This is a genomic window from Pantoea sp. GL120224-02, from assembly GCF_900215395.1.
GTDB classification, from domain to species: Bacteria; Pseudomonadota; Gammaproteobacteria; order Enterobacterales; family Enterobacteriaceae; genus Pantoea; species Pantoea communis.
In genome coordinates this window covers 115,344-170,261 of the sequence record NZ_OBEC01000005.1, presented here as the reverse complement: position 1 = coordinate 170,261, position 54,918 = coordinate 115,344, and the positions used below count along the sequence as shown (strand labels likewise).

Below are 54,918 nucleotides of genomic sequence, written 5' to 3'. Positions count from 1 at the left end.
CTGGCAGAACTGGAAAAGAATCGCTTTTACCAGCCAGACATTACTGCAGAAAAAACAGCATACTGCGCTCTGCGCGCCGGAGTACGATCCTCGCGAAGAGGACAATATCGTGTTGTTTTCTGGCGAAAAGTCGCTGCCAGAAATACCGAAAAAAGTGTGGATGTATTGGGATAATGAATATTTACCGAAATCCATGATGTTAAATATTCAAAAGCTGCGCAAAGATAATCCTGATCACGATATCTATTTGCTCAATCGATTAACGGTAAAAGAAGTTTTACCTGATTTTATTTTCACCTCAACATTATTAAGCGAACAGCAAAAAAGCGAAGTCATTCGTCTGGAACTGCTGTTGCGCTACGGCGGTATTGCCATTGATTGCAGCACGCTGTTATTTGAAGATCTCTCATGGGTACATCGTGCTCATCAAGAGCGCTGCATGGATGTGATTGGTTATTATCGTGAAAACTCCACCGTCAATTATCTGGCGCCAGTGATTGAAAACTGGTTTCTGGCGGCGGCTCCGAATAACCCGTTTATTCGTGAATGGCAGAAGCAATACGCCCCCATCAAACATCTGGGTGAGCAGAATTATTTCAACGAGCTCAACAAGCGCGATGACTTTTCACTCCTGACCCAGAAAATTGATCAACCTCAGCAGCAGTTGGGTTCACTGGCACAACAGGCGGCGATGCGGGAATATCGTCGGGTGAATCTCTATCTGCGCAAGTGTGAAGCCAACGCTTACTATTATCAGCGTTTGAGCGGCTGGAAAAGCGAGGCGTTTGCACATGCCATCCTGTTCAACCAGCGTCCTATGACACCACCACCGGTGATTAAGCTCAGCGGTAACGAACAGATGCACCTCGACTTCAACCTGCGTTTAGGCAATTACAACCGCAGCAGCCTGCTGGGTGAGATGATGCAGCCGCATGCGGCGATGGCGTTGGCTTCACCCATCAACAAAGCGCGCGCGTAGCCAGTGGATAAAGGTGGTCACCGCCCGTGGCACCTGTGCCGCATACGGGCGTACCACCCACAGCCGATCGGCAAAAGCATCCACGGTTTGCCACTGCGGCAGAACCTGTTGCAACGTGCCTGCTGCCAGCGCCGCCGCGGCGCTGAAATCGGGCAGCATGGCAATGCCCAGCCCTTGCAACGCGGCATCACGGATTGATTCGCTGTTATTGGTGGCAAAATTACCCTGAATTTTCACCTGCACGGATTCACTGCCGCCACTCACCGGGCGGAAACGCCATTGTGGCGATTCCAGACCACGCGGGTAGTAGAGGCAGTTATGTTGCTGCAACGATTCTGGCACCTGAGGCACACCGTTTTGCGCCAGATAAGCCGGCGAGGCCACTAACAGCGCGCGCGTCTCACACAGCGGCAACGCCACATGGGTTTCGGGCAATGTCTGGCTGTGGCGGATGGCGAGATCAAATCCTTCACTGCCTAACGACACTAAGCGATCGGTAACATCCAGCTGCAGCCGCACCTGCGGATACTCTCGCAAAAAATCACCGATAATCGGCACCAGCTGCTGACGTGCAAACGCCACCGGCGCGCTGACACGCACCAGGCCGCGAACTGGCCCGGCCTCATCACGCACGCTGAAAAAGCTTTGGGCGATGCGCGCGAAAGGATCGCGCAACTCATCCACCAGCTTCTCGCCCGCCGAGGTCAGACGCACGCTGCGCGTGGTGCGCTGCACCAGTGACACCCCCGCCATCTCTTCCAACTCTTTAATCTTTTGGCTCATGGCCGCTTTGCTGACATCTAATCGTTCAGCTGCACGAGTAAAACTGCCCAGTTCAGCCAGCACCGTTAGCCAGTGCAAATGCACCCAGAGCGCATCAGTTTTGATTTCTTTCATATGGATTGTTCAAAATAATAAATAATCATTTCAACCAGCGCGCTTTTTCTTTCCTGCAGCAAGCGGCAGCATAAAGCCACATCCTACTCTTATCTTGTGAGCAAAAAAGAGGGTTTATTTATGCCGTTACTGACTTTTGATGTGATTCAGGGCCGTTCTGAATCAGAAATTCGTACCTTGCTGGACGCCGCGCACCGCGCGGTATTAACCGCGTTCAAAGTACCCGCGCGGGATCGCTATCAGATTGTTCATGAGAATAAACGTTATCAAATGGTGTTTCAGGATACCGGGCTGGGTTTCGAGCGGACCGATAACCTGGTGATGGTGCGCGTGTACACCAGCCCAAGAAGCGAAGAACAGAAAACGCTCTTCATGGCAGAGTTAGCGCGCGAGTTGCAGGAAAATTGTGGCGTGCAGGGTAACGATCTGATGATCAGTTTTATCACTAACAGCAAAGGCGACTGGAGCTTTGCCGACGGCGAAGCGCAGTATCTGACTGGTAAGCTCTAATCCCTCCTCGCCCCTCGCTGGCAGCGACGCGTGCGTTGCTGCCAGGTCAAACCATAGTCAATCTAAACCTGCCTTAAACGGATCGGAACCCGCCGCACAATTCTGTGTGGTTATGTTGCAGCACTGTGACAGCCCATATAAATTGACGCATAACCCCCAAAGAGGGCCGAGGGCGCAGGGATGGCGTCACTAATTTATGTGAGGATCAAACCTTGTCCGAGTTGGTTTCGGTTGTACTCTTTTTAGCGGCAATCGCCGTTTACTCCTGTAAAGCCGGGCGAAATAAATTCTGGTTTATCCTGATCTTAGTGCTGCTCACGCTGTTTATCGTGCTCAATGCCACGCTGTTTGCCAGCAACTATTTTACCGGCGATGGCATCACCGATGCGGTGCTGTATACCCTGACCAACAGCCTGACAGGTGCCGGCGTCAGTAAATATGTGGTGCCCGCCATTGGATTAATCATTGGCCTGTTTTTGCTGTTTTGCCTGCTTTCCTGGCTGCTACGCCGCCGTAGACGGCCGCATCATTTAGGCTGGAGTTTACTGGCTATCGCCTGCGCGGCAGGTTCGGTGCAAACCACACCTGCTTTTCGTCAGGTGAAAGATCTTATTGCCTCGCACTCACGTCTGGCCGACTCTGATTTCGATAACTATTATAAGACGCCCAATAAAACCATTCCCGAACCCAAACTTAACCTGGTGTACATCTACGGTGAGAGCCTTGAACGCACCTATTTTGATCAAGATGCTTTCCCCGGACTCGCGCCGGAACTGAGTCGCGAAAAAGACCAGAGCATCGATTTCAGTGAAACCGAACAGTTGCCAGGCACCGATTACACCATCGCGGGGATGGTGGCTTCGCAATGCGGTATTCCCCTGTTTGCGCCTTTTGATGGCAACGCCTCGGCCTCGCTTTCCAGCTTCTACCCACAGAATATTTGCCTCGGCGATATCCTGAAGAACTCCGGTTATGAAAACTGGTTTATTCAGGGCGCGGATTTACGCTTTGCAGGCAAGGACACCTTCCTGCTGTCACACGGCTTTTCGCCCGCACATATGTATGGTTCAGAAGAGTTAAAGAGCCGGGTTGCCGATCCTGGCTACCGCAACAACTGGGGTTTTTACGATGACACGGTGATGGATGAAGTGTTTGATAAGTATGAAGAACTTTCACGTCAGCAAAAGCGATTTGCCTTATTTACCCTGACGGTGGACACCCATCATCCTGACGGCTTTATCTCGCGCAGCTGTCAGCGTAAAAGTTACAGCTACGATGGAAAACCCAATCAATCCTTCAGCGCTGTGGCATGCTCACAAGAGCATGTCGCGCGTTTGATTGCGCGTATCAAAGCGTCGCCCTGGTTTAAAAACACCATCATCGTGGTCAGTTCGGATCATCTGGCCATGAATAACACTGCGCATCAGTATCTGATTAAGCAGCCGCGCCGCGATCTGTTTATGGTGATTCGTGGTGACGAGCCACAGGCGGAAGTGCTGGATGGCAAACGCAGCACCCTGGATAACGGCGCGACGGTGCTGGATATTCTGGGTGGTGATAAGGCAATTGGACTCGGCCGCAGCGGCCTCTCTTCAACATCTTTATCGGCTCAGTTTGAAGACATGGCGCAGAAGGTGACGGCATGGAAAGCCGATATCATTCAGCTGTGGAAATTCCCCAGTAAGATGGATGTCTTCACCATCGATCAGCCCAAAAACACCTTCAGCTTCTCGGGATCAACCTTCAAATTGCCGATTCTGTTCCGCGTCGGGCAGGATCGCGTCGAGCCACTGCCAGAAGGCGAATATTCTGCTCCACTGCGCTACCAGCTCGCGGACTTTACCGCCTCGGATAAATTCGTCTGGGTCGATCGCTGCTTCAAGATGGGCCGCTTATGGCAGCCTGATTTGGCCCTTTCTACCGATCTCTGTGTCGCCATGGGCCAGATGGGCGCAAAACCGACGGTAACGCGCATCGATAAACCGCAGTGGAAGGGCAAAGCGCAATTCCCGAAAGTCGAGGTGAGTGCCGCGACTTATCAACTTAACGAGCAGCAGATTCGCGTGGAAGATAATGCGATTCGCTATAACGCCGACAGCTTCCTGCTGACCGTGCCTGGCGCCCCCACTGGCGTGAAAGGTTTCACCGGGATTTCACGGCCCGAGAGCTGGGGAAGATGGTCGAATGCCAATCTGGCACCGGAAGTGAACATCGAATATGTCGATCCGTTGCCCGCCCGTTTTGATCTGGTGATCACCGCACGCGCCTATGGCCCTAATGCGCATCGGCCCATCCCGGTGCGCGTCGGTGATGAGGAGCAGAGACTGAATCTCGGTGATGAATTCTCTACCACCACGCTGCACTTCAGTAACCCCAACGGCAGCCACAATTTGGTTATCGCACCGCCGGAGCCCCAGCCCTCCAACGATGGCAATATCACGGGCCAGGACCCGCGTAAATTGGGTATCGGTATGGTAGAGATAAAAATAATTCCACAGCCGTAACGCGAACTATTTCTTTCACAAACCAAGGCCTGCCTGTGCGCAGGCCTTTTTATTAGCCATTCACGTTACTCATTGTAAGCATTGATTTTTTCCGAGTTAGCGCGCAAAATCCATATTGTCACATTGAGAAACTATCACCCTCTGGATACGCTTGCTTCTTCATGGAACGACACCAGAGGAAATAAGGATGATATTGACAATGCTTAACACTCATAAAGCCTATAAAGCCTTGCAGGACGCGGGCGTTGCGGACAAGCAGGCCGAAGTCATGGTGGATATTTTTGCTGACATGCAGCAAGAAAATGCCTTAACCAAATTCGACTTGTCGCAAGCAACGGAAATCTTAGTACGAGAACAAAGAGCGACTAATCAGCGCATTGATTCTCTTGAAGGGCGTGTTGACAAGTTCGAAACTGAGGTCAATCAGCGATTTGACAAAATCGATGCAAGGTTTGACAAAATCGATGTGAAATTTGAAAAGATCGATGAAAGATTCGACAAAATCGATATGAAATTTGAAAAGATCGATGAAAGATTTGAAAAGATCGATGCAAAATTTGAAAAAATAGATGAAAAGTTTGAAAAGATCGACCAGCGGTTTGAGAAAATCGATGAAAAACTCAGCCAGCACGATGCTAAATTTAACGAATTAGATCAACGCATGCAGATTGGTTTTACCGAGCTAAAACAAGACAATGTCTGGATGAGACGCATAATGTTCACTATCGCCACCACAATGATCGCGTTTACCACCAAATATCTGTTAAGCAACTGAGCCGGGTATCCCGCCCGGCTGTCAACATGCTATTAACGCTGCGCCTGCAACTTTGCGCGCTGCGTTCCATCCTCATTGAAATTGTCTGCTGCCAGCCAGCGCTCAAAGGCCTGTTTCAACTGCGGCCACTCTCCATCAATAATGGAGAACCAGCAGGTGTCACGGCTGCGGCCTTTGTACACGATGGCCTGACGAAAAGTGCCTTCAAATTGGAAACCTAACCGCAATGCTGCCTGGCGTGAGGGCTGGTTGCAGCTATCGCACTTCCATTCGTAGCGACGATAACCCAACTGCTCCAGTGCGAAGCGCATCAACAAATAGTGCGCTTCCGTTGCCATACGGGTTTGCTTGAGCAGCGGCGAAAAAGCCACATGCCCGATTTCGATTGAACCGTGCGTGGTATCGATGCGCATCAGCGCCAACGTTCCGACGGCACGCTGAGTCTGCAGGTCAATCACCGCGAAATGCATCGGATCGCGACCCTGCTCGATCTTGCTGGCATAGGCCAGATAAGCATCCTCATCGGTGAAAGGCTCAGCAAACATATAGGTCCAGTCACGCCCGTCGCTGGCCTGCGCATAGGCAGCATAGAGTTCGCGCCCATGGCGTTCAGCACTGAGTGGTTCCAGTCGGCAGTAGTGGCCGGTAAAGGTCTCATAAGCGGGCCAACTGCGCGATTGCCACTCTGGCAAAGGTGCGCCTACCGGTTGTCCGTACTGGTTAGTGTGTTGCGTCATCGCTCAATTCCTTTGTCAGAGAATACCTGTTGCACAGCGTGCCAGTTCGCTGGCATGTTAAAAAGCACCACATTCAGTGAAATTTATGGATCCACGAAGAATCATAATGAATGAGAGTGAATTGCACAGCCTGCTACTGGCACCGTTACTTCCCGAGGGCGCACTTACGCTACAGCAGCAGCTGTTACAACGCATTAAACAAGCCATTCTGACAGGCGCACTCTCCGCAGGAACGCCTTTGCCCTCAACACGTCAACTGGCTGCCGACCTTAAGGTGTCACGCAATACCGTAACCGGCGTCTGGGCACAGCTTCAGGCCGAAGGCTTTTTGATTAGCGATCGTCAGGGCAGCCGCATCAGTCCTTTCGCGCAACCGCCATCCTCCCCTAATCACGACGTCAGCGCCAGTGACCTTCTGTTACCGCCAAGAGTGGCGCAGCTTCGCTCCAACCACCGCCCCCTAAGCCAGGAGATGGCGCTGCGGCCCGGTGTTCCCGCGCTGGCACACTTCCCGCTGGCCCAGTGGCGACGAACGCTTAATCGCGTGATGCAGCATCAGCCACAGCAGCTCCTCGGCTACGGTGATCCGCTCGGCGAGCCTGCTCTGCGTGCCGCACTGGCCCAACATCTGGCACTGGCGCGCGGCGTCCGCTGCACACCGGAGCAAATCGTCATTACCGAAGGCGCGCAGCAGGCGCTGACGTTGTGCGTGTCTCTTCTAAGCCAGCGCGGCGACATAGGTTGGGTGGAAGAGCCGGGCTATCGCGGAGCAAAAGCCGCCATGCGCCTTGGGGATATGCGCGTTGAGCCTATTCAGGTGGATGCACAAGGCCTGGCTCCGCAAACCCGTGACTGGCAACAGCGCCCGCCGCGGCTGATCTACAACACCCCAACTCATCAATATCCTACAGGCGTGGTGATGAGCGCGCCTCGTCGTATGGCTCTTCTCGCCACAGCGCGCCAACATCAGTCATGGATTATAGAAGACGACTACGACAGTGATTTCCGTTACAGCGGCGAACCGATCGCTGCGATGCAAGGCATGATGCAGCCATCATCGGTGATTTATGTGGGATCGTTCAGTAAAACGCTGTTTCCGGCACTTCGCATTGGATTTATGGTGCTGCCGCCCCAGCTATTGGCCCTGTTACGTCCGGCCTTGCATGAGTTACTGCGCGGGGGAAATCGCCCCGAACAGCAAGCGCTGGCCCAGTTTATTCACAGCGGGGACTACAGCCGTCATCTGAGCAAAATGCGTCGCCTCTATCGGCAGCGTCAAACCAGCTTGCGCGAAGCACTGTTGCTAACCCTGGGGACGCAGACGTCGTTGCTGGGCGGCGAGTGCGGCATGCATCTGGTATTGCGCCTGGCTGATACACAACAAGATGCAGAAGTGGTGGAGAGGCTGATGGCCAGCGGCTATGCGCCCGGTGCACTGTCGGGGTTTTATCTGGGAGAGGAAAAGCAACAAGGGTTGGTGCTCGGGTATGGCAACAGCAGTACCAGTCAAATCATTGCCGGCGTCGCGCGCATCGCGCAATGCCTGGACGTGAAGTAGCGGCGGCCTGATAGCCGCCGCGACAAAGGATTAACCTTTGAAGAAGATGTCGCCAGATTTACCCATCACAATTTTGCCGCTGTCGTCGGTGATCAGGATGTAGTTGGCATTGATATAAGCCCAGTGTGTACCAGGCTGCGGTGCTGGCAGGTGGCGTGGCTGCCACTCCACGATGGTGTACTGCTTTTTACGATACTCATCGGGTACCACATCACCGACTTTGTACTCTTTGTAGTCGATAATGATGGTATTCAGATCGTAATTATTTTGCCCGGCAGGGGCATCTTGCATCCCATTCTGCGATGGGCGAATCGGTGCCACATCACCGCTGGATTCGGCTGGTTCATTGCTGGCCGGGGCATCCACTGCCGGAGCCTGAGTTTGTGCGTCGGGTGCGGTCTGCTGCACCTGAGGTGGCGGTGGTACGTTATCCGTTTGCTCGCCTTCAGCCAGTGCGGCTGGAGTCAGGCTCAAAGCGCCCAGAAAAATTCCTGCAGAAAGAAGGGTGACGTGTGTCCTGCGCATTGGTGATTTCCACTCTGGTTAATTATTAACTGTCCAATCTACTGACAAGTGCAGCACGCACAAGGTTCCCCCAGCGCGTTTTGCGCGTCAAATTTCGCTACACAGCATACCTCAGCAAAAGCGACTTTTGGCGCAGTAAAATTGCAAGCAACCATGTTCGCTACTCTGCCTGATTCTTCTGTGCCAGATCCATCAACAGAGCAATACCCAGATAGTTGCTCCAGTTAAAGGCGTTCTGCAGCACCACAATGGCATTGCCATTTTGCTTATCAAATCCGATAAAGCTGGAGTAACCGCCAATGTAACCCACCTGGTAAGTGATTTTCTGATCACCATAGGTGTCTGTTACCCAGGCAATATTCTGAGACTGATTGCCATGTTGCTCGTAACCGTGATTGACCTGCGCAAAAGCCGCATTGATGGGTGCGCTGGCGTCATTTTGCAGATGCGCATCCAGATAGCGGATTAAATCACGTGCGTTGCTATACAAACTGGCGGCGGCCACCATGTTATTGCTGAATGCCCAATCCGGCGTCAACTCACCACGCGGAATCAGCTTTGGCTGGTCGCCCGCATGGCCCAGCGCACGCATCGGATAGCCACGCAGGCTTTGTGGTTTGAAGCTGCTGCTGGTCATGCCCAGGGGTTGGAACAGATTGCGTTGCGCCAGGCTTTCGATGCCCTGATGCAGACGATGCTTCAGAATATAGCCGAGCAGCGCATAGCCCAGATTGGAATACTGCGCCGCGGGTTTTGCTGGTGCGTCAAAATCAGCCAGATAGCTCAGCACTGCATCGCTATCGAGGTTGCCGTAAAAATTCTCACCGCTGCGCAGATACGCCATAAATTTCATAAACATCGGTAAATCCATATCCTGACGCGGCAGGCCAGAGGTGTGCGTGACCAGTTGCAGCAGCGTGATGCGTTTTGCATCTTCACTGAGCGGCACATCCGGCGGCAGCAGCGTAGCAAGCGTATCGTTCCAGCGCAGCTCACCGCGATCCACCAGCTCAATGATCACCTCCGCCGTTATGCCTTTGCTGAGCGATCCAAGCGCAAACAACGTATCGGGTGTGATCGGATAACGGTGTACCGCATCAGTTACGCCAAAACTATAAAACTGCGCAGGCTGGCGCTGATGGATAATCGCAATGCTGATGCCCGACACCTGCTTTTGCTGCATGTAATGCCGCACGATGTCATCGACGTTTTCATTGAAGGTCGCATGGGAGAGATAGACTTTATCGCCGACCGGCGCAGAAGTTTGTGACAGCGTGCCACAGGCGCTCAATAGCAAACTGAAGCACAACAGCAGCGATCGCGGAATGATGCAGCGCATCACCGATTATTCCTGGTGAAAGTTTTCATAGCAATTGATTTATAAGATATTTTTTATTTTTAGCAAAAAGTGCGATGGGTGTTTGTGGCGAAATATAACACAGAAGAGGTGAATCGCCACCTGCCAGAAACAGGTGGCGAGGCGGGATTATGGGTTGACCGGAATCACCGAACCTTGATAGTGCTGGTTGATAAATTCAGCAGTTTGCTTTGACTCCAGATCTTTGGCTAATTCGAGAATCCGCGGATCATGGGCCAGTTTTGGCGTCGTCACCAGCACGTTCGCATACGGATTATCTTTTGCCTGCTCCAGCGCCAGCGCATCTTTCGATGGCACTAACCCCGCCTGCAACGCGTAGTTACCGTTAATGATCGCCAGTTGCGCATCATCCAGTGCACGCGGCAGCTGTGGCGCTTCGATTTCAATGATCTTGAGGTGATGCGGATTGTCACTGATGTCTGCCGTCGTCACCAGTGAACTGGCGTTGCTGCCCTTGAGCTTAATCAGACCGCTATCCTGCAGCAGATACAGCGCACGGCTGAGATTGGTGACATTATTGGGCACCGCGACCTGCGCGCCATCAGGCAGATCTTTCAGGGATTTCACTTTATGCGAGTAAATACCCAACGGCTCAATATGCACCGTCGCCACCACTGCAAATTTCTCCCCCAACGCTTTTTCTTGATCGCGCAAATAAGGCACATGCTGGAAGTAGTTTGCATCCACATCGCCGCGCGCTAACAGTTCATTGGCGTTAAGATTTCCGTTGAGCTCAATCACCTTCAGATCGAGCTTTTTATCGGTTTGTTTGATGTGGTTGAGGATTTCGCTGTGCGGCACCGGATCGGCCGCCACACGCAAGGCAGTTGCCGAAGCATAAGTGCTTAATACCGAGAGCAGTGCCAGGGTTGCTATCACCTTTTTAGTCATGTGCTTTCCTTACTTTTATTATGATTGAACCGTGTTCTGGGCGTCGGCGTAGTAACGCGCTGCCACGTCGCGATGCGATCGCAAACGCCCTTTGAGATAGTTCCAGCCCACTTCACGCAGCAAGGGATTGGCGGGATCGCTGGTCGGCCCGTGCGCTTCTGCCGCCAGCTGCGGCGGTAATTGATAAATCGGCACTTCGGCATCCAGCTGTGCACCGAGGAAAAAGGCGATGGAAACACGCTCTTTGCGTGCAGGTGGCGATACCACACGGTGAACCGTGGCACGCAAATAACCATTGGTCGCAATCTCCAGCAATTCGCCGATATTCACCACAAATGCGCCCGGTTTCGGCAATGCATCCACCCAGTGACCCGGCATCACTTCAACCTGTAAGCCGGGCTGCTCATCCTGTAGCAGAAACGTCAGGAAGCCTGAATCTTTGTGCGCGCCGACGCCCTGCTGGCTGGCATCGCTGGCCTGGCCGGGATAACGAATCAGTTTCACATGCTCGTTGGGATGCGTGCCGTACAGTGCATCAAATGCATCTGGCGGCAGCGACAACGATTTGGCAAACGCACGCAACAGGCGCAGTGCAATCCCGGTCATCGCCTGCTGCCAGGCGTGGATCACTGGCCTGAGTTGCGGCAGCGCCTCTGGCCATAGATTTGGCCCCTGCAGACGCTTCCAGGCGGGATCGCCCGCTTGTAACGCTAACGCCACACGTTCCGCGCCAATATCAAACTGCTCACGCTGGTCGCGTTGCTCACGGGTATATTCCACGCCAGCTCGGTTGTAGCCGCGGAAATGCGGTGAGTGGATCATCGAGACACGCTGCTTCTCCTCATCCGGCAGGGCAAAAAACGCCTGGGTGATGCTTTGCACGTTCTGCAGCAACTGTGGATTGATGCCATGATTGATCAGGTAGAAAAAACCGACATCGCGCGCCGTGGTGCGCAGTTCGGCGAGATAAGGCGACTGATCAGCATCCGGGAGTTCCAGCAGTGCCAAATCCAGCACCGGCAATGTTTCTGCCATACAATTTGGTCCTTAACGCAGTAAAGTTCTGCGTTTACGCTGCCACTGGCGTTCCATTCCAGCCAATACTGTTGCGCAATATGTTATGGCGAATGATTTTTAGGAAAGCTTCAGCAATCTATATGCAAAAAGCGGTAAATCCGTGCCGCTTACCGCTATAATCGCGCCGTCAAAATTTTGCCTACCCGCACCGCACAGGAGATGCCGTATGAACCAAGGCCCGTTAACCGAGAAAGAACTGAACTGGCTGGAAGATATGCTGGAGAAATACGGCAATGAACAGTCGGTGGTGGATACTTCCGAGCTGGATGGCATGCTGACGGCTCTGCTCTCCGGCCCGAACGATATCGAACCGAGTGAGTGGCTGGTGGCGCTGTGGGGCGACAAGAAACACATTCCCAAATGGGCCAACGAGCGTGAAATGGATCGCTTTATAGCGCTGATTTTCCAGCACTTCAACGACATTGCTGAGCGTCTGGCTGATTTTCCGGATCAGTTTGATCCCCTGTTTGGCATGCAGGAGATGGAAGGTCAGGAGTTCACTGTGGTGGAAGACTGGTGTTATGGCTATCTGCGCGGCGTAGCGTTAGATCAAGATTGGGATCAACTGCCTGAAAGCCTGCAACCGGCGATGGCCGCCATCACGCTGCACGGCAGTGAAGCGGAATTGGCAAAGCGTGAAGCGTTCTCGCCAGAGGAGTTTGAGGCCAGCATTGACGCCATTCGCCCGGCGGCGCTGGAGTTGCATGAATACTGGCAGGAACAGCGCATGGCACAGCCCGATCCGGAACCCCAACTGCCACACTTCGCGGGCGAGAAAACCGGCCGTAACGATCCCTGCCCGTGCGGCAGCGGCAAGAAGTACAAGCAGTGTTGCGGTAAATAACGCCTCATCACCGTGAGAGGGCGCCAGGTCGCGCCCTCTCCTCAATCTACTTTCAATGCTGCAACTTCACTGAACCCAACTCAGGGCGTGTAGGGCGATTAGGCCCTTGTGCCGGCTTCACAAAATCTCACAACGCATTAAGAGGCGGGCTTCACCTCAGTGACCAGGGTCGGCAATTGCCATGCACCGCCAGCGCGAATCGCACGACACATGCCGGTGGTAGCATCACTGCTCTGCACGAAATCCTTGCCATCCCATACCCAGGCCGCTGTACTCCAGCAGTCGCCAATACCGCGGCCTTTCTGCGCCTCGGAAATCACGCCCTGGCTGTAATCGGAACCGGAATCGGTGATCAGCTGCGGTTTACCCTGAAATGCACGATCCATCAGCCAATAGCCATAGCCTTCGTTATAGGCACCGCGCCAGCACAGCGCGGCAATCAGCACATGCGTATCATCCACTGGCGTTAACGTGAGCGGCTCAGCGCCCTCTTCAGGTTGATCATCCGTAGGGTCCAGATTATCGCAGCTGTCGTCATCGGTCAGCGAAGCAATCAGCTTCGGCTTGAGCAACGCCAGTTCATCCGCACTCAACGGACGAGGCGCGGCTTTCTCAACTTTGACCTGCTGAATCACCGGCATTGCGACCGCCGCAGGAACACTGTTTTCAGGCTTATTGCCCTTGCGCACCAGCGCGCCAGGCGTACTCAGACGACCCTGTGCATCGTCCATCTTCAGCAGCGTGGCAAAGGCACCATTGCTGGAAAGCTCGAACGGCTCTTCGCCGCCGCGAAACTCCACTTTGCTACTGCCTTTGATGGCATTAATCAGCGCCAGCGTTTGCGCATCGGTCAGCGTCCACTCATCGTTCTCGACTTTGGTGACCTCGCCCTGCGCGTGATCATCAATCCACAGCGCCAGTGCATCCACTTGCCTGGAGTCATCATCGCCAGTATCGGCCAGCACCACGCGTCCATGGGTCGGTGCATTGGGCCCGCCCTCACGTGTGAGCAGGACTGAACCACCCGCGCCCTCTTCAGCGCTGTAACCCGCAGCGCGGCAGGTTAAGGTATTGTCGCAGGCGAGTTCCCAGTCTTTATGGCTGAAGGAGACGCCATCTTCATCTGCCAGCAATGGCACGCTCAAACTGGTGAGCAGCGCGAACGCCAGCAGCAATCGGGTTTTCATGCCATCACTCCATAACGGTAAAGGTGGCTAGTGTGATGATTTTTAGTGCGCGGGAGAAGTGAATTTTTTGCGCTGATAGGTTTTCCATGATCCTGCGTGATAATGACGCCACACCAGTGAATCGGATGCCCCGCAAGAAAATAAAACTCACTGTTTCCTCTTTTTTTAATAGATTTTTTTAATAAGTGAACGGCAACTGGCGCGCTGATATTAGAGCAGAAAAGGAGTCTGAAGTGGCATGACCGCTGGGTTGATGGAAACATCGGCGTTAACGTTTCACGTAATGAGCCACATTGGCTTGAGTGGAACGCGTTATTTGGTCAGGTATTGAACGACTCAAAGCTTGCGCACATACTCTCATCACATTCATTGAACGCCCGATGCCTTATGACAATTGCCAATATTAATCCTGCCATGCTCAGTTGGTCCCGCGAACGGGCAGGTTTTACCCTGGATAAATTGGCACAAAAGTGCGGCATCAGCCTGGAACGTCTACAGGAATGGGAAAGTGGCCAGCAACCCTTAACATTCAATCAGGCAATGGCGTTTGCTGGCAAAGTACATGTTCCCTTTGGCTACCTTTTCCTGCCCCATCCTCCCGAAGAACAACTGCCCATCCCAGACTTGCGCACAATTGGCAGCAAAGGGCCACTGCGCCCAAGTGCTGAATTGATCGACCTGCTGAAAGTTATGCTGATGCGCCAGGAATGGTACAGAGAGTACTTACAGCAACAGTTAATTGCGGCACCCAATATTAGTGGGCGTTTTACCGTCGGCAGTTCAGCTAACGCGATAGTTGAGGATATGCGCCACAAGCTTAATCTACCGGCGCACCCAACACGCGGTACCTGGGAGAGCTATTACAATGAATTGATAAAGCGTATCGAAGATCTCGGTATTCTGGTAATGCGAGCGCCTTATCTCAATCATCATACGCGTCCTTTCAACGTGGATGAGTTTAGAGGATTCGCCATTGCGGATGATTTTGCTCCCATTATTTTCATAAATCATGCAGATACACCCGGCGCTCGACTAGTTACGTTAATTCATGAGCTTGGTCATATCTGGATTGGACAATCCGGTGTTTCTGATGGAGGCACATCAACTCACAGACAGGAAGAAATCCTGTGCAATGCCGTTGCTGCCGAATTCCTGGTTCCGGCGAGTGAATTCCTCTCTTTATGGAATACCTATAAGGAAAACTGGCGCGAAAATCTTGCCCCGCTGGAAGGGCATTTTCATGTCAGTTGTTGGGTCATCGCCCGCAGAGCTTTGACACTTCAGTTGATTTCCCATGAGGATTATCAGCAATTTATCCAAGAGCAGAAACTTGCCCATCAACAGCGCAGTAAAAATGATAGCGGCGGTCCCAGTTATTTCAGAACGAAGAAGGCACAAATAAGCCCCTCTTTTTCTCGTGCTGTCTTAAGCCAGGCACTGAGTGGTCAAATGTTATTACGTGAAGCCAGCGATTTGCTGGATGGTATGCAGCCTTCCAGGCTATCAAAATTTGCAGAGGAGATGGGGCTTTGAAATATTTGCTGGATGCAAACACTTATATCATGGCGAAAAACTTTTATTACGGAATGGATATTTGCCCCGGCTATTGGGAATGGCTGGATAGACAGTTTGCATTCAACATTGTCGGCAGCGTAGACATGATCGCCCGCGAATTACGAGACGGAAATGATGAGCTATCAGACTGGGTAAAAGCGAGGCCTGCACATTTCATTGCTAATGATGATCATGATACCCAGCTGATTTTTCAGCAAATAGAGGAAGGTGTAATGAAAGCCGATTTCAATCCAGGGTCACGCGATTTATTTCTGGCAAAAGCTGACCCATGGATTATCGCAAAAAGTAAAAGCATCGGGGCTACCGTTATCACGCATGAACTTCCTCTGCCTGCCAACGCACGCAAAGTGAAAGTGCCCAATATCTGCCGCCAATTTGGTGTTCCTTGCATGACCACATTTGAGTTTTTAAGAAAGCTCAACGCGCGTTTCGTGCTGGAACGGCACGATTATTAACCGCTACTGCACGTGAAGTGATCGCGGGGCGTTGGTATTACTCATACAGCCAACGCCCTGCTTTGGCGGATTCAATCAGCATACCCAGGGTAAAGTCCGGCACCACCGGGACTTCTCGCTTATTGAAGGGATTCAGGATCTGCGCCAGTGACGGTTCTTCCGGATAGTAGGTATCAATCATAAATCCGCCGCGATCCACCTCGAATTCGCTGAAGAACTCGTCCATTAATGCCTGCACTTCTTCGCGCTCGAAGTTAAGATCGGTATCGATATCGATCTGTGGCGTCAGCGTTTTTTGTTTAAACAGATAGACGCCGTCGTAGCGACGTACTAATTCGTAGATACGCTGGTCGATTTCGTCGGTCATGATCCACCTCCTGTTAAACGAGCGGCTATTCTGCCATGCAATCTCATCCGCCTGGTAGCGTAAAAGATAGCGCGGTGCCGCTACGCTAACGCATCGGTCACAGCATCCATGGCATCCAACTCCTCACGGCTTAGCAGTTTCTCAATATTCACCAAAATCATCATACGATTATCCACCACACCCAGACCCAACAAATAACGGCTGGAAAGCGCTGCCGAGACATCTGGCGTGGGTTTGATCTGCTCGTGATCCAGTGACAACACGTCCACCACGCCATCCACGACAATACCGACAATGCGGTCGCTGAGATTCAGCACAATCACGACGGTGTTCTCATTCTGGTGAACCACCTGGAGGCTGAACCGCACGCGCAAATCTACAATCGGCACGATGACACCGCGCAGGTTGGTCACACCGGTGAGAAAGTCCGGCGCATTGGGCACGCGCGTCGCCCGGTCGCAGCCACGGATCTCCTGCACTTTGAGAATATCGATGCCGTACTCTTCATCGCCGAGACGAAAAATCAGATACTCCTGCGCTGCCGTATCACTCTGAAGCGCTTTCGATAATGTCATGCTGCTACCTCCTGTTGGCTGACACGCAGACGGTCAGCGTTTTCCTGTGGATGCGCTAAGGTTGCCAGCTCAACCACATCCAGAATCAGCGCCACGCTGCCATCACCGAGAATGGTGGCAGCAGACACGCCGGTCACTTTGCGATAGTTTTGTTCGAGGTTTTTCACCACTACCTGCTGCTGGCCAATCAGCTGATCGACCCACAGCGCGTAGCGACAGCCGGCGCTCTGCACAATCACCACGATGCCGTTATCACTCGGGGCTTGCCCGCTTACCGAAAAACGCTGACGCAGCATCACCAGCGGTAAATACTCGCCACGCACCTGCAGCAAACGTTCGTCACCCACATAGCGGTACAGCATCTCCTCCTGCGGCATCAGCGATTCCATCACCGCACCCAGCGGCAACACATAAATCTCCTCGGCTACCCTGACCAACATGCCGTCGAGGATCGCCAGCGTCAGCGGCAACAGGATGCGGACTGTGGTGCCCTTTCCCTGCCGCGATTGCACCTCCACATGGCCGCCCATCGCCAGAATATTTCGCCGCACCACATCCATACCCACGCCGCGCCCGGAGACATCGGTGACACTTTCTGCGGTGGAGAATCCGGCGGCGAAGATGAGCATCCACACTTCGTCATCGCTGAGCGTGTCGCTAATGCTCATGCCCTGCGAGCGCGCTTTGGCGAGAATTTTTTCCCTGTTCAAGCCCGCGCCATCATCCGTTACTTCGATCACGATATTGCCGCCGTGATGTTCAGCGGAGAGCGTCAGATTGCCGGTGCCCGGTTTGCCCTGGGCAATGCGCTGTGCTTTGGCTTCAATGCCGTGGTCGAGACTATTGCGCACCAGGTGAGTCAGCGGATCGATAATGCGTTCAATCAGGCTTTTATCCAGCTCGGCGGAACCGCCTTTCAGCGTCAGCTCAATCTCTTTGTCGAGACGCGAACCGAGATCGTGCACCAGACGAGGAAAACGGCTAAAAACGTAGTCCATCGGCATCATACGAATCGACATCACCGACTCTTGCAGTTCACGCGTGTTGCGCTCCATTTGCGCCACGCAGTTGAGCAACGCGTCATGATTGGCGTTATCCAATGTTTGGGTGAGCTGAGACAGCATTGCCTGGGTGATGATCAGCTCGCCGACCTGATTAATGATTTGATCGACTTTGCTAACGGCAACACGAATGCTGCTGGATTCCTGGCTGGCCGCACGCGGCGCGGTAGAAGGCGTGGGTGCCGGGGGTATAGACGTGGCCGTAGACGTGGCTGGCGCCGGAGCAGTAGAAGTGCCCGGGGACGCGGTTGGCGCCGGAGCAGTAAGCGGCACCGTAGATGTCGGCGCAGAAGGTGCAGCCAATACGGAAGCCGTGGGCTCGGGTTCCGCAGTCAATGTGGGGGCAGCAGGTACGGCGACCACCGGTTCAATAGCGATCTGCGTGTCATTCAGCACAAAACCAAGCACCGCACGAATATCGTCGGCTGGCGTAGCGGTGGCGAGCACCACTTTCAGGCTTTTCGACGTCTGCTCCTGATGGCGCAGCGATCCGAGGTTTTCCAGCTCTTGTCTGAGCAGCGTTTGTTCGCCTTCTTCGATATCACTCAGCGTAATGCATAATTCAGCTTCAGCGGCATCACCTGCTATCGCAGCTGGCTCGGCAGCCTCAAGCGCAATCTGCCGCAGGGCTTCGCAGATGTATTGAAAGCGCGCCTCATCGGGCGGCTGAGACGCGCGGTACGCGGCAAGCTGGTTTTGCATGATGTCTTTGCTCTCCAGCAACAGCTGAACCGTTGCCCGGTTAAGCCTGCGTTCACCGCTGCGCGCCTCATCCAGCAGGTTTTCCAGCAGATGGGTGGTTTTCTGCAGCGCATCAAAACCAAAGGTACCCGCCCCGCCCTTCAGCGAGTGCGCGGCGCGAAAGATGGCATTGAGCTGCTCAATATCGGGCGCGGCAATATCCAGCTGCAACAGGTGCAGTTCCATCTCTGCCAGCAACTCTTCAGCTTCACTGAAAAATATCTGCGAAAAATCATTCAATTCCATCGGAGTGTCCTTCAACAGGCTGAATGGAGGCATCCTGCAATAGGGCATCAGGGTGCTGCGCGAGGGTATTTTCCATCTGGATCTCCTGCTCTTTCATGTGGCTGAGGACAAGAATGCTGATGCGGCGATTACGCGGATCCTCTGGTCTACTTTCTTCCAGCGGCATACGGCTGGCGGTGCCAATCACCCGCAGAAAACGTTCATCCGCCAATCCGCTATGGGTCAGCACGCGTCGCGTGGCGTTGGAACGTCCCGCTGACAGTTCCCAGTTGCTGTATCCACTGACACCGCCCGCGTAGGGCAGCGAATCGGTGTGGCCGGTCAAACTGATCGCATTCGGCAACTCGTTGAGCAGCGGCACCAACGCCTCCAGAATGCCCAACATGTAGGGTTCGGGCTGCTCGCTGCCCAGCTTGAACATCGGGCGCTGTTGCGAATCGGTAATCTGAATCAGCAGACCATCCTGCGTGAGCGTCAGCAGCAGATTTGACTGGAAATTATTCAGTCGGGGATCGGTGGCAATCATCTGCTGCAGTTTCTGTTTTGCCCGCTTCAGGCTCTCCATCTGGCGCTTTAACGCATCCAGCCTGCTTTTATAGACTTCGCCCTGCTGTTTAATCAGATCGTCCCCGCCGCCGGGAATGACGCTGTCGCTGAGGCTGGCTTTGTTGCCCTGCGCCAGCGTGGTTTTTAACGGGGTGCGAAAGTAATCGGCAATCATTTCGCGTTGCTGCGCGGTGGACTGCGACAGTAGCCACATCACTAAAAAGAACGCCATCATCGCGGTGATGAAATCGGCATAAGCGATTTTCCACGTCCCCCCATGATGCGCATGTTTATGCTTTTTACGGCGGCGAACGATGATGACCGGGCTGCCGTCCTTCATGCGCTGGCGTCCGACGGCTTCATTTTGCTGGCGTTCGATTTCACGCTACGCACGTGCTCTTCCAGCTCTTCAAAGGAGGGGCGTTCGCTGGTGAAGATGGTTTTGCGACCAAATTCCACCGCAATCTGCGGCGCATAGCCATTTAGGCTGGAGAGCAGCGTGACTTTGATGCACTGCAAAATTTTGACCTGATCGCTGCTCTTCTGTCGTAGTAGCGTGGCGAGCGGCAATACAAAACCGTACGCCAGCAGGATGCCAAGGAAGGTGCCGACCATGGCGTGGGCGATCAGCACGCCCAGCTCGGAGGCCGGTCGATCGGCGGCGGCCAGCGCATTCACCACCCCCATCACCGCCGCTACGATTCCGAAAGCGGGAAAGCCATCACCCAGCGTGTTCATGCTGTTAGCCGGCACTTCCAGCTCCTCTTCGCAGGTTTCAATCTCTTCATCCATCAGCGCTTCGATTTCATGCGCATTCATGCTGCCGGCGATCATCAGGCGAAAATAATCCAGCACGAAATTTTTTAGCATGGGGTCATTGAGCAGACGCGGATAGGCGCTGAAGATCTCACTGCTTTCCGGTTCTTCAATGTCCTCCTCCAGCGACATCAACCCTTGCATGCGACTCTTCGACAGCAAGAGGAACAGCAAAGCCATCAAATCCATGTAAATCGCTTTGCTGTAGCTGCGGCCAACAAACAGCTTTACCAACGCTTTGCCCGTGGCCTTCAGCGACTTAATATTGTTGCCCACCAGAAAGGCACCCATACCCGCGCCACCAATGATCAGCAGTTCGATAGGTTGAAACAGCGCGGCCATTTGACCGCCAGCCAGCATAAATCCGCCAAACACTGTTGATATAACAACAAGATAGCCAAAAATAACTAACACGATTGCTCCTTGTATTATTGATAGCCCGCGCCAGACTGGCCACGGGCGTATGACTTTCTTGTCACTGAAATAAGGCTAGCGCCTCAGGCAATGACCGGCATAAAAGCGGCGGCGGCCTGAATGTGCCGTTGATTAACGTGGTCAACCTGAGATTTTTTACTGGCGCGTGAGGGTGGGCTGCACAAACTGCAGGTAAAGGGTTTCTTGATGTTCTCGGTGATCACCACATATCCCCCCTGACAGATCCGGCACGCTTTACGGGAAATAATGCCGCACTCAATAAAGCGAACTAACGTCCAGGCGCGCGTCAGACCTAATATGGGCTCCTCATGACTCTGACCGTAACACTGTTCCAGATAGAGCCGATACGTTTTCATCAACACGTTAATCGGCGGACCTTTTTCCGTCACTTTCAAATACAGGTAGATGTTATAAAACATCGACGAGTGAATATTCTGTTCCCACGACATAAACCAGTCTTCGGAGAAAGGCAACATGCCTTTCGGTGGTGGGCATCCACGTAACTCCTTATACAAGCGTAATAGTCGTCGTCGACTTAGAGATGTCTCAGATTCTAAAACCTGCATACGTGCTCCGAGAGAGATCAACTCCATGGCGATTTGAACGTCATGCACTTCCTGCAATAAATTTCTTTCACTCATTCTCGCCCCCTTAATCCACAGCCATAGGTTCTTTATTAATTGAATTAAGCAAATCCGTCGACAAGATAATGCCGGTGTGAATTTTCTGCAGAGCCTCAATCCGCGATTCTTTCGTGAGATTCTCAATCAAGACTTCATCATCAATGCGTAAGCGGCAAATTAATTGATTGGTCGAGGCCAGCTTCATCAATTGGGGTAACGTCAGCGCCTTCAAATTATCAGTGGTAGACTCCGATAATCCAAGGCGAAAACCTGCCGCAAATTTATCCTGTCGAATTAATTGTTGCGCCAGTAGAAGGTAAGATAAATTCATATCGTGGATATGCTGAAGATACTCATCAAAGTCAGACATTGATAACACCTTATATTTATCGTGCAAAGCAGAGGTCATTAAGAGAGGAATATCCATTCCCCATGTGATGCTGATAATCGTGTGGTCGTAGGGTGAACATTTTTGTGACTATCGATCATCCCAACAGCCGACGATTGAGCCGCATCCAGCAATGAAAAAATGATAGCCATCAGAAATTTCCGTAACAACACGTCAGAAAACCCTCACATGAAAAACCCAACTAACCAAATGATTAATAACGATAATAATATTATTAATTGTTATTAATTATCGATGATGTCCTTTTACAACTTTGCAGGTGCTGCATCACATTAGATTGCTCCATCATAATCCATTCGACTACGCAAACGTTTTATTGCCAGACTGTGAAGTTGACTCACTCGTGTTTCCGTAATGTCGAGAAGTAAAGCAATCTCGCGCATATTGAGATCATAGTGATAATAAAACTGTAAGATGCGCTGCTCCCGCTCAGGAATATAACGTACGTAGTCAGCAATACGCTCAATCAAATCCTCCTGAATAGAGTGATGCAGGGGGTTCAGCAAGGCATGTTCTTCATCAGCTTGTTCCCAAAGATCGGCATAATGCTCTTGCAATTCATCCATGGAAAAAAGTTGGCTGTTGTTATTATCTGCCAGCATCTGTTGAAAATCCCGCAGCGATACGCCCATTCGTTCGGCAATATCTCTTTCACTGGCACTGGCGCCCTGCTCCTGTTCAATTATCTGGATAACCGCAGATATCTCACGCGAATGGGTTCTGACCCGACGCGGCACCCAATCACGTTCTCGCAATTCATCGATTAACGCCCAGCGCACGCGTTGTGTAATCCAGGCGCTGAGCGTGACACCTTTCTTCGCGTCATAACTGTCAACCGCAGCAATAAATCCTATCGCACCTGCCTGAATGAGATCATCGAACTCGACGCTAGCCGGCAATCTTTTTTGCAGGCGTAACACTTCCTGCCGCACCAGATAATGGTAGGTTAGCCACAGTTCGTTTTTATCATTCAGACCGGATGCGTTATATAACCTATCCATATTGCCACCCATCTGATAGTCTTGTTATTAATTATCAGCTGAGCGTTATTATTTATATAGCGCAATAAGCTCTTAGTACCTGGGCTATTTAATCTCTTTATTTCACTAATGGGTAATACGTTAGAACGATTCCCACTGCGTATTCTCTTTTTCCGATATCAGATCCTGATGGCGGTTATTCACTTTATTGACCAAACGAGCCGGTTGTGCGGAGCCTTCATGAGTTAACACAAACTGTGCCACCAGCTTCTCCAGCGCGTCGGACTGCGCTTCTAATCCACCAGCCGCCATCGCGGCTTCTTCCACCATCGCCGCGTTCTGTTGAGTCACCAGATCCATTTCGTTTACCGCCTGCGAAATCTGGTTGATACCGGTGCTCTGCTCATCTGACGCTGAGGTAATTTCCCCCATAATCTGCGTCACCTGCGCCACCGAGCTGACGATATCCTGCATCACGACGCTGGCCTGGTTCACCTGGCGCGATCCCGTATCCATATTGCTGACGCAGGTGTGGATCAGCTGATTGATCTCTTTGGCTGCATCAGCGCTGCGCCTGGCGAGGTTACGCACCTCTTCAGCCACCACCGCGAAACCACGTCCCTGTTCACCGGCGCGTGCCGCTTCGACTGCGGCATTCAGCGCCAGGATATTGGTTTGATTAGCAATGCTGTCAATCACGCCGTTGATATCGGCGATTTGGCGCGAGCTGACGGTGATCTGCGCCATGATCTGCTCCAGACTTTGCATCACATTGCCGCCCTGCTGCGCATTGTCGCTGGCACTAACCGCCAGCTGGCGCGCGGTGTGGGCGTTGTCGGCATTCTGCCGCACCGTGGTTTTGATCTCCTCCATACTGGCGGCGGTCTGCTGCAACGAGGCTGCCTGCTCCTCGGTACGCGCAGATAGATCGCTGTTGCCCTGGGCAATTTCCTGCGCATTGGTATGAATGTGCTGCACACTCTCACGAATACTGAGAATGGTGCCGGTCAGCGACACGCGCATTTGTTCCAATTCGCTCAGCATAGTGCCGATTTCATTGGCGCTGCCGATCTCGACGCGGCGGCTCAAATCACCTGCCGCCACGCGTTTCAGTACCTCAACCGTGCCTTCCATACGACGCACCAGCGTCTTGCGCAGCCAGATACGCACACTAATCAGTAAGAGTGCCGCCAGAACGGTAACGCTGATCCCAATCACCAGCATGGTGCGGTAATTGCTCGCCGCATGGCTGACATACTCCTGATTCTGCTTAAAATTAATCTGGTTATAGCCCTCAATGCGTTGATTCAATGTGGTGCGCAACCCCAGTTCACTTTCCAGTGAACCGCGATAACTCTCCTGGCGCTGGAGCTGATCCAGTTTAATCTGCACCACGTCATACACCGCTTTAAAAGCGGTGTTCACCTCTTCGGCGACTTTGGTTTCCTCTTCGCTGTTGAACGGTGAGCTCATAAACTGCTGCATATCTTCTTCAGCGCTTTTCAGGATCAGCGCCGTGGTTTGCAGCAGCGTTGGCGAGGCCGTTTCTCCCTGCGCCTGCAGCAGCATAATGCCGTTGGTGTTAGCCAGTGCTGCACTGATGTTATAGGCAGCATCGCGCATCTGATTATTACTATACGAGGCGATCTGTATTTTATTAAAGTTCTCGTTATTGGAATAAGCGTTAAATAGCGAAAAAGTGACGGTAGAAAAGAGGACGACAGCAAACATCACGATAATCAAGCTGACCGCAGTGTAGATTTTTATTTTATTAAACATAGGATTTACTCTCGCGCTACACGATGATATTGAGAATCAGAAAGGTAAATTTATAATTTATTGAACAAGTTCATTTTTTGCATCGACTGAAAGACCATCATCGACGCATTTAACGCATATTCAGACATCTTAGAATCCATAATTAACGATGTCATGGTGCCGTAATCTGCGCCAATCGCATTTTGTACTTTGACGATGGTGTCATTGATCAAACTCTCACCGCTTAAATCGAGGCTATCAAGTTGCTGCAGATGGGTGCCCAGTTCAGCCTGCGCTTTGCCCAATCGATCCATGCCTTTGTCGACCGCCTGGCTGGCAGCGCTCAGGGCTTTCTCCAGTTCGTCTCTGTCGATAGGATCACGGCTCAACTCCGCCACCGCCTTATCCAGATCGGCAAAGATGTCACCAAATACCGCATCGCCCAGTCGGCTAACCGACATGCCAGTGCCATCTGCTACGGTTTGCTGGCGCGCTTCGCTACCGCCCTGATAATTTCCTGCCGCATCAAAGGGTGCAGTATCAGTATGATAACCCGAGAAAATATAGCGTCCCTGACTGTCGCGCGTATTAGCAAGATCAAATAAGGTGCCGCGAATGCCGGATAACTCTTTTCCCAGCGCAGCGCGGTCTTCTGCGGAATAGGTATCGCTTTTCGCCGCGATGATTTTCTCCGTCAGGCTGGTAGTGATGATACTGCCGACGCTGCTGAGAATACTCTCCTCGTGCTCCATGGCACTGCGCGCGCCGGATCGCACGCTGCGGTACAACTCCAGTTTTGCCAGCGCGTCCTGGTTTTTTACCGCGTCGGTGGCACCTTGCGGATCGTCTGATGCGCGTAACAGTGATTTACCTGCCGAGAGGCGCAAGTAAATATTGTTATTCTCACTCACACGCTGCGACATACTTTCCGCATTCTGTTTGAACATATATAAAGTGCTTAATCGCATCGCTGACTCCTTTATTTAATCGATAGCAGCGTGTCAAATAACGTGGTGGCGGTTTGCAATATTTGACTGTTGGCCTGGTAGTACTGCATAAACATCTGCATATTCACCATCTCTTCATTCATATCAACGCCGCTAAGCGACTGTTTGGTGTTGAATTTGTCATCGAGATCTATTTTGGCCGATTCCAGTCCGGAATTAACCGCGCGCGCATTGGAGCCGATGGTGCCAACCAGTTGGGTATAGGCATCGGTGAGCGTATTTTTGCCGATCAGTTTTTCATCCTGAATTTTCAGCATCAGTTCCAGATTTTTGTTATTGGAACTGCCGCCAGCAGGATCATCAGAGGCGGCAAATTTGCTGGCGCTGTCCAGGGCACGGCCAATCCCTTCAGCAGCACCGGCCATCGGATTGAGGCTAAAGCTGTCGCCCGCATTCACGCCAGCAGGTAGATCGATTTCCACGCCGTCAAATGACAGCATGCCGCCCGTCACCGTCGCCGGAACCGTGCGACCATCCGCACCGGTAACATGCCAGTCTGTGCCATCAAAGCTGACGTTATAATCTTCGGCATTCACCGCTTTGTAGTCGGTAACACGGATGGAATCGAGCCGGCCGCTGCCGGTGTTTTGGCTATTAGCGAGGGCTTTGATCTCCGGCAGCGAGAACAGATCCTGACCGGGATTGCCGTCCGCATCGAAGCCCGCATGGTGCTGTTCGTTTAAGCGGCTCGCCATCATAAAAGCGATATGGTTCAACTCATTGCGCGCCACCGCCAGATCGTCATTACGGAACTTAAATAATCCGGCGAGACGGCCTTTGGTGACGCTGGTTTCACTCAGTGGCTCAGGCTTGCCATTGTGACCCACGTAAGAGACCACGGTTTTATTGGGATCGCTGGCGGACGGCGAGGTTTGTAACTTATAGGCGCGATCGCCGGCGATAAGGGGGCGCCCATCAGGCAGAGTCACATCCACACGGCCCGATGCTTTGTCTTCAGTGACCTCAACACCCAGCTGTTCGCTGAGCTTTTCCAGCAAGCCATCGCGTTGGTCCAGCAGATCAGCGGGGGGATTACCGCCCTGCGCCTGCACTCGCTCCAGCTGTTTATTGATATTGGCTAACTGGTCGCTGTAGCTGTTGATGTCCTTCACGCTCTGCTCAATGTGCGTGTTGGTGCTTTTCTCCAGCCCAGTGAGTTTTTTACCGCTGTCGTTAAAGCGCTGCGTTAATACACCCAGCGCACTAAATAGTGCGGAACGCGCTGGCCCATCAGAAGCATCACCGCTCAGCGTGGCCATGGCCTTGAACAGATTGTTAAGTGAAACCGAGACGTTGTCGGATTCGTCGCCGAGCATGTTGTCGATTTCAGACAGTTGCTCCTGTCGCCCTTTCAGCCCGGCCCAGTTGCTGATAGAGCCGCGCAGTTGTGAATTGGCAAATGCGTCATAAGCGCGATCGACGCCATTCACCTGGGCACCGTAACCAAAAAAGCCCAGCGAGGTATTCATGCCGCCTGATTCACCAATCAAAATATTGCGGCGGCTGTAGTTGTCGGACATGCCGTTAGTCAGATTACTGCCCACCACACTCAGGGCCGCCTGACCGGTGCTTAAACCACTTCGGGCTAAATTAAACAGGTTGTTCATCGCTATCCACCGCTTGTCTTTGAGGTTGCTCTCTACCTTTCATCGGTGATTCGCCGATTCTCTAAAACACCGGATTAAAATATTTTCGTCAGATCACTTTGATAGGCGGCAGCAGGTTGTTGCAGCGTGGTCTTAACCTTATTAATCAGCGAGATAAGCTTTTGCGCATAAGCGGGATCGGTGGCATAGCCGCTGGATTGCAGGGCGCTAGCACCCTGCTCCGCTGAGGTGGCGCGCACCACTGACTGGTAGCGCGCGTTGTGGCTTAACAGCGCGGCATAATCGCCCAGCCCCTGCTCGTAAGAGTCATAGACGCGAAATACCGCTTTTACCTGCTGTTTCACGCCATTGATGTATTCGCTGGTGGTAATTTCACTGGTTTTTCCCCGCCAGCCCGCGCTGGCTTTAATGCCAAACAGGTTATGACTCGGGGAACCATCGGCGGCCGGAATTTCACGCTGGCCCCAACCCGACTCCAGTGCCGCCTGCGCCACGATCAAATGCGCATGCAGGCCGGTTTGCTGCGCCACCCGCTGCGCAGCAGGCAGTAAGCGTGCGATAAAGGGATGTGTGCTTTCAGTCTGAGGAGAAAAGGCCAGCGGCGCAGGTAAGCGCAGTGGACCACTGGCGCGGCGCGGCGGCGGGATCGGGGAGCGCATATCGCCACCACCTGATTGCCGTACAATCATTTCGGCAAATCCCAATTGGCCACTACGGGCGATTTCCTGCGCCACCTGCTGGTCGTGCATCGCAGTAAACATGTCAGAAGCCGCGCTGTGCATTAGTTCATCTTTGAAGGTGGCATCGCGCATGCTCTTCATCATCATCTGCACAAAAATGCCTTCCATCTGCTGTGCAGCAGCCTGCAGCGCTTCAGGTGAGGAGCGCTTTGCTTCGCGCTTGAGCGCATCCAGCGAACGCAGATCAAATGCCGGACGATCGGCGATCATCATTCGAACTCCAGACGCGCGCGCAGGCAGCCCGCATTTTTCATCGCCTGCAGTATCGCCATCAACTCATTCGGCGTAGCGCCTAAGGTATTTAACGCTCGCACCACATTGTTAAGATCGGTGCTGCTGCGTACATTTTGCAGCGCACCGCCGCTATCACGCACCGAGATATCCGTTTGCGGCGTCACCACCGTTTCACCGCCGGCAAACGGCGTGTTGGGTTGGCTGACCACATTACTTTGCGCCACTTCAACCGACAGCGATCCATGCGCCACCGCACAGCTCTCCAGCGTAACGTGGCGATTGATCACCACCGATCCGGTACGCGAGTTGACCACCACTCTGGCATCCTGCACCGCCACGCGTAGCGGGATGTTCTGGATATTGGCGAGAAATCGCACGCGGGAAGGGCCATCAGCGGGCGCAAACAGGCGCACCGTGCGCGCATCTTCCGCGATGGCCGCCCCTCCGCTGTAACGCTGATTGATGGCATCGCTGATCTGCTGCGCCAGCGAGAAATCGGAGTGATTCAACTGCAAACGCACCACGCTCTGCTGAGCGAAATCATTCGGTACTTCACGTTCAACGGTAGCACCCGCACTGATTCGGCCGCCATTCAGTTGATTGACTTGCACGCGGCTGCCGCCTGCCTGCGCACCTGCGCCGGAGATCAGCACGTTGCCCTGCGCCATGGCGTAGATCTGGTTGTCGGCGGCCTTCAGGGGCGTCATCAGCAAGGTGCCACCGCGCAAGCTTTTGGCATTGCCCAGTGAAGAGACTAAAATATCCAGTTTTTCACCGGGTCGCGCAAACGGCGGCAGCTCCGCGGTCACCATTACCGCCGCAATATTTTTGAGCTGCATATTGGTGCCAGGCGGCACAGTAATACCGAGCTGCGACAGCATGTTCGTCAGGCTTTGCCCGGTAAACGGTGCCTGCATGGTTTGATCGCCGGTGCCGTCCAATCCCACCACCAGCCCATAGCCCATCAGCGCGTTAGAACGCACGCCCTGCACGGTGACCAGATCGCGGATACGTTCGGCCTGTGCGGCGGGCAGCACGCTAAGGCTCAGCAGGCTGACAATAAAAACAACAAAGGCTCTGTTCATGGTGATCTCAAAAAGGTGAAAGGTTGAGAAACAGGCGCTGCAGCCAACCCATGGTTTGGGCTTCATTGATGTAGCCATCGCCGACATATTCGATGCGTGCATCCGCCACCTGCGTGGAAGGCACGGTGTTGCTGCCGCTGATGGTGCGCGGGTTCACCACGCCGGAAAAACGAATGAATTCGGTGCCTTGATTGATGGCGATCTGCTTTTCGCCCACCACGCCAAGATTGCCGTTGGGCAGCAGCTGATTCACCGTGACGGTAATGGTGCCGGTAAAGGTATTGCGCGCCGCCGCACCACCTTTGCCGCTGAAATCGTTCTTGCCTTTGGCATCCAGATCCCACTTGCCGTCACCCAGCCAGCGATTAAGCTTGTCCGGCACCGAGAGCAGCTCCATGCCCGCCGAGCCATTACGATTGGCGTTGGCCGACGCGCTTTTGCTGGCGCTGACGTTTTCCTGCAATAGGATGGTTAAGGTGTCACCCACGTTGCGCGGGCGCCGATCCTCAAACAGCGGCTGATAGCCGTAATTCATGCCCTGCCCCGCCATAAACAGCGAACCGCCGCTGGCGAACGTTGCCATCGGTAACGGAGCGGCCGAAGTCGGCCCCGCTACTAACGGCTGCTGTAAAATATGTGCACAGCCGCTCGCCAGCAGCGCGGCACTGACAATCACCACACGTCGCATGTTGATTCCTGTGTTGAGCACTACAGCTGCGTGAGGCGTTGCAGCATCTGGTCAGAAGCCGATACCGCTTTGCTGTTGATCTCATAGGCGCGCTGCACCTGGATCATGGTGACCAACTCTTCCGCGACGTTGACGTTGGAGGTCTCAACGTACTTTTGCTTTAGCGAACCGGCATCTTCCATGCCCGGATTCAGCTCGTTCGGTGCGCCAGATGACTGGGTTTCGCGGTACAGATTGCCGCCCACGCTTTCCAGCCCGGCTTCGTTGATAAAGGTCGCCAGGGTTAGTTGGCCGATTTGCTGTGGCTGCGCCTGACCGGGCTGCGTCACGCTAACGATGCCGTCATTGCTGATCGACAGGGTTTTCGCATCCGGCGGGATCACAATCCCCGGCTGCACCGGATGCCCCTCCGCATTCACCAACTCACCGTTCTCGTTTTTATCGAAGTGCCCATCGCGGGTATACGCGGTGCTGCCATCCGGCATTTGCAACTGGAAGAACCCTTTGCCCTCAATCGCGACATCGGTTTCATTGCCGGTTTCGTTATAGCCACCCTGGGTGTGGATCCGCTGCGTCGAAACCGGGCGCACGCCGGTGCCCAACTGCAAACCGCTGGGCAGCGTGCTCTGTTCCGAGGCCTGCGCACCCGGCTGACGCAAGGTTTGATACAGCAGATCCTGGAACACCGCGCGCTGGCGCTTGAAGCCGTTGGTGTTAACGTTGGCGAGGTTGTTGGAAATGACATCCATATTGGTCTGCTGCGCTTCCAGACCGGTTTTTGCAATCCATAACGATCGGATCATTGAGATCTCCCTGGCAGGCGCTTAGCCCACGCTTAATAACTGATTGGCTTTCTGCGCGTTTTCATCGGCGCTGCGAATCACTTTCATGTTCATGTCGAAACCGCGCGAGTTAGCGATCATCTCGGCCATGGTGTGCACCGGGCTGACATTACTGCCCTCCAGCGCTTCCGGGCTGAGACGCAGCGTCTCATCCTGCGCCAGCGCATTCCCCGTTGCGGCGCGGAACAGGCCGTCATCGCCATGCCGCAACTCGCTCATCTGCGCACTGACCAGCTTGATGCGACCGACCGGCACCACAGCGGTGGCATCATTGCCAGCACCCAGCGCGGAAATCGTGCCATCGGCGGCCACGGTGACGTGCGATTGCGGTGGCACCGTCAGCGGTGCGCCATCGCCCATCAGCGGCCTGCCGTTGACGCGCAAGCCCCCTTCGTTATCAACCTCGATGTTGCCGTTGCGGGTGTAACCTTCGCTGCCATCTTCTAACGCCACGCTAAGCCAGGCGTTTTGCGGCAGGGCCACGTCGAGACTGCGTCCGGTGTGGGTAATCGGCCCCATGCTGCTGTCATGCATCGGGGTCGAAGCCGCCACCAGCGCACGCGTGGGCAGGCTGTCACCGTTGACCGGCACGGCGCGGAAGGCCGCCAGCTGAGCGCGAAAGCCAGCGGTGGAACTGTTTGCCAGATTGTTGGATGTCACGGCCTGGCGGTTTAACGCCGCCTCCGCGGCCGTCATGGCGGTATAAATGGCGCGATCCATCGTCGATGTCCTTAGCGCAGGTTAGTCAGCGTTTGCAGCAGTTCGGATTGGGTTTTGATGGTCTGAGAATTGGACTGGTAGTTGCGTTGATAGATGATCATGTTGACCATCTCCTGCCCCATATCGACGTTTGAACCCTCCAGCGAACTGCCCTTGAAACTGCCAAAGCTGCCGCTTCCGGCAATGCCAAGGAAGGGCTGACCGGAGCCGGGGGACTCCGCCCAGGCATTGCCGCCCTGAGGCGACAGACCGCCGCTGTTGGGGAAATCAGCCAGCACAATCTGCGCCACGGTCTGTTTTTTGCCGTTACTGTAGGTGACCACGATCTCGCCGTTATCACCGATGACAAAGTTTTGATACTTGCCCGGTGCCTGGCCATCGATCTCGTTGAGCTTGATGCTGCTGTCACCGCTGTACTTGGTGATAGCAGAGAGATCCAGATTGATGTCCAGTGGCTCCGATCCGTTCAGCGACAGGCCTTTGATGTTGATGTTGGCATCCGGCATGTCGATCTGGCCGCTGGAATTAAAATTCAGCTCCAGTTCGCTGTAACCAGCGGGATCGGGCGCAGTTTCATCGCGCGCATAGGCCTTCCATTCCCCCTCCGCAGTCTGCACAAAGTAGAGTTTGATAGTGTGCTTATTGCCGAGACTGTCAGTGGCTTCAATCTGGCTGCTGTAGTTATAGGTTTTTTGGTCTTCGTGATTAAACGGGTCGGTGATGACGTTATCGTCGTCTGCTTTCAGGTTGCCGTTCAGTGATCCTTTGGACGAGGCATTTGGCGGCATATCGTCTGTGGGAATACGGATTTTGTCCACCGGCGCGCCGGGTTCAATAGTCGGCGGCGTACCGGTCGCCTGAAAGCCAGTGAGGAACAGGCCATTGCTTTTGTTGTAAATATTGCCGTCAGCATCACTGTCGAACTGACCGTTGCGTCCGTAAAACACGCCGCCGGCCTCGTTCTCCATGCGGAAGAACCCGCGCCCACTCAGCGCCATGTCCAGCTTGCCGCCGGTGAAATTGATCCCGCCGTCAGCGAAGTTCTGGTTGACGTTGGAGACCTGTACGCCCAATCCCACCGACCCGGCGAAAATATCGGAGAAGGTGATCGAGCCGCTTTTAAAGCCACTGGTTTGCGAGTTAGCAATGTTGTTACCCACGACATCGAGGGCTTTGGAGGCGGCGTTGAGGCCGCTAAGACCTTGTGAAAAGCTCATAATGTTTCCCAGAGAGTAAGTGAGGCACTATTTTTGGATTACCACCACATCGCCGATACGGATGGGATCGTGGTCGAGCAGATGCAGCACCGCGCCGTCCGGCGTAATGGTGACGCCCTGCACTTGTTCCTGAATCAACCCGGAGATTTTTGGCGGCTCGCCGTCAGGGTTTTTCGCGTCAAAGCTCAGGGTGTATTCCCGATCCTGCGGCGGGCCGGGTTCCGGCTGGAAGTTTTGTAAATCGTCGAGGGTGAAGGTCTTCACGCCCGCCTTCACGTTCTTCAGCTGTGCGGTGTAGCTGTTGCCTTCGGCATCGGTGAGCGTGACGGTGACCGTTTCGGCTTCGCCCCCCAGCAGGAAACTAAAGGTGTCGTTCGCCTCATCCCCCTCTTCAGCGCCACCAAACGACACTGTCGGGTCGCCCTCGATCAGAATGCTGCGGCCGACCCATGCGGCGGTCCCCATGCCGCCCAGTTGCGCCATCAACGCCTGCACATCCGCCACTGAGCTATTGAGTTTTTCGACGCCCGCCGCCGTAGAGAACTGCGCCAGCTGCGAGGTGAGCTGGTTGTTGTCCATCGGATTGGTGGGATCCTGGTTTTGCATCTGCGCCACCAGCAGTTTCAGAAAGCTGGCGCTAAGATCGCCTGCACTGCTGCCCGATCCGTCGCCGCTGCCATTGTTGTTATTGACCTGAGAAATCACGGTTGCACTTCCTTATTGGCCGAGAGTGAGCGTTTTCTGCATCAGCGCTTTGGCGGAGTTCATCACTTCGACGTTGGCCTGATAGCTGCGTGAGGCCGAGAGCGTGTTGACCATCTCGTGCACCACATTGACGTTGGGCATGCGCACATAGCCCTGCGGATCTGCAAGCGGATGGCCCGGCTGATACTCCAGACGTTCGGGTGCACTGCTCTCCACCACCTCACTGACCCTGACGCCGCCGATCTCACTGCCCGGCGCGGCATCAACACGAAACAACACCTGGCGGGCGCGATAAGGCTGCTGATCGGGACCCGCCACACTGTCGGCATTGGCCATATTGCTGGCGCTAACGTTGAGCCGCTGCGATTGCGCCGCCATTGCCGAACCGGCAATATCAAATACGCTAAATAACGCCATTTATTTACCCCTGACTCAGCACGGTCATCATTTTCTTTATATCCGCCCCAAGAAAAGTGAGGCTGGATTGGTATTTCAGGGCGTTATCTGCAAAATTAACGCGCTCGCGATCCATATCGACGCTATTACCATCGGCACTGGGCTGATCGGGAATGCGATATAACAGGCTATCGTCATTGAAATTTGTCGATTTCGCCGCGATATGACGGTCTGCGGTTAATGACAAAGATACCGCTGATTTACCAGCAGCAGGAGATGCCATGACACTTTTTAATTGCTGAGAGAAATCGATATCCCTTGCCAGGTAGCCCGGCGTATCCGCATTGGCAATATTGGCCGCCAGCACGTCCTGACGGCGAGAGAGTATATTGAGCGCATGCTGTTGAAAGCGAAACGCCTCATCGAGTTTAGTGTTCATAATAAGGGAGATCCTGCCTCTCGTTATCCAAACATCAGCAGTCTAATCAGGAATAATGAAATATCACACTGTGAAGAGTGCACAGAAATAGGGGTTATTAGTCTGTTAAATACATACCCGGTTAATTACCTTCATAAACGAGACTATTTAGCTCGTTTGAATATTCATTATTCCATTTATCATAACGGGGATGACGATATAAAAGGCATCCTGATGAGACATGATGTTTTACGCCCGATCATTTTATTTCTCGTAGCCCTTTCCGCGCCGGCGCAAGCCAGCACTGCGGCTGAGCAGCGCTTGCAGCCTAAGCTGGATGCGTTATTAAAACTCCCCGATAACCAGGGTGAGATTGTACGCAGCGCAACGCTGCTGGCGACGTCAGAACAGCTGGCAGCCCTGTGTGATGCGCCCGTATTGAGTCTGGCGGGTAAAGATTCGCGTCTGACCGGTAGGCGAACGCTGGTCGCACGCTGTGGTGCGCGTAAGCACTTTTTAGCCATCCGTATTCACGCTCAGGGACGCTGGTGGGCAGCACGAACGTCTTTGCCTGCCGGACATGTGCTGCAAGCGGGCGATATCGTGGCGCAGCGTGGCGATCTGGCCGGGCAACCTGCGGGTTTGATCTTTCAGCAGCGCGATATCCTCGGCCAGCGCCTGATACGTGACGTTGAAGCGGGCAAGCCGCTGTTATCTCAGCAATTGCGCCAGCCGAGGTTATTGCGTGCCGGTCAGACGGTGGAGGTATTCACACTCGGCGAGGGATTTCGTGTGCGCAGTCAGGGCAAGGCGCTGCATCATGCGGCGGAAAACGACACGTTGCGAGTGCAGATGCGCAATGGACAGACGCTAAGCGGGCTTGTCAGCGCCGGCGGTTTGGTGGTGATCTCGCTAACACAATAATTTTTAGATTTCTCAGCGATCCCCGATGTAAAGGCTATACAACCTATTGCTTTCGAGGATCCCATGATTGACCGAACTCAACCTGTTTCACCCATTGCGGGCACGCATGAGCTACCTGCCCGCTCCACACCACAATCACTCCGCGCCCGCCCGGATGCGGAGCGTCAAAGCACCGTGAGCCTGAGCAGTGTGATGAAACAACTCCAGACGGACGATAGCCGCGATGTGAATGTCGCACGCGTTGTCGAATTGCGCACCGCACTGGAAGCCGGTGATTTGCCGATTGCCGCAGAAGAGATCGCGCGCGGCATGGTGCACTCCCTTATCTCGCCACAACAGTGAGGTGTTTAAGTGATGGAGACACTGCATACAACACTGCTTCAGATGAAAAGCGCGCTGGAGGAGCTGGATGCCATTATGGTAGCCGAGGCGAATCAGCTTGATCGCCCCCAGATTAACCCTGTGGCGCTGCAGGTGCTCACTGACAGCAAGAGTCAGTTACTTGCGACCTTGCAGCATCACGATGAGATGCGGATCCAGCAGGAGACACGCTTAGCCATTGCCGCGCCCTATCCGCATCGCGTGCAGTTGTTTGTGTGCTGGCAGCAAATCACCGAGCGCGTCCGTCGCAGTAAGGCTTTGAATAGTGAGGTGGAGGCGCGTTTGCAACATCATCTGGAGAAAACCCAGCGGGTACAGAAGGTGGTGGATCAGGTGGGGCATCATCATACGCTATACGGGTCTGGCGGGGAGTCTGGCCCAGCTGTGGTGGGCAGGAAATACGATATCAGTGTTTAGGGGGCTGGGTGCGGGCTCGCGCCAGCACCCATGTCCTACGACACCGCATAAGCACGAGCAGAGTGACGGGATTTACGCAGCGCGGCGATCTCACTTTGCAGCATTGCCAGACGAGCCGGAATGCACTGCATCAACTGCGCAGCCTCCGCCAGTAACTGCGCTAAACACACTGCATCCGCCTGACTGAAATCACACGCACACAGCGCTTTCATCCGCTGTGTATACTCCACAATCTCCTCGCTAAACGCCTCCCACCCGTCCTGATGCGCCAGTGCAATCAGCCGCTGGTTCAGTGCCAGCAAGGCTTGAATCTGCTCTTTCACATCACTGAGCATATTTCACCTGCGGATCAATGGCTTTCCAGGTATCGGACATCTCCACCATTAACGTAATCAGTTGCGGCAACGACTCAGCCGATTGATTGACGCTCGCCAACAGCAAATTGCGCGACACATACTCATACAACCGCTCCAGATCGGCGGCGATCTGCCCGCCCACCTGATGATCAAGCCCGGCACGCAAACCGTTATCAATGATGTTAATCGCACGTGAGATCATCTCACCTCGCCGGGCAACATTGCCGGTTTGAAAATAGATCTCAGCGCGGCGCATGGCATTGATCGCGCCTTCGAACAACAGCGCGATCAGCTGGTGCGGTGTTGCGCCGCTTACCTGGCTCTCTAATGAAACCGCAGAATAGGCGCGGTTACCGGTTTGACCGTACATCGCCCGTTCCTCAGCCTAATCCTGCCAGCGCACCCTGCAACTGATTGCTCATTGCCTGCATATCCGTCATCGCTTTATCCAGACGCATAAACTCTTTCTGCTGGCGCTTCAGGCTCTCTTCGATGCGCTGTTCCATGCGCTCGATCTGCTTCGCAACCCGCGCTTCTTGATCTTTAAGCCCTTTAACAGTCGAAGCGATGGTGCCTTCCGTTTTGGGGATCGACTCGTTATCGCCCAGATAAGTTTTGAACACCTCGCCCATCTGGCCCTTGATGCCCTGCGCACCGTCTTTACCAAGGAACAGCGCTTCCACCTCTTTCGGGTGCTCTTTCAACGCGGCATCCAGCTTTTTACTGTCGATACTCAGCGTGCCCAGCGTCGCGGTGCGATCTTCGCCGGGCTTTAACTCCTCGAACTTCACGGTGATACCGATACTGGCTAGCGAGTGATACAACTCGCTCGACTCACCATAGTTGCCGCCGGCAGCCGATTTCATCTGGCTGTTCAGACGGCGTAAGGTGCCATCGCTGAACAGTGGGCCATTTTGCTTGTTCTGCTCATCGGAATTTTTTTCCGGTGGCTTATAGGTGCTGGCGCTGGCGGAAGTACTGAGGAAGCTGTTGTAATTATTGATGAACTCCTCAATCAGGCTTTTCACCTTTGAAGTATCCGCCGTCACTGACAGCGTTTCAGGCTTAAACTGACCGGGATCGTCCGGATCTTTTTCCGAGACTTCACGCAGCTCAAAAGTAATGCCTTCAATCGCATCGCTGATGGTGTTTGAACTGCGCTCCACCGTGATGCCATCGATTTTCATCAGTGCATTTTGCGCAGCGCTGATCTGCTTCATGCGCGTTGGATCGTAACCCGGATCTCCCGGCACATTGGCGGCTTTGGGATCGTAGTTGAGTACACCGGCCAGCTGGCTATCTCCGCTGACTTCCATCTTGATTTGGCCGTCACTGCCGGTTTTTTTCGAGGTCACCACCAGCTGAAACTTGCCGCCTTCGGCAGGCATCACTGAGGCGCTGACATCGCCATTCTGCGCATTGATCTTCTTCGCCACTTGCGCCAGCGAGGTTTCATCATCTTTCAGCTCCACCGACAGCGGTTTACCGTTGCCCAGCGTGATGGTCAGAGTGCGCGTTGCCGAGCCATCCCCCAGCTGTGCGCTGTTACTGTCCTGCTCCGGCGAGCCAATTTTGTGTGCTTTTGCCAATTTTTCGACAATCACTGAATAGCTGTCGGGAATTGCGCCTTTTCCGGCGGTGGCTTTAAAAGCTTTGTTATCGCCAATGCTGACACCGTTAAAACCTTCATTCTGCAGCTTATCCAGATTCGATTTTAACGAGGCCAGTGAATTAGAGATTTTTCCCCATGACGAAACCTGACCGTTAAATTTATTCTGCTTATTTAAATAGGGATTCAGCTTCTTGCTCTCCCCATTTTTTATCTGCTCCATCAGTGCGGGGATATCTAAACCGGATCCGCCCAATCCTGAAATAGGTGTCGTCATTTTTAAATTCCTTAATTCATCGAGGGTATCAACTCTTCCCATCGGTGCCGGCAGGATTTCGCTTAATAATTTACACAATGATTTTCATCCATCGTCTTAAGTCTCGATATAGCGACAAACCTGTCGTGATTTTTTGCCTTTGCATGAAAAAACAAAAAATTATTTCAGCACCTGATGGCTGCCCCGATGAATAAGGTATGCGTCACCTCTCACGCATATTCCCGCTGCCATGCTTAAGCAGCATTCACTGGAAAAAAGGATATCGATTATGGCCCAGGTCATTAATACCAACGCACTGAGTCTGATGGCTCAAAACAACCTGAACAAATCACAGAACTCACTGGGAACAGCGATTGAGCGCCTCTCTTCGGGCCTGCGTATTAACAGCGCCAAAGATGATGCCGCCGGTATGGCCATCTCTAACCGCTTCACCTCATCGGTGCGCGGTTTAACGCAGGCAACGCGCAATGCCAATGACGGCATTTCACTGGCGCAAACCACTGAAGGCGCGCTGGAAGAAGTGAATGAAAACCTGCAACGTATTCGTGAACTGACGGTGCAGGCGAAGAACGGCACCAACTCCAAAGAAGACCGCGAGTCGATCAAAAAGGAGATCACCGCACGTCTGGATGAGATTGGCCGTATCGCCGAATCCACCAACTTCAACGGCGTGAAAATGCTGGATGGATCGCAGGAAAAACTGTCGATTCAGATCGGTGATAAAGATGGCCAGACCATTGATATTAAGCTGCCAAAAATGGCGCTGGGTTCGCTGGGTCTGGATACCTTTGCTAAAGACTTTGAGAAAATCATCGACAGTCTGCCGATGGATTCGAAGTTTACTGCTGCAGGGACGGCTCGGGCTGATGGTGATACGTTCACAGTACCAGGTATGACCGAGCAGTTTGAACTGACCACCGCTGAACTTGGCAAGATCGCCACTGCAATTGGTGGTGCTGCTGCCACCACTGAAGTTTTCACCGTCGATGACGGCAAAGGCAATATGCGCTTCTTTGCGGCAGACTCTGCCATCCCGGGTAGCCAGGTCGAGTTAAACATCGCATTTACCGATGGCACGCCGGGTAACCCTACAACCATCGATACCGTGTCAGTGAAAGAGAAAATCTCCGACCTCGACATCGATATCCTGCGCAATGGCCCAAGCGATCTGAAGAACCTGAAAAGTCAGGGCATCGGCGCGCAAATCGGTAGCAAACTGATTGATGAAGCCACGCTGAATCAGATGTCCAATGACATCTTCGGTGCCGACATGGCGGATACCGAGATGCAGATCTTCAAAGCCGACAACGGCAATTACTTCGCCATCAACAAAGACGGTGAAGTGAAATCCTTTACCTGGGATGATGCCGCAGGCGGCGCTACCGCGGTAGCTGATGCCAGTGCGCGTGACACTCATGAAGTGCAGAAGGTCGCTAACCATCTGCTGGAACGTCTCGATAGCGCCATGACCGACGTCAACAGCTTCCGCTCGGATCTGGGTGCGATTCAAAACCGCTTTGGCTCGATCATTGCCAACCTCAACTCTACCGTCATCAACACCAGCGAAGCGCGTTCGCGCATTCAGGATGCGGACTTCTCGGTAGAAGTCTCCGCCATGAGCCGCGCCAACATCCTGCAGCAAGCGGGTGTTTCGGTGCTGTCGCAGGCAAATCAGGTGCCGCAGAACGTGCTGAGCCTGCTGCGTTAATTAGTGCCTCTCCTTAATTGCATTCAGCGTGCAATTTTCGCCCTCCCCGTGGAGGGCTTTTTTGCTTCTGCCCGCAATTTTCTGATGAAAAATACTAATCATTTTTAACCGAACAACTAACGTGAAACGGCCATTAGCCTTGTTAATAATCGATAAAAAATAACTCTATAAATCTTACGGGTTAGATCAAATAAATAACCTTAATGATTAAGAGGATTTTGGGTGGCTTTCGGGAAAATAAACGCGGGAGAGCGCTGAAAATCTGGCACTCTTTAGCCGCAAAAAATGGGTTCGGTTAGCACAAAAATAACATTAACAACCGACTCGCTCTTTACCCTAATTGATAGACGACTTCTCTATGCCTAACACAATCTTGCTTGGTCAGGCGGCCAGATTAGATCGACGTACGCGCATCCTGAGCCGGACGCTGGATGATATGTCCGTGACGCTGCCCGCCAGCGCCGCGCGCTGCCTGTATGCACTCGCGGAGGCGCAAGGCGAAGTGCTGACGCATGAACAGCTGATGGAGATTGGCTGGCGTCGTGCCGGTTATGCCGCCACCGATAACAGCGTGCGCGTGATGATCAATAAACTGCGCCGTGCATTAATGTCGCTGGAACTTGAGCAGCAGATTAGCCTGCTGGCCGTCACACGCAGCGGTTACCGCTTGATCATCAATACGCCGCCAGCCGTCGAGCAACCCGCCGCACTGACAATGCCCCTTTCGCTACCGGCACGGAGCCCGCTGAATGGGCGGCGAGTAGCAGGCGTCACCGTCGCTGGCATCACTGCCGGGTGTCTGGTGGCTTTACTGGTACAACACTTTTTTCTGCTTACGCCAAAACCGATTGATTTTGTCAGCTGGCAGGGGCCGTCCATCCCTGCTGGCAGCAGCGTCTGGGTGCCGAAAGGACATCACACGCAGCACGCCTTAATTGAAACCACGTTACGCACTTATCGCCGTTATGTACTGGAGACGAACCCGGATAAACCTGCGGCCAGCGTGCTGTACGTCACCCTCAGTTCAGCCAACAATCCGCAACATCAGGGTGTGATTGCGTGCCAACACCCCTTTGAGGAAGCGAACAATGCATGCGAGTCGTTCTATTTTCGCGTCAATTAAATCCCCGCAGCTCTGGCTGTTTATCGGTTGCTTTGTGCTGGCGTTTTCTGCCGTGATCGGTCGCTGGCTGACCACCACCACACAGCAGTCCCAGTGCCTGTTTCCGCTGGCATTTTATGACATCAAAAGTGAGCGTGAATGGGTGCTGACGCAGGGGATTTACCGCAGTTATCGCGATGGCTTCAGCCAGGGCCATTTAAGCTATCTCGGCACGCTTTCGCGTTTTGAGGATGGGCAACTGACGGCACCGATCACTCCGATTCATCGTGCAGTCTGGTTTAACGGTGAGTTCAACCACAACCTGCTTAAAATCACCGTCACACAACACAGTCGTGGCCTGGGTGACAAAAGCCGCGATGAGGACGTGCAAAAGTATGTCTTCCCGCATTTGCAGGCAGGCGATGTCAGCGTGATTGCCATGTATCTGTTCAATGGCCGCGTGCTGGCCTCCGGTACAGAGAGCGTGGCGCGTAATGTCTGCATCAGGTAGCCAGATTATTTAGCGTAGCGTGGCTAACAGCTGTTCAAGGTGAGTAAACATGCGCGCGGTGAGGTGGGTAAAAAAGGGGGGCAAGGTATCGCCCATCAGGAACAGCGCCAGCATGCCCGCCCCTAACGTCAGGGGAAAACCCACCACGAAGATCGAGAGCTGCGGGGTTAAACGGTTCAACAACCCCAGCGTCATATTGATACAGAGCAACAGCGTGATGATTGGCAATCCCAGCATCAATCCCTGGCTGAAGATCAACCCGCCCTGCATCACCAGATAACGTAGGCCACCCGCGTGTAACGGTTCGGCATCCACCGGCAGGCTGGTAAAGCTCTCTGCCAGCAGCGCCAGTAGCCACAGATGACCATTGATACTGAGAAACAGCAGCATCGCCAGCAGGTTGAGCAAACGTGAAATAACCGGCGTGTTGCCGCTATTAGGGTCAAAAAAGGTGGCGAACGAAAGTCCCATCTGCATGCCAATGATCTCGCCGCACAAACGCACCGCAGCGAAAAGTAGCTGCAGCATCAGACCGAGCGCGGCACCGATCACAACCTGCTTCACCACCAGCCAGGCACCGCGCCACGACATCAACGCCACCTGCGCATCTTCCACGCTGCTGGCAATTAGCAAGGCGATAAGCAGCGCCAGTGCAGCCCGCAGCCGTTTACTGATCGCCTTCTCACTGAAAATCGGCGCGACAAACAGCAGCGCGGCCACGCGCACCATAATAAAAAACACGTGGGCAATCTGCGCGGTCAGCAGCTCAAACGGGATGCCAAACGCCATTAGCCGATCGCGAATGAGATGCTGGTGAACACCGTGCGCATGTATTCAATAAAGATTTTCAGCATCCACGGACCCAGTAACACGGCAACGCCGACAATCATCAGGATCTTCGGGATAAAGGTCATGGTCATTTCATTGATTTGAGTGGCGGCCTGCATGATGCTGATCGCCAGCCCGGTGACCAGTGCGGCCAGCAGCAACGGCCCGGCAATCATCAACCCTACCTTTATCGCCTGCATGCCCAGCACCATCACACTTTCGGGTGTCATTCGCGGCTCCTTAGCTGTAGAAACTTTGTGCCAGTGAACCCAGCAGCAGCTGCCAGCCGTCGACCAACACAAACAGCATCAGTTTGAACGGCAGCGCGATGGTGGTGGGTGGCACCATCATCATGCCCAGCGCCATCAGAATACTGGCGACCACTAAATCGATAATTAAAAACGGGATGAATATCGTGAAGCCAATCTGGAAAGCGGTTTTCAATTCGCTGGTAACAAAGGCAGGCACCAGAATACTGAGCGGCACTGCATCCGGCCCGCTCATCGGCGGTGCTTTGGCGATACGTGCAAATAGCGCGAGATCCGCTTCACGCGTTTGATCCAGCATAAACGCGCGCAGCGGTTTAACCCCTTCCGCCAACGCTACTTCCATGGTGATGCTGTTGTTTTGCAGCGGCTGCCACGCTTTTTCATAAATCTGGTTCAGCACTGGCGACATCACGTAGAAAGTGAGGAACAGCGCCAGCCCGACCAGCACCTGATTCGGTGGTGCGGTGGGCGTCCCCAGCGCATTGCGCAGTAACCCCAGCACGATCACAATGCGGGTGAAACCCGTCATCATTAGCAAAATGCCGGGAATAAAGGTAAAGCCGCTCAGCAACACCAGCGTCTGCAGCGGCAGCGTCCAGCCATCTTCACCGTTGGGTCGGGCGATGACAATGTCGCTGTTGGCGGCCCCGGCGCTGGCGGCGGTGAAAAGCAGCAGCAACGCTATGACCGCGCGCCCTTTCATCGTCCGTCCTTAGCGTCAGGTTGCGGTGATTGGTTCAGGCAGGTGATTTGATGCGCGGTGATGCCAAGCAACAGCCGCTGCTCACCGATATCCACCAGCACCAGCCGCTCGCGTGCGCCGAGCGAGAGACGCGCCACCACGTTAATGGCCGGATGGCTGCGTTGATAACGCTGCAGCCAGCCGCTGCGTTTCGCACTCCACGCCAGCAACAGCATCAGTAAAATCACCAATCCCAGCGCACCGAGCAGCGTCATAAGCAGCGAATCATCAGCAGAGTGTGTGATCATTAGCGACTTAGCCGGTGCATACGCTCAGACGGCGTGATGATTTCGGTGATGCGAATACCAAATTTATCCGACACCACCACCACTTCGCCCTGGGCAATCAGATAGCCATTGATCAGGATATCCAGCGGTTCTCCCGCCAGACCATCCAGCGTCACCACTGAACCCTGGCTGAGACGCAGCAGCTCTTTGATAGTCATTTTGGTACGGCCCAATTCCACAGTCATTTTCACTGGGATATCCATTATCAGGCTCAAATCGTCAGTGCTTTGCGACGCGCTGCTGGCAGCCTGCTGCTCGCTCATGGCGTCTCCCCAAAGATTGTCGATAGAGGGATCTTCAGCGCCCGTCGAGGTTGGGTTATCGCTCATGGGGATGTGGCTCCTTGCTTATTGATGACAATGCAGGCTGAATTTTTTGTTCAACCTTGAGGGCATATTGGTTATTCACGGCCCCGTAGTGCGCAGTGAATATCGGCACACCGCCGGCGCTGGCGGTGATGCGATCCTGTTTGTCGAAGGTCAGTACATCGCCCTGCTGCATGCGCAGCACCGATGAGAGCCGGGTTTCCATTTGCGCAAAGGTCGCCACCAGCTCCAGCTCGGTTTCGCGCATCTCGCCCGCCAGCATGCCGCGCCAGTGAGCATCTTCACTGCGGGAGTGGCTGAGCGGCGGATTGCTTAACAGTTCGCGTAGCGGTTCGAGGGTGCTAAACGGGATACAGATATTAAATTCGCCACGATGCGAGCCAATCTCGACCGCAAATGGGGTGGTGACCACCACGTCATTGGGTGATGAGGTGATGTTGGTGAATTTCACCTGTATTTCCGAACGAATGTACTCGGTTTTGATGCTGAAAATGGTGCTCCAGGCGAACTCATAGGCTTCGCGCGCCATGCTCACCATGCGGTTAATTACACGCTGCTCGGTGGGGGTGAATTCGCGCCCATCGGCTTTGGTGGGAAAACGCCCATCGCCGCCAAACAGGTTATCCACGGCCATAAACACCAGCCCCGGTGAGAAGGCCATCAGCGAAGTGCCGCGCAACGGATGCAGATGCAGCAGATTCAGGTTGGTCGGCACCGGCAAATTGCGCGCAAACTCGTGGTAGGACTGGATGTGAATATTGCCAGCGGTCACATCCGGGCCACGACGCAGCAGATTAAACAGCCCGATGCGGAACTGACGAGCAAAGCGCTCATTAATGATCTCCAGCGAGTGCAGACGCTCGCGAATCACCCGACGCTGCGTATGCGGATCGTAAGGCCGGATATCACTGGCTTCTGCACTGTCTGAGACCGGGGCGCTGCTATCACTGTCGGCATTCAGCAGGCGATCGATTTCATCCTGAGACAAAAAGCTATCTGACATAGTATTTACCGCAGAATAAATTCATTAATTAACACTTCAGCGGGCGTGATTGCCTGTTGATGTGGCAATGGCTGGCTGAGTGCCGTTTGAATATCGGCAATCAACTGATGCTTTCCTTCATCCGTTGATAACGTTTCAAAAGTTTGCTGGGTGAATAACATAAATAGCCGACTGCGATATTCCGGCATAAATTTCGCTAACGTCGCCGATGACTGTGAGTCAATAAAACTCACCGTAATGCCTAAATACAGCACGCGATCAGCTTCTTCCTCGGTGGGTTTAAGGCTGACGGTGAAAGTATTCAGCGGCACATAGACCGGCTCCACTTTTTCTATTACCGGTTCTTTCGGCTCGTCAGTCGAGACGCTCTGTTTTTCCAGCCAAAACCAATAGGCTACACCGCCACCGGTGGTTACCAGGCTGAGTGTGAGAAATATAATAAGGAGTGTTCGCAGGCGGCTACGTTTTGGTTTATCGGTCTTTTCTTCTTCCATAATGAATACACTCAGCGTGAGAGTTAATAGACTCAACAATATTGATGAAGAGCATGATTATAATATTTTCCGATGGAGTGGAATAAGCCAATGTCATTTCACACCTGAGGCTAATTCACCCTTTTATACGAAGGTATTTATTCCATAACTATTTCCCGGTGCTGACGCTATTAACTCTGTGGTGGATTCGTCTTCTCCCGCTCGATGGTCATCTGCATCGTCAGGCGATGGTGGCTGTGAGGATCCGCGCTGGCCATCTGCATTGGCATGTGGGTTTTCACTGCCCACGCTGGCTTGCTCCAGCTGCACGCCGGACTCGGCCATCGCCGCTCGCAGTTGCGGCAATGCCTGCTCAATGGCCTGACGTACGCCAGCATGTTCGCTGACGATATGGATCTGCGCCTGTTCTTGCTGCATGCGCAGGGAAATCTGCAACGAACCTAAGCTCTCCGGATGCAGGCGGATCTCCGCGCTGTGCACGCCCTGACGGCTCAGTAATGCAATCTGCTGGCTGAATTCCTGCTTCCACGCGGGAGATTCAGGTGGATGTTGCAGGGCCACCGTGACCGTTGCCGGCGCTGGCAGCGCTCGCTGTAACGGCATCGGAGTAGGATGATTGGTGGAGAGTCCCAGCTCGGTGATCGCTATGGTGTCAGCTTGCGATGCCAGAATTGGTGTACTTTGTCGCTCGGCGAGTTGGCCGCTGGCTGCCGTGGCAGAAACTTCGGGCTGCGGCACAGGTGACCGGCTGCCTGAACCTGGCTGACTAAAGCGATCGGCGGGCGCGCCGCGCATTTCGGCGAGAAGCGGACTGCGCGTCTTCACGACAGGCTGGCTACTCGCGTTGGCGAGAAGCGCATGGCGCGTGTCCACGGCAGGCAGACTATCTGCATTAGCAACAAGTGCATGGCGCGTATTCGTGACAGACAGGCGATCCGTGTCTGCGAAAAGCATATTGCGCGTGCCAGCGCTAAAGGCTCTGGCGGTAGCATCAGACCCGGCGTCGTCTAATCCGATGGAGTCGGCTGGGGCCGATCCGTGAAGGTTGGCCGTCTGTTGGCTTATCAACTGCTGCAACTGCCAGCGGGGATTGTCGCTGCCAGTGAGTGCAGACGCTGGCGCCCGCCCGGAATTCGACGATGCCGAACTCCGCATGGAAATGGCAGTGGCCAATACCGATAGCAAAGGTTCCTCCATCGCCAGCATGCCATCCTGCTTCTCCAGTAACAGTTCGCTAAAATCCTCGTCAGTCGGCTCGCGGGTTTTCAACACATCGCTGAGTTTGCCGTTAAGCAGTGCCGTGATATCCATCGTCATAACCGGCCACGCTGATGATTGATTCGCTGCGCACACTCATCCATCAGCTTCTGCTCACGACGGCTGGCTGCCTGCGCCTCATCACTCTGCCGCCGCGCCAGCAAGGTTTCAAACGCGTTCAGGCGCTGCTTGTCATTAATCCAGCATTTTTTCGCGCCATCGACGGCACGTTCGCACTGATCGACCTGGTTCTCATGTTGCCTGACCACCTGATTGAGCGACACGATAAACGCCTGATGGTTGACCAGATGCGCCACCGACATACCGCTGCCCGTCATGCCCCGCCGCAGTGACTGCTGATACTCATCTGCATAGGTTTGCAGCTGCTGATGCTGCGCCATGGCGTGCTGCAACGTCTGCTGCACCTGCCCCAGCGTTTGCGTGGAGGCGGTCAGTGTCTCTTCGGCTCTGTCACGTAACATAACCATGGGATTGCGCATGTGCATTGTCACTCCGGGATGTCAGGGAATAATTGAGCCAGCGCCGCCATTGCAGTCGGGTAGTCGCTGCGTTGGTGGATCGCCTGCTGGAGAAAGGCTTCAAGAGCGGGAAAACGATCGATGGCCTGATCGAGTAGCGCATCGCTGCCTGACGCATAGGCACCGACACTGACCAGATCGCGGTTACGCTGGTAGCAGGCCAGCAGCTGCTTAAAGCGCTGCACCTTGCGATATTGCGCTTGCGGGATCAGCTCGGTCATAGCGCGGCTGATTGAGGCTTCAATATCAATCGCCGGATAGTGCCCCGCTTCCGCCAGGCGACGTGACAGCACAATGTGGCCGTCGAGAATCGCGCGTGCCGCATCGGCAATCGGATCCTGGGGATCGTCGCCTTCGGTCAATACGGTATAAAACGCGGTGATCGATCCGCCGCCTGCCATGCCATTGCCCGCGCGCTCCACCAGCGCGGGCAGCCTGGCAAATACCGAAGGTGGATAGCCTTTGGTGGCGGGCGGCTCGCCGATGGCTAACGCCACTTCACGCTGCGCCATGGCATAGCGCGTCAGGGAATCCATGATCAGCAGGACATTCATGCCGCGATCGCGAAAGTCTTCTGCAATGCGCGTGGCATACACCGCACCCTGCATGCGCAGTAGCGGCGATACATCGGCAGGCGCGGCAATTACCACTGCGCGCGAACGCCCGGCTTCACCCAGAATATTTTCAATGAAATCTTTAACTTCGCGGCCGCGTTCGCCAATCAATCCCACCACGATCACCTCGGCGGTGGTAAAACGCGCCATCATGCCAAGCAGAACACTTTTGCCCACGCCCGAACCAGCAAACAGCCCCATGCGCTGACCACGCCCCACCGTCAGCAGGCCATTGATCGCCTGCACGCCAACGTCCAGCACGCTTTTGATCGGATCGCGATGCAGCGGATTGAGTGAAGCGGTGAACAGGCTCGCCAGCGGTTTGCCCAGTGCAGCACCGCCATCCAGCGGATGGCCTTGCGCATCCAGCACCCGACCCAACAGCTGGGACCCAACGGGCAACTGTTTACCGCCGCCGCTATCGTGCGCAGGCGCATACACGCGCGCACCAGGCACAATGCCCTCCACCTGCGCCAGCGGCATCAGATACAGCGTGTGGCCGTTGAAACCCACCACTTCCGTGTCGACCACGGTTTTGCCTTGCGCGGTCTGCCGCTCGACGAGACACAGCGCGCCTATCGGCAATATCAGCCCCACAGCTTCCATCACCAGCCCGGTGGCGCGCGTCAGTTTGCCGTATTGGCGAAACCCCGGCACCGCCGCCATGTTGTGCTCAATGGTGTCGAGCGCATCGAGCCACTGCCTGAGTTGCTGGCTCATGACACATTCTCCTGACGCGCCAGCTGGCACAGCGCCTGCCAGCGCGTTTCCAGGCTGGCATCGAACTCGCTTTCAGCCGAGGTAATGCGACAGCCGCCGGGCGCCAGTTGTGCATCGCTGTGTAGCTGCCAGCCCGTCTCAGTTAACGCCTGCGCCAGTGCCTGCTCAATCACCGCACGATCGTCGGGATGCACGTAGAGCTGGATAGTGCCGTGCAGCAGTGCGTCATGCTGGAGTAACTGGCGAATCTGTTGCAGCAGCGCGGGGTGATCGATCTGTGCCTGGCGGCCATACAACTGCTGCACGGCGGTGAGCGCCAACTGCACCAGACGACCGGGGATCACACTGTCGAGATTCTCGCGCGCCAGCCTGAAGTTTTGCAGCCAGCACTCGGCCTGACGCAACAGCGCCTGCTGCTGTGCTGCGGCCTGTTCGATGCCCTGCGCCAGACCCGCTTCATGCCCTTCGCGCCATCCAGCTTCGTAGCCCTGCTGCTGGCCCGCCTCTTCACCCTGTTTCATGCCCTGACTGAAACCTTGCTGTTCAGCCTGTTTACGCAAGCGCGCCAGATCTGCCTGCCGCTGGGCCTCTGAGGCCGTGCTGTCGATTTCAACCGTGATTTCCGCCGCTTCCTGCAGCAGGTTATCCGGCTGCCAGCGGCGCCATTGTGCGTGATCAGACATAGGCATCGTCGCTGCCTCCAATCACAATCTCACCGGATTCCGCCAGTTTGCGCACAATATTCAGGATGGTTTTCTGCTCGGCCTCAACCTGCGACAAGCGCACCGGGCCACGCGAAGCCAGATCGTCGAGGATCAGCTCCGCCTGGCGGCGCGACATGTTGGCAAGGAACTTGGTGCGCAACGCCTCGTTGGCCCCTTTTAGCGCAATCAACAGAGTTTCATTTTCAATCTCTTGCAGCAGACGTTGAATATGGCGATCTTCCACTTCAATCAGATTCTCAAACAGGAACATCTCATCGATCAGTTTCTGCGCCAGCTCCTGATCAAAATCGCGCACCGCTTCAATCGCAGAAGCCTCCTGCTGAGTTTTCATCAGGTTAAGGATTTCGGCAGCCGGTCGCACGCCGCCCATTTTGCTGCGCTTGAGATTTTGACCATCCAGCAAGGTATTCAGCACTTCGGTCAACTCTTGCAGCGCGGCAGGCTGGACGCCGCCAAAGGTGGCGATGCGCAGCATGATGTCGTTGCGCTCGCGGTCTTCAAACTTGCCCAGCACATCAGCGGCCTGATTGCGTTTGAGGTGCACCAGAATGGTGGCGATGATCTGCGGATGCTCTTCGCAAATCAGATCGTACACCGCCTGCGGCTCCATAAAGTTGAGCGTTTCCATGCCGTTGCTGCCCTGCTGGGTGTCCAGCAGATCTTCCAGCAGCGAACTGGCACGATCTTCGCCCAGTGCCTTCACCAGCACGCTGCGCAGATAATCATTGGTGTTCAGGCTGAGCGCGGCATATTCACTGGAATCCTGTTCAAACTGCTGCAATACCGCCGCCATTTGCTGATGGCTAAATCCGGCCATGTTGACCATCGCACCGCCGATCTGCTTCACCTCATGCGCATTGAGATGCTTAAACACCTCTGCCGCCAGCTCGTCGCCCAGCGTCAGCATCACCACCGCACTCTTATCTGCCGCATTCATGGCCTGCCCTCCTGGTTCATCCACTGGCGCAGCACCAGCGCAATCACGCGAGGCTCCTGCTCTGCCAGCTCACGCAGTTGCTGAGTGCTAATTTCGGTATGCGCACGCTGCTGAGCACGCTGGCGCACATCGTTCTCTGCCGCATGTTTTTGCGCTGCAGCGGCCTCGTCGCGCGCCTCTTTCTCCAGCTCCATCTGGCGCAGCGTGGTCTGCTGATGGCGTTCCCAGCTCGGTTGCACCAGTTTGCGCCACATGATCCAGGCGATGATCGCCACCACCAGATAGCGAAACAGATTCATTAACAGCGTGTGGAAACTCGCCTGCTGCCACAGCGGCAGCGGAGGCTCATCGACCAGGCCGTTAAACGGCGCATGCATGATATTGATGCTGTCTCCCCGCGTGGCTTGATAGCCAATCGCTTCCTGCACCAGGGTATTCAGGCGGGCCAGCTGCTCATCACTCATCGCACTCACGCTGCCCTCTTCGCCCTGCGGCAGATGGTTAATCACCACCGCCACCGAAAGGCGTTCAATGCGGCCGATGCTGGATTTGCTGTGGATCAGTGTGCGGTCCAGCTCAAAATTGGTGGTCTCGTCGTTGCGATTATTGAAAGGCTGGCCTGCGGGACGCTTGCTGTCGCTGACACCTAATGGCTGGGTAATCGGTGCCGTGGCGGGCGTGGGCGGCTGATGGCTGAGTGCGCCAGGAACACCGCCAGTGCCACTGTTGTTGCCCTGCTCTGCCTGGCTGGCCTGTCGGCTGCGAATCGCCATTTTTTGCGGATCGCTATTCGGCTGATATTGCTCCTGGGTCTGCTCCAGCTGGGTGAAATCGATCTGCGCCGTGACCTGCGCGCGCACATTGTTTTCACCCACCAGCGGCGCCAGCATACGTTGAATTCGCTGCTGGTAATCAAACTCAATGTCGTTGGTGTATTTCAGCTGTGAGGTTTGCAGACCGCGCATGCCACTCTGCGTCAGCAAATTGCCACGCTGATCCACCAGCGTGACGTTCTCTGCTGCCAGGCCGGTTACCGCACTGGAGATCAGATGCGTTATCGCCACAATCTGGCCTTCATCCAGCGTGCGGCCGTTGATCAGATTGACGCTCACCGAGGCGGTAGGCGCTTTCTGCTCACGCACAAACAGGGACGGTTTGGGCACCGCCAGATGCACGCGCGCCGACTGGATCGGACCCAGATTCTCAATGGTGCGCGACAGCTCCCCCTCCAGCGCACGCTGGAAGTTCACCTGTTCGCTGAACTGGCTGATGCCAAATTTTTCCTGATCCAGCAGCTCAAAGCCGACTGCACCGCCCTTGGGTAAACCCTGCTGCGCCAGCTTCATACGGACTTCATGCACCTGCCCTTCTGGCACCCGGATCGCGCCGCTGGATGCGTCAATGCGATACGGGACGTTCAGCTGGGTGAGCTGCGCCACGATGGCACCGCCGTCTTCATCACTGATATTGCTGAGCAGGATGCTGTAACTCTGCTGATTGGCCCACATCACCAGCGCGATAACCACCGAAAGCGTGGCCGCTGCGGCAATTGCCAGCGCGATTTTCGGGCTGGATCGCAGCGATAACAGCACCGATTTTAATTGTGCGGACGGGTGATGATTTAAATCCTTTAACGTGGCACTCATGCCGCCTTCCTGTAAAAATAGTAATAGGTCATCAGGAATATTCAGAGAATCATTATTCATCGAAAGCGCGATTTATTAATGGGCAATAAGCTTGAAGTTGTGTTGTCTTATTGCATTTTCTGATGAATAGCCTCGAATGCTAATCTGCCGATCTGTATTCTTATTCCAATGGGCGTGAAGCATGTCAGCGAGCTTATTACGAGGCGTACTCGATCAGATTCAATCTCAGGCGCAACAAGTCACAGGCGCGATATCTCCGCGCGATAACACCCCTTCCTTCTCAGATAAGTTATTGCACAGTATCAATGAGATAAATAAAACCCAGCTGGATGCCAAAACCAAAACGCAGCAGTGGATGTCAGGCAGCAGCGATCTTGGCCTTAACGATGTGATGCTGGCGATGCAGAAATCCTCTATTTCATTTAGCTTTGGCATGCAGGCTAAAAATAAAATGATTGCTGCGTATCAGGAAGTGATGAATACGCCGGTATAAGGCTTGATGGCAATGCATGAAAATAACACCACAGCTGCGCGCTTATTACCCGGCTCGCTGTCATTAACCGATATTGAATTAATTCGCCTGGGAAAACTGATTTATCAGCGCGCCGGCATTGTGGTAAATACACAAAAAAAAGAGATGATATTTAACCGTCTCTCACGCCGGGTGCGCGAACTCAAACTGAACACCTTTACCGCTTATGCCGACCTGCTCGAATCCCACCCTGAGCAGCCGGAGTGGCAGATTTTTATCAATGCCATGACCACCAATCTCACGTCGTTTTTCCGGGAAGCGCATCATTTCCCGATTCTGGCGGAACATGCACGCCAGCGTCCGAAAGATTATCGCGTGTGGTGTACCGCCGCCTCGACCGGTGAAGAACCCTGTTCAATCGCCATCACGCTGGATCAGGTTTTGGGCAGCGGATTACGCGTCTGGGCGTCTGATATTGATACCGATGTGCTGGCCAAAGCGCAGGCGGGAATCTATCGCTTTAGCGACATTCAAATGCTGAATCAGACGCAGAAACGCCTCTATTTTCTGCGCGGCAGTGGTCACAGTCGCGAGTACGTCAAAGTGAAACCCGCGCTGTTGGCGAACATCCATTATCAACAGATCAATCTGCTGGCGGACAGCTGGCCGCTGCCACAGCCGTTTGATGCCATCTTCTGTCGCAACGTGATGATCTATTTTGATTTTCCTACCCAGCTGCGGCTGCTTGAGCGCTTCGCTCGTCTGCTTAAACCCGGCGGTTTGCTGTTTGTTGGCCACTCTGAACACTTCTCCCAGCCCACGCTGCCTCTACAGTTGCGCGGGCAATCAGTGTACGAACGGATGGAGGTTGCACCTTGAAGCGGATACGCGTGATGGCGGTGGATGATTCCACCTTAATGCGCAATATGCTCAGCGCCATCGTCAATCAGCAGGCCGATATGGAGATGGTGGCTACGGCACCCGATCCGCTGATCGCCCGTGACCTGATTAAACAACTCAACCCGGATGTGCTGACGCTGGATATTGATATGCCGCGCATGGACGGGCTGGAGTTTCTGAGCCGACTGATGCGGCTGCGGCCCATGCCAGTGATCATGATCTCCAGCATGACCACGCGCGGATCCAGCGCCACGCTCAATGCATTGGAACAGGGCGCGGTGGATTTTATCCCTAAACCCGGTAACCAGATGCCCGGCGATCTGGCGGCATGGGGCGCGCTGCTGGCAGACAAAATTCGTGGAGCCGCCAAAGCCAATCCCAATCGCTATCGGCTCAACGCTGCCTCCGGTGCGCTACTGGCTGGCATCAAGACCGATGCCTCGCAAATTATCGCCATTGGTTCGTCTACAGGCGGCACCGAAGCGCTGCGCCGGGTGCTGACACAGATGCCGTTAAGCAGTCCCGGCATCGTCATCGCCCAACATATGCCAGCCGGTTTTACCCGCTCCTTCGCCCAACGCATGGACTCACTGTGCCAGATTTCGGTACGTGAAGCCGAACACGGTGAACCGCTGTTGCCGGGCAATGCCCTGATTGCGCCGGGCGATCGTCATCTGGAGATCGTGCGCCTCAGCCGGGGTTACGAAGTGCAGATCAGCGACAACGCGCCGGTCAATCGCCATCGCCCGTCGGTGGATGTGCTTTTCCATTCCGTGGCGCAGCAGGCAGGCAAACTCGCCAGCGCTGCCATCCTCACCGGTATGGGCAACGATGGCGCACGCGGCCTGCTAACGCTGCGGCAGGCCGGTGCCTGGACGCTGGCGCAGGACGAAGCCAGTTGTGTGGTGTTCGGCATGCCGCGCGAAGCCATTGCGCTGAACGGTGCCTGTGAGGTGGTGGATTTGGATCAGGTCGGCCAGCGTTTACTCGACGGTTTCAGCAACAACCTACAACGCAAATAAATGGATTAACCGGTTCAGGAGAACATTGAGATGTCAGATAAAAACCTGCGTTTTCTGGTGGTAGATGACTTTGCCACTATGCGACGCATCGTGCGTAACCTGCTGCAGGACCTCGGCTATCAAAATATTGAAGAGGCGGAGGATGGTCAGGATGCGCTGAATAAACTGCGTGCCGCCACGTTCGATTTCGTGGTCAGCGACTGGAATATGCCCAATCTCGACGGGCTGGAACTATTGAAGGCCATTCGCAGCGATGCCGCCATGGCCAAACTACCGGTGCTGATGGTCACGGCCGAAGCCAAGCGCGAGAACATCATTGCCGCCGCACAGGCGGGCGCGAACGGCTATATCGTCAAGCCCTTCACGGCTGCCACGCTGGAAGAGAAGCTCGGCAAAATCTTTGAAAAACTGGGGTAATCAGCATGAACTCACCCACGGATATGCCGAGTGAAAACCCGAAAGATCTGTTTATACGTATCGGGCATCTCACACGCCTGCTGCGTAACAGCATGGCTAATCTGGGTCTGGAGCAGACCATCTTCGAGGTGGCCGATGCGTTTCCCAATACGCGTGACCGCCTGCGGTACGTGGTGAGTAAAACCTCGCAGGCGGCCGATCGCGCCCTGACCAGCGTCGAGGCCGCGCGCCCGCTACAGCTGGCTTTGAGCGATGACGCCAGCGCACTGAGCGATCGCTGGGATCGCTGGTTTGCCGATCCGCAACCGCTGGATCAGGCGCGCGAGC

General features: G+C 54.3%; 62 protein-coding genes (2 of these 62 running past the window's edge). 19 read left to right on the top strand and 43 right to left on the bottom strand.

What is annotated here, in order from left to right; genetic code table 11:
• Window positions 1–979, top strand: partial view of a glycosyltransferase family 32 protein gene (locus CRO33_RS11895; protein WP_097118283.1) — the 3' portion only. Its footprint begins 35 nt before the window's first position; 979 of the gene's 1,014 nt are visible here — the last part of the coding sequence; its start codon lies off the left edge, out of view; the stop codon is at window positions 977–979.
• Here CRO33_RS11895 and CRO33_RS11890 read toward each other — a convergent pair.
• Complete coding sequence (locus tag CRO33_RS11890; RefSeq protein WP_045832974.1) at window positions 953–1,876, bottom strand: LysR family transcriptional regulator; 924 nt, start codon at window positions 1,874–1,876, stop codon at window positions 953–955. The genes CRO33_RS11895 and CRO33_RS11890 overlap by 27 nt on opposite strands.
• A 120-nt stretch (window positions 1,877–1,996) precedes the next feature.
• Between CRO33_RS11890 and CRO33_RS11885 the strand changes: the two genes are divergently transcribed.
• From CRO33_RS11885 to CRO33_RS11875, 3 genes are all read left to right on the top strand, one after another.
• Complete coding sequence (locus CRO33_RS11885) at window positions 1,997–2,386, top strand: tautomerase family protein (protein WP_034826287.1); 390 nt, start codon at window positions 1,997–1,999, stop codon at window positions 2,384–2,386.
• Between the two features lie 212 nt (window positions 2,387–2,598).
• Window positions 2,599–4,890: a phosphatidylglycerol--membrane-oligosaccharide glycerophosphotransferase gene (opgB, locus tag CRO33_RS11880; protein ID WP_097118282.1), complete on the top strand. Its 2,292-nt coding sequence runs from the start codon at window positions 2,599–2,601 to the stop codon at window positions 4,888–4,890.
• Window positions 4,891–5,089: 199 nt separating this feature from the next.
• On the top strand, window positions 5,090–5,665 hold the full coding sequence (locus tag CRO33_RS11875; RefSeq protein ID WP_141399017.1) for a hypothetical protein: 576 nt from the start codon (window positions 5,090–5,092) through the stop codon (window positions 5,663–5,665).
• A 32-nt stretch (window positions 5,666–5,697) separates the two neighbouring features.
• Here the strand turns inward: CRO33_RS11875 and CRO33_RS11870 are convergent, their stop codons facing one another.
• Complete coding sequence (locus CRO33_RS11870; RefSeq protein WP_097118280.1) at window positions 5,698–6,402, bottom strand: GNAT family N-acetyltransferase; 705 nt, start codon at window positions 6,400–6,402, stop codon at window positions 5,698–5,700.
• 106 nt (window positions 6,403–6,508) lie between these two features.
• On the opposite strand from CRO33_RS11870, the gene pdxR reads away from it, so the two are divergent.
• Window positions 6,509–7,960: a MocR-like pyridoxine biosynthesis transcription factor PdxR gene (gene pdxR / locus CRO33_RS11865; RefSeq protein WP_097118279.1), complete on the top strand. Its 1,452-nt coding sequence runs from the start codon at window positions 6,509–6,511 to the stop codon at window positions 7,958–7,960.
• Window positions 7,961–7,990: 30 nt separating this feature from the next.
• On the opposite strand, the gene CRO33_RS11860 is transcribed toward pdxR, so the two are convergent.
• From CRO33_RS11860 to CRO33_RS11845, 4 genes are all read right to left on the bottom strand, one after another.
• Window positions 7,991–8,485, bottom strand: a complete 495-nt coding sequence (locus CRO33_RS11860; RefSeq protein WP_034826295.1) for an RcnB family protein — start codon at window positions 8,483–8,485, stop codon at window positions 7,991–7,993.
• 160 nt (window positions 8,486–8,645) lie between these two features.
• The gene (locus CRO33_RS11855) at window positions 8,646–9,824 is read right to left on the bottom strand and encodes a serine hydrolase domain-containing protein (RefSeq protein ID WP_176505763.1); all 1,179 of its coding nucleotides are present in this window, start codon (window positions 9,822–9,824) and stop codon (window positions 8,646–8,648) included.
• Between the two features lie 147 nt (window positions 9,825–9,971).
• A complete protein-coding gene (locus tag CRO33_RS11850) occupies window positions 9,972–10,754 on the bottom strand; it encodes a MetQ/NlpA family ABC transporter substrate-binding protein (protein ID WP_097118278.1) in 783 nt (260 codons plus the stop codon).
• Between the two features lie 18 nt (window positions 10,755–10,772).
• The gene (locus tag CRO33_RS11845; RefSeq protein ID WP_097118277.1) at window positions 10,773–11,789 is read right to left on the bottom strand and encodes an isopenicillin N synthase family dioxygenase; all 1,017 of its coding nucleotides are present in this window, start codon (window positions 11,787–11,789) and stop codon (window positions 10,773–10,775) included.
• A 208-nt stretch (window positions 11,790–11,997) separates the two neighbouring features.
• Between CRO33_RS11845 and CRO33_RS11840 the strand changes: the two genes are divergently transcribed.
• The gene (locus CRO33_RS11840) at window positions 11,998–12,675 is read left to right on the top strand and encodes a YecA/YgfB family protein (RefSeq protein ID WP_097118276.1); all 678 of its coding nucleotides are present in this window, start codon (window positions 11,998–12,000) and stop codon (window positions 12,673–12,675) included.
• A 137-nt stretch (window positions 12,676–12,812) separates the two neighbouring features.
• On the opposite strand, the gene CRO33_RS11835 is transcribed toward CRO33_RS11840, so the two are convergent.
• Entirely contained in the window at window positions 12,813–13,862 is a 1,050-nt protein-coding gene (locus CRO33_RS11835; RefSeq protein WP_097118275.1) for a DUF1176 domain-containing protein, read from the bottom strand.
• A gap of 387 nt (window positions 13,863–14,249) precedes the next feature.
• Here CRO33_RS11835 and CRO33_RS11830 point away from each other — a divergent pair, with 387 nt between their 5' ends.
• Both CRO33_RS11830 and CRO33_RS11825 read left to right on the top strand, forming a co-directional pair.
• On the top strand, window positions 14,250–15,395 hold the full coding sequence (locus CRO33_RS11830; protein ID WP_097118274.1) for a helix-turn-helix domain-containing protein: 1,146 nt from the start codon (window positions 14,250–14,252) through the stop codon (window positions 15,393–15,395).
• On the top strand, window positions 15,392–15,892 hold the full coding sequence (locus tag CRO33_RS11825; RefSeq protein WP_097118273.1) for a DUF4411 family protein: 501 nt from the start codon (window positions 15,392–15,394) through the stop codon (window positions 15,890–15,892). The genes CRO33_RS11830 and CRO33_RS11825 overlap by 4 nt, the downstream gene beginning before the upstream one ends.
• A 37-nt stretch (window positions 15,893–15,929) precedes the next feature.
• Here CRO33_RS11825 and CRO33_RS11820 read toward each other — a convergent pair whose 3' ends face one another.
• The 20 genes from CRO33_RS11820 to flgB all read right to left on the bottom strand — a co-directional run bounded on the left by CRO33_RS11820 (window position 15,930) and on the right by flgB (window position 34,129).
• Window positions 15,930–16,259, bottom strand: coding sequence for a DUF1493 family protein (locus tag CRO33_RS11820; protein WP_097118272.1), 330 nt, complete (start codon window positions 16,257–16,259; stop codon window positions 15,930–15,932).
• Window positions 16,260–16,339: 80 nt separating this feature from the next.
• On the bottom strand, window positions 16,340–16,834 hold the full coding sequence (locus tag CRO33_RS11815; RefSeq protein WP_034826310.1) for a chemotaxis protein CheW: 495 nt from the start codon (window positions 16,832–16,834) through the stop codon (window positions 16,340–16,342).
• Window positions 16,831–18,882, bottom strand: coding sequence for a chemotaxis protein CheA (gene cheA / locus CRO33_RS11810; protein WP_097118271.1), 2,052 nt, complete (start codon window positions 18,880–18,882; stop codon window positions 16,831–16,833). Before cheA ends, CRO33_RS11815 begins: the two co-directional genes overlap by 4 nt.
• Complete coding sequence (gene motB / locus CRO33_RS11805; protein ID WP_097118270.1) at window positions 18,869–19,768, bottom strand: flagellar motor protein MotB; 900 nt, start codon at window positions 19,766–19,768, stop codon at window positions 18,869–18,871. Before motB ends, cheA begins: the two co-directional genes overlap by 14 nt.
• On the bottom strand, window positions 19,765–20,658 hold the full coding sequence (gene motA, locus CRO33_RS11800) for a flagellar motor stator protein MotA (RefSeq protein ID WP_097118269.1): 894 nt from the start codon (window positions 20,656–20,658) through the stop codon (window positions 19,765–19,767). The genes motB and motA overlap by 4 nt, the downstream gene beginning before the upstream one ends.
• Before the next feature lie 83 nt (window positions 20,659–20,741).
• On the bottom strand, window positions 20,742–21,320 hold the full coding sequence (gene flhC, locus CRO33_RS11795; RefSeq protein WP_097118268.1) for a flagellar transcriptional regulator FlhC: 579 nt from the start codon (window positions 21,318–21,320) through the stop codon (window positions 20,742–20,744).
• Between the two features lie 10 nt (window positions 21,321–21,330).
• The gene (gene flhD, locus CRO33_RS11790) at window positions 21,331–21,672 is read right to left on the bottom strand and encodes a flagellar transcriptional regulator FlhD (protein WP_097118267.1); all 342 of its coding nucleotides are present in this window, start codon (window positions 21,670–21,672) and stop codon (window positions 21,331–21,333) included.
• 311 nt (window positions 21,673–21,983) lie between these two features.
• Entirely contained in the window at window positions 21,984–22,712 is a 729-nt protein-coding gene (gene fliA, locus CRO33_RS11785; protein WP_097118404.1) for an RNA polymerase sigma factor FliA, read from the bottom strand.
• Window positions 22,713–22,832: 120 nt separating this feature from the next.
• Window positions 22,833–24,470, bottom strand: a complete 1,638-nt coding sequence (locus CRO33_RS11780) for a methyl-accepting chemotaxis protein (RefSeq protein ID WP_097118266.1) — start codon at window positions 24,468–24,470, stop codon at window positions 22,833–22,835.
• A gap of 50 nt (window positions 24,471–24,520) precedes the next feature.
• Entirely contained in the window at window positions 24,521–25,417 is an 897-nt protein-coding gene (flgL, locus tag CRO33_RS11775; RefSeq protein ID WP_097118265.1) for a flagellar hook-associated protein FlgL, read from the bottom strand.
• Window positions 25,418–25,428: 11 nt separating this feature from the next.
• The gene (gene flgK, locus CRO33_RS11770) at window positions 25,429–27,063 is read right to left on the bottom strand and encodes a flagellar hook-associated protein FlgK (RefSeq protein ID WP_097118264.1); all 1,635 of its coding nucleotides are present in this window, start codon (window positions 27,061–27,063) and stop codon (window positions 25,429–25,431) included.
• Window positions 27,064–27,137: 74 nt separating this feature from the next.
• A complete protein-coding gene (gene flgJ / locus CRO33_RS11765; protein ID WP_097118403.1) occupies window positions 27,138–28,013 on the bottom strand; it encodes a flagellar assembly peptidoglycan hydrolase FlgJ in 876 nt (291 codons plus the stop codon).
• Window positions 28,013–29,122, bottom strand: a complete 1,110-nt coding sequence (locus CRO33_RS11760) for a flagellar basal body P-ring protein FlgI (RefSeq protein WP_097118263.1) — start codon at window positions 29,120–29,122, stop codon at window positions 28,013–28,015. Before CRO33_RS11760 ends, flgJ begins: the two co-directional genes overlap by 1 nt.
• Window positions 29,123–29,129: 7 nt before the next feature.
• Window positions 29,130–29,810, bottom strand: coding sequence for a flagellar basal body L-ring protein FlgH (locus CRO33_RS11755; protein WP_052127487.1), 681 nt, complete (start codon window positions 29,808–29,810; stop codon window positions 29,130–29,132).
• Window positions 29,811–29,830: 20 nt separating this feature from the next.
• Entirely contained in the window at window positions 29,831–30,613 is a 783-nt protein-coding gene (gene flgG, locus CRO33_RS11750; RefSeq protein ID WP_097118262.1) for a flagellar basal-body rod protein FlgG, read from the bottom strand.
• 21 nt (window positions 30,614–30,634) lie between these two features.
• Window positions 30,635–31,372: a flagellar basal body rod protein FlgF gene (locus CRO33_RS11745; protein WP_097118261.1), complete on the bottom strand. Its 738-nt coding sequence runs from the start codon at window positions 31,370–31,372 to the stop codon at window positions 30,635–30,637.
• A gap of 11 nt (window positions 31,373–31,383) precedes the next feature.
• Window positions 31,384–32,589, bottom strand: coding sequence for a flagellar hook protein FlgE (gene flgE, locus CRO33_RS11740; protein WP_097118260.1), 1,206 nt, complete (start codon window positions 32,587–32,589; stop codon window positions 31,384–31,386).
• Between the two features lie 27 nt (window positions 32,590–32,616).
• On the bottom strand, window positions 32,617–33,294 hold the full coding sequence (locus CRO33_RS11735) for a flagellar hook assembly protein FlgD (protein ID WP_097118259.1): 678 nt from the start codon (window positions 33,292–33,294) through the stop codon (window positions 32,617–32,619).
• A gap of 12 nt (window positions 33,295–33,306) precedes the next feature.
• A complete protein-coding gene (gene flgC / locus CRO33_RS11730; protein WP_097118258.1) occupies window positions 33,307–33,711 on the bottom strand; it encodes a flagellar basal body rod protein FlgC in 405 nt (134 codons plus the stop codon).
• Between the two features lie 4 nt (window positions 33,712–33,715).
• Window positions 33,716–34,129 (bottom strand): flagellar basal body rod protein FlgB, encoded by a 414-nt coding sequence (gene flgB / locus CRO33_RS11725; protein WP_097118257.1) that lies wholly within the window; start codon window positions 34,127–34,129, stop codon window positions 33,716–33,718.
• A gap of 213 nt (window positions 34,130–34,342) precedes the next feature.
• On the opposite strand from flgB, the gene flgA reads away from it, so the two are divergent.
• The 3 genes from flgA (at window position 34,343) to CRO33_RS11710 (ending at window position 35,830) form a co-directional block, all read left to right on the top strand.
• Window positions 34,343–35,032, top strand: a complete 690-nt coding sequence (gene flgA, locus CRO33_RS11720) for a flagellar basal body P-ring formation chaperone FlgA (RefSeq protein WP_176505762.1) — start codon at window positions 34,343–34,345, stop codon at window positions 35,030–35,032.
• Window positions 35,033–35,095: 63 nt separating this feature from the next.
• Window positions 35,096–35,374 carry a flagellar biosynthesis anti-sigma factor FlgM gene (flgM, locus tag CRO33_RS11715; RefSeq protein ID WP_097118255.1) on the top strand — a complete coding sequence of 93 codons (279 nt, stop codon included), beginning with the start codon at window positions 35,096–35,098 and terminating at the stop codon, window positions 35,372–35,374.
• A gap of 12 nt (window positions 35,375–35,386) precedes the next feature.
• Window positions 35,387–35,830, top strand: a complete 444-nt coding sequence (locus CRO33_RS11710; protein WP_097118254.1) for a flagella synthesis protein FlgN — start codon at window positions 35,387–35,389, stop codon at window positions 35,828–35,830.
• Between the two features lie 35 nt (window positions 35,831–35,865).
• Here the strand turns inward: CRO33_RS11710 and CRO33_RS11705 are convergent, their stop codons facing one another.
• The 3 genes from CRO33_RS11705 to fliD are packed head-to-tail and all read right to left on the bottom strand — an operon-like array spanning window position 35,866 to window position 38,072.
• On the bottom strand, window positions 35,866–36,165 hold the full coding sequence (locus CRO33_RS11705) for a flagellar protein FliT (RefSeq protein WP_097118253.1): 300 nt from the start codon (window positions 36,163–36,165) through the stop codon (window positions 35,866–35,868).
• A complete protein-coding gene (gene fliS / locus CRO33_RS11700; protein WP_034826350.1) occupies window positions 36,155–36,556 on the bottom strand; it encodes a flagellar export chaperone FliS in 402 nt (133 codons plus the stop codon). The genes CRO33_RS11705 and fliS overlap by 11 nt, the downstream gene beginning before the upstream one ends.
• Before the next feature lie 10 nt (window positions 36,557–36,566).
• Window positions 36,567–38,072, bottom strand: coding sequence for a flagellar filament capping protein FliD (gene fliD, locus CRO33_RS11695; protein WP_097118252.1), 1,506 nt, complete (start codon window positions 38,070–38,072; stop codon window positions 36,567–36,569).
• Window positions 38,073–38,340: 268 nt separating this feature from the next.
• Between fliD and CRO33_RS11690 the strand changes: the two genes are divergently transcribed.
• The 3 genes from CRO33_RS11690 (at window position 38,341) to CRO33_RS11680 (ending at window position 41,393) form a co-directional block, all read left to right on the top strand.
• A complete protein-coding gene (locus tag CRO33_RS11690) occupies window positions 38,341–39,780 on the top strand; it encodes a flagellin N-terminal helical domain-containing protein (protein WP_097118251.1) in 1,440 nt (479 codons plus the stop codon).
• Window positions 39,781–40,138: 358 nt separating this feature from the next.
• A complete protein-coding gene (locus tag CRO33_RS11685) occupies window positions 40,139–40,903 on the top strand; it encodes a winged helix-turn-helix domain-containing protein (RefSeq protein ID WP_097118250.1) in 765 nt (254 codons plus the stop codon).
• The gene (locus tag CRO33_RS11680; RefSeq protein ID WP_097118249.1) at window positions 40,869–41,393 is read left to right on the top strand and encodes a hypothetical protein; all 525 of its coding nucleotides are present in this window, start codon (window positions 40,869–40,871) and stop codon (window positions 41,391–41,393) included. Before CRO33_RS11685 ends, CRO33_RS11680 begins: the two co-directional genes overlap by 35 nt.
• 9 nt (window positions 41,394–41,402) lie before the next feature.
• On the opposite strand, the gene fliR is transcribed toward CRO33_RS11680, so the two are convergent.
• The 13 genes from fliR to fliF form a co-directional block, all read right to left on the bottom strand.
• A complete protein-coding gene (gene fliR, locus CRO33_RS11675; RefSeq protein ID WP_097118248.1) occupies window positions 41,403–42,182 on the bottom strand; it encodes a flagellar biosynthetic protein FliR in 780 nt (259 codons plus the stop codon).
• Entirely contained in the window at window positions 42,182–42,451 is a 270-nt protein-coding gene (fliQ, locus tag CRO33_RS11670; RefSeq protein ID WP_097118247.1) for a flagellar biosynthesis protein FliQ, read from the bottom strand. The genes fliR and fliQ overlap by 1 nt, the downstream gene beginning before the upstream one ends.
• Before the next feature lie 10 nt (window positions 42,452–42,461).
• Window positions 42,462–43,193, bottom strand: a complete 732-nt coding sequence (fliP, locus tag CRO33_RS11665; protein ID WP_097118246.1) for a flagellar type III secretion system pore protein FliP — start codon at window positions 43,191–43,193, stop codon at window positions 42,462–42,464.
• Window positions 43,190–43,480: a flagellar biosynthetic protein FliO gene (gene fliO / locus CRO33_RS11660; RefSeq protein ID WP_097118245.1), complete on the bottom strand. Its 291-nt coding sequence runs from the start codon at window positions 43,478–43,480 to the stop codon at window positions 43,190–43,192. The genes fliP and fliO overlap by 4 nt, the downstream gene beginning before the upstream one ends.
• Window positions 43,480–43,848: a flagellar motor switch protein FliN gene (gene fliN / locus CRO33_RS11655; RefSeq protein ID WP_097118244.1), complete on the bottom strand. Its 369-nt coding sequence runs from the start codon at window positions 43,846–43,848 to the stop codon at window positions 43,480–43,482. The genes fliO and fliN overlap by 1 nt, the downstream gene beginning before the upstream one ends.
• Complete coding sequence (fliM, locus tag CRO33_RS11650) at window positions 43,838–44,848, bottom strand: flagellar motor switch protein FliM (RefSeq protein WP_097118243.1); 1,011 nt, start codon at window positions 44,846–44,848, stop codon at window positions 43,838–43,840. The genes fliN and fliM overlap by 11 nt, the downstream gene beginning before the upstream one ends.
• Window positions 44,849–44,853: 5 nt before the next feature.
• Window positions 44,854–45,342 (bottom strand): flagellar basal body-associated FliL family protein, encoded by a 489-nt coding sequence (locus CRO33_RS11645; protein WP_097118242.1) that lies wholly within the window; start codon window positions 45,340–45,342, stop codon window positions 44,854–44,856.
• Window positions 45,343–45,465: 123 nt separating this feature from the next.
• A complete protein-coding gene (locus CRO33_RS11640; RefSeq protein ID WP_249221770.1) occupies window positions 45,466–46,653 on the bottom strand; it encodes a flagellar hook-length control protein FliK in 1,188 nt (395 codons plus the stop codon).
• 2 nt (window positions 46,654–46,655) lie between these two features.
• Window positions 46,656–47,087 carry a flagellar export protein FliJ gene (gene fliJ, locus CRO33_RS11635; RefSeq protein WP_176505761.1) on the bottom strand — a complete coding sequence of 144 codons (432 nt, stop codon included), beginning with the start codon at window positions 47,085–47,087 and terminating at the stop codon, window positions 46,656–46,658.
• 20 nt (window positions 47,088–47,107) lie between these two features.
• On the bottom strand, window positions 47,108–48,472 hold the full coding sequence (fliI, locus tag CRO33_RS11630) for a flagellar protein export ATPase FliI (RefSeq protein WP_097118240.1): 1,365 nt from the start codon (window positions 48,470–48,472) through the stop codon (window positions 47,108–47,110).
• A complete protein-coding gene (locus CRO33_RS11625; protein ID WP_097118239.1) occupies window positions 48,469–49,161 on the bottom strand; it encodes a flagellar assembly protein FliH in 693 nt (230 codons plus the stop codon). Before CRO33_RS11625 ends, fliI begins: the two co-directional genes overlap by 4 nt.
• Window positions 49,148–50,134: a flagellar motor switch protein FliG gene (gene fliG / locus CRO33_RS11620; protein ID WP_097118238.1), complete on the bottom strand. Its 987-nt coding sequence runs from the start codon at window positions 50,132–50,134 to the stop codon at window positions 49,148–49,150. The genes CRO33_RS11625 and fliG overlap by 14 nt, the downstream gene beginning before the upstream one ends.
• Window positions 50,131–51,780, bottom strand: coding sequence for a flagellar basal-body MS-ring/collar protein FliF (gene fliF, locus CRO33_RS11615; RefSeq protein ID WP_097118237.1), 1,650 nt, complete (start codon window positions 51,778–51,780; stop codon window positions 50,131–50,133). Before fliF ends, fliG begins: the two co-directional genes overlap by 4 nt.
• Before the next feature lie 181 nt (window positions 51,781–51,961).
• Between fliF and fliE the strand changes: the two genes are divergently transcribed.
• The 5 genes in view from fliE to cheZ are tightly spaced (at most 30 nt apart) and all read left to right on the top strand, a layout consistent with a single transcriptional unit that may run on beyond the window.
• The gene (gene fliE / locus CRO33_RS11610) at window positions 51,962–52,273 is read left to right on the top strand and encodes a flagellar hook-basal body complex protein FliE (protein WP_097118236.1); all 312 of its coding nucleotides are present in this window, start codon (window positions 51,962–51,964) and stop codon (window positions 52,271–52,273) included.
• A gap of 12 nt (window positions 52,274–52,285) precedes the next feature.
• The gene (locus CRO33_RS11605) at window positions 52,286–53,131 is read left to right on the top strand and encodes a CheR family methyltransferase (RefSeq protein ID WP_097118401.1); all 846 of its coding nucleotides are present in this window, start codon (window positions 52,286–52,288) and stop codon (window positions 53,129–53,131) included.
• Window positions 53,128–54,174, top strand: coding sequence for a protein-glutamate methylesterase/protein-glutamine glutaminase (locus tag CRO33_RS11600; protein ID WP_097118235.1), 1,047 nt, complete (start codon window positions 53,128–53,130; stop codon window positions 54,172–54,174). The genes CRO33_RS11605 and CRO33_RS11600 overlap by 4 nt, the downstream gene beginning before the upstream one ends.
• Window positions 54,175–54,204: 30 nt before the next feature.
• A complete protein-coding gene (cheY, locus tag CRO33_RS11595; protein WP_034826392.1) occupies window positions 54,205–54,591 on the top strand; it encodes a chemotaxis response regulator CheY in 387 nt (128 codons plus the stop codon).
• Window positions 54,592–54,596: 5 nt separating this feature from the next.
• A protein-coding gene (gene cheZ / locus CRO33_RS11590) for a protein phosphatase CheZ (protein ID WP_034826394.1) crosses the window boundary here: on the top strand, window positions 54,597–54,918 show its 5' portion. 317 nt of this gene lie beyond the right edge of the window; only the first 322 of its 639 coding nucleotides appear in the window; it begins with the start codon at window positions 54,597–54,599; its stop codon lies beyond the right edge, outside the window.

What these genes read in the sequence shown, in the direction of transcription:
- flgJ (WP_097118403.1), bottom strand. Translation starts at nt 28,013, where the DNA reads ATGATCGCCGATCGTCCGGCATTTGATCTGCGTTCGCTGGATGCGCTC.
- CRO33_RS11605 (WP_097118401.1), top strand. Translation starts at nt 52,286, where the DNA reads ATGCATGAAAATAACACCACAGCTGCGCGCTTATTACCCGGCTCGCTG.
- CRO33_RS11690 (WP_097118251.1), top strand. Translation starts at nt 38,341, where the DNA reads ATGGCCCAGGTCATTAATACCAACGCACTGAGTCTGATGGCTCAAAAC.
- flgE (WP_097118260.1), bottom strand. Translation starts at nt 32,589, where the DNA reads ATGAGCTTTTCACAAGGTCTTAGCGGCCTCAACGCCGCCTCCAAAGCC.
- cheY (WP_034826392.1), top strand. Translation starts at nt 54,205, where the DNA reads ATGTCAGATAAAAACCTGCGTTTTCTGGTGGTAGATGACTTTGCCACT.
- CRO33_RS11780 (WP_097118266.1), bottom strand. Translation starts at nt 24,470, where the DNA reads ATGTTTAATAAAATAAAAATCTACACTGCGGTCAGCTTGATTATCGTG.
- fliF (WP_097118237.1), bottom strand. Translation starts at nt 51,780, where the DNA reads ATGAGTGCCACGTTAAAGGATTTAAATCATCACCCGTCCGCACAATTA.
- CRO33_RS11830 (WP_097118274.1), top strand. Translation starts at nt 14,250, where the DNA reads ATGACAATTGCCAATATTAATCCTGCCATGCTCAGTTGGTCCCGCGAA.
- CRO33_RS11875 (WP_141399017.1), top strand. Translation starts at nt 5,090, where the DNA reads ATGCTTAACACTCATAAAGCCTATAAAGCCTTGCAGGACGCGGGCGTT.
- CRO33_RS11890 (WP_045832974.1), bottom strand. Translation starts at nt 1,876, where the DNA reads ATGAAAGAAATCAAAACTGATGCGCTCTGGGTGCATTTGCACTGGCTA.
- flgK (WP_097118264.1), bottom strand. Translation starts at nt 27,063, where the DNA reads ATGAACAACCTGTTTAATTTAGCCCGAAGTGGTTTAAGCACCGGTCAG.
- CRO33_RS11755 (WP_052127487.1), bottom strand. Translation starts at nt 29,810, where the DNA reads ATGCGACGTGTGGTGATTGTCAGTGCCGCGCTGCTGGCGAGCGGCTGT.
- cheA (WP_097118271.1), bottom strand. Translation starts at nt 18,882, where the DNA reads ATGGAATTGAATGATTTTTCGCAGATATTTTTCAGTGAAGCTGAAGAG.
- flgM (WP_097118255.1), top strand. Translation starts at nt 35,096, where the DNA reads ATGATTGACCGAACTCAACCTGTTTCACCCATTGCGGGCACGCATGAG.
- CRO33_RS11820 (WP_097118272.1), bottom strand. Translation starts at nt 16,259, where the DNA reads ATGACCGACGAAATCGACCAGCGTATCTACGAATTAGTACGTCGCTAC.
- fliE (WP_097118236.1), top strand. Translation starts at nt 51,962, where the DNA reads ATGTCAGCGAGCTTATTACGAGGCGTACTCGATCAGATTCAATCTCAG.
- fliI (WP_097118240.1), bottom strand. Translation starts at nt 48,472, where the DNA reads ATGAGCCAGCAACTCAGGCAGTGGCTCGATGCGCTCGACACCATTGAG.
- pdxR (WP_097118279.1), top strand. Translation starts at nt 6,509, where the DNA reads ATGAATGAGAGTGAATTGCACAGCCTGCTACTGGCACCGTTACTTCCC.
- CRO33_RS11760 (WP_097118263.1), bottom strand. Translation starts at nt 29,122, where the DNA reads ATGAACAGAGCCTTTGTTGTTTTTATTGTCAGCCTGCTGAGCCTTAGC.
- CRO33_RS11625 (WP_097118239.1), bottom strand. Translation starts at nt 49,161, where the DNA reads ATGCCTATGTCTGATCACGCACAATGGCGCCGCTGGCAGCCGGATAAC.
- CRO33_RS11840 (WP_097118276.1), top strand. Translation starts at nt 11,998, where the DNA reads ATGAACCAAGGCCCGTTAACCGAGAAAGAACTGAACTGGCTGGAAGAT.
- CRO33_RS11640 (WP_249221770.1), bottom strand. Translation starts at nt 46,653, where the DNA reads ATGGATATCACGGCACTGCTTAACGGCAAACTCAGCGATGTGTTGAAA.
- motB (WP_097118270.1), bottom strand. Translation starts at nt 19,768, where the DNA reads ATGAAGGACGGCAGCCCGGTCATCATCGTTCGCCGCCGTAAAAAGCAT.
- CRO33_RS11885 (WP_034826287.1), top strand. Translation starts at nt 1,997, where the DNA reads ATGCCGTTACTGACTTTTGATGTGATTCAGGGCCGTTCTGAATCAGAA.
- flhC (WP_097118268.1), bottom strand. Translation starts at nt 21,320, where the DNA reads ATGAGTGAAAGAAATTTATTGCAGGAAGTGCATGACGTTCAAATCGCC.
- fliQ (WP_097118247.1), bottom strand. Translation starts at nt 42,451, where the DNA reads ATGACACCCGAAAGTGTGATGGTGCTGGGCATGCAGGCGATAAAGGTA.
- fliN (WP_097118244.1), bottom strand. Translation starts at nt 43,848, where the DNA reads ATGAGCGATAACCCAACCTCGACGGGCGCTGAAGATCCCTCTATCGAC.
- flgA (WP_176505762.1), top strand. Translation starts at nt 34,343, where the DNA reads ATGAGACATGATGTTTTACGCCCGATCATTTTATTTCTCGTAGCCCTT.
- fliJ (WP_176505761.1), bottom strand. Translation starts at nt 47,087, where the DNA reads ATGGTTATGTTACGTGACAGAGCCGAAGAGACACTGACCGCCTCCACG.
- flhD (WP_097118267.1), bottom strand. Translation starts at nt 21,672, where the DNA reads ATGTCTGACTTTGATGAGTATCTTCAGCATATCCACGATATGAATTTA.
- CRO33_RS11710 (WP_097118254.1), top strand. Translation starts at nt 35,387, where the DNA reads ATGGAGACACTGCATACAACACTGCTTCAGATGAAAAGCGCGCTGGAG.
- fliP (WP_097118246.1), bottom strand. Translation starts at nt 43,193, where the DNA reads ATGAAAGGGCGCGCGGTCATAGCGTTGCTGCTGCTTTTCACCGCCGCC.
- CRO33_RS11845 (WP_097118277.1), bottom strand. Translation starts at nt 11,789, where the DNA reads ATGGCAGAAACATTGCCGGTGCTGGATTTGGCACTGCTGGAACTCCCG.
- flgC (WP_097118258.1), bottom strand. Translation starts at nt 33,711, where the DNA reads ATGGCGTTATTTAGCGTATTTGATATTGCCGGTTCGGCAATGGCGGCG.
- CRO33_RS11680 (WP_097118249.1), top strand. Translation starts at nt 40,869, where the DNA reads ATGCATGCGAGTCGTTCTATTTTCGCGTCAATTAAATCCCCGCAGCTC.
- CRO33_RS11855 (WP_176505763.1), bottom strand. Translation starts at nt 9,824, where the DNA reads ATGCGCTGCATCATTCCGCGATCGCTGCTGTTGTGCTTCAGTTTGCTA.
- flgG (WP_097118262.1), bottom strand. Translation starts at nt 30,613, where the DNA reads ATGATCCGATCGTTATGGATTGCAAAAACCGGTCTGGAAGCGCAGCAG.
- CRO33_RS11685 (WP_097118250.1), top strand. Translation starts at nt 40,139, where the DNA reads ATGCCTAACACAATCTTGCTTGGTCAGGCGGCCAGATTAGATCGACGT.
- fliD (WP_097118252.1), bottom strand. Translation starts at nt 38,072, where the DNA reads ATGACGACACCTATTTCAGGATTGGGCGGATCCGGTTTAGATATCCCC.
- fliO (WP_097118245.1), bottom strand. Translation starts at nt 43,480, where the DNA reads ATGATCACACACTCTGCTGATGATTCGCTGCTTATGACGCTGCTCGGT.
- CRO33_RS11835 (WP_097118275.1), bottom strand. Translation starts at nt 13,862, where the DNA reads ATGAAAACCCGATTGCTGCTGGCGTTCGCGCTGCTCACCAGTTTGAGC.
- fliG (WP_097118238.1), bottom strand. Translation starts at nt 50,134, where the DNA reads ATGAATGCGGCAGATAAGAGTGCGGTGGTGATGCTGACGCTGGGCGAC.
- flgL (WP_097118265.1), bottom strand. Translation starts at nt 25,417, where the DNA reads ATGCGATTAAGCACTTTATATATGTTCAAACAGAATGCGGAAAGTATG.
- fliS (WP_034826350.1), bottom strand. Translation starts at nt 36,556, where the DNA reads ATGTACGGTCAAACCGGTAACCGCGCCTATTCTGCGGTTTCATTAGAG.
- CRO33_RS11705 (WP_097118253.1), bottom strand. Translation starts at nt 36,165, where the DNA reads ATGCTCAGTGATGTGAAAGAGCAGATTCAAGCCTTGCTGGCACTGAAC.
- flgB (WP_097118257.1), bottom strand. Translation starts at nt 34,129, where the DNA reads ATGAACACTAAACTCGATGAGGCGTTTCGCTTTCAACAGCATGCGCTC.
- CRO33_RS11850 (WP_097118278.1), bottom strand. Translation starts at nt 10,754, where the DNA reads ATGACTAAAAAGGTGATAGCAACCCTGGCACTGCTCTCGGTATTAAGC.
- fliR (WP_097118248.1), bottom strand. Translation starts at nt 42,182, where the DNA reads ATGGCGTTTGGCATCCCGTTTGAGCTGCTGACCGCGCAGATTGCCCAC.
- CRO33_RS11645 (WP_097118242.1), bottom strand. Translation starts at nt 45,342, where the DNA reads ATGGAAGAAGAAAAGACCGATAAACCAAAACGTAGCCGCCTGCGAACA.
- CRO33_RS11870 (WP_097118280.1), bottom strand. Translation starts at nt 6,402, where the DNA reads ATGACGCAACACACTAACCAGTACGGACAACCGGTAGGCGCACCTTTG.
- CRO33_RS11860 (WP_034826295.1), bottom strand. Translation starts at nt 8,485, where the DNA reads ATGCGCAGGACACACGTCACCCTTCTTTCTGCAGGAATTTTTCTGGGC.
- fliA (WP_097118404.1), bottom strand. Translation starts at nt 22,712, where the DNA reads ATGGATAGGTTATATAACGCATCCGGTCTGAATGATAAAAACGAACTG.
- CRO33_RS11745 (WP_097118261.1), bottom strand. Translation starts at nt 31,372, where the DNA reads ATGGATCGCGCCATTTATACCGCCATGACGGCCGCGGAGGCGGCGTTA.
- fliM (WP_097118243.1), bottom strand. Translation starts at nt 44,848, where the DNA reads ATGTCAGATAGCTTTTTGTCTCAGGATGAAATCGATCGCCTGCTGAAT.
- CRO33_RS11815 (WP_034826310.1), bottom strand. Translation starts at nt 16,834, where the DNA reads ATGACATTATCGAAAGCGCTTCAGAGTGATACGGCAGCGCAGGAGTAT.